We start from the raw sequence: 54,957 nt of genomic DNA on the forward strand, positions 1-54,957 counted from the left end.
ACCATCGCGCCGTCGACGGCGCGCTGGGTGCCGAACTGCTGGTCGCCTTCAAGCGCCTGATCGAGAACCCGATGGGCATGCTGGTCTAGGACGGAGAGGGCGGTGCGGATCTTCTTCACCTCCCTTATGGCGTTTTTCCTGTCAGGATTGGCAGGCGGCTTGGTTGCTCAACAGCTGGCGGTCGCAACCCATGCGCAGGAAGAATACATTCTGGTGTTCATGACGTCGGTGCTTGTCACCATTGTCGCGACGATCGTGTTTTTCATCGCGCAGCTTTTTTCGAACGCACCGTCGATCATCAACTGGCTGGGCCTCTGCGCAATTGTCCTGTTCGTGCTGATCGGGCTCGGCCTGATCGGTTGGACGTTCTCTCAGCCGGTCGATAAGCGCCAGTGGGGAGGTGACCTGCCGATCGTCGCCGGCCTGGTTTTGCCGAACCTGGCCACTGTGCTGGTTCACTGGCTGTTCGTGCGCTGGCGGTTGAGGCGCGGCTCGATTAACGCACAGGTGGGCGCATGAAGACGGTTCTTTGCTACGGTGACTCGCTGACTTGGGGCTACAATGCCGAAGGTGGCCGCCATGCGCTGGAAGACCGCTGGCCGAGCGTGCTGCAGGCAGCGTTAGGCGCCGGCGTGCAAGTGATTGCCGATGGTCTCAACGGCCGCACCACCGCCTTCGACGATCATCTGGCCGGTGCGGACCGCAACGGTGCAAAACTGCTACCAACCGTCCTGACGACCCATGCGCCGATCGACCTGATTGTCATCATGCTCGGCGCCAACGACATGAAGCCGTGGATCCACGGCAATCCCGTCGCGGCCAAGCAGGGCATCCAGCGGCTGATCGACATCGTGCGCGGTCACGACTATCCGTTCGACTGGCCGGCGCCACAGATCCTGATCGTTTCGCCGCCTGTGGTCAGCCGTACAGACAATGCCGAATTCAAGGAGATGTTTGCCGGCGGCGACGACGCCTCCACCCGGCTGGCGCCGCTCTACGCCGCCCTTGCCGATGAGGTTGGCTGCGGCTTCTTTGACGCCGGCAGCGTGGCGCAAACCACACCGCTTGATGGCGTCCACCTCGACGCCGAGAACACGCGAAACATCGGCAAGGCGCTGGCACCCGTCGTGCGCGTCATGCTGGAATTGTGAAGGAGAAAAACCGTGGCTGAGAACTACGACGTCATCATCATCGGCTCCGGCCCTGGCGGCTATGTCACCGCGGTGCGTTCCGCGCAACTCGGCTTCAAGACGGCGATCGTCGAGCGCGAGCATCTCGGCGGCATCTGCCTCAACTGGGGCTGCATCCCGACCAAGGCGCTGCTGCGCTCGGCCGAGATCATGCACTATTCGGATCACCTGAAGGATTACGGGCTGAAGCTCGACGGCAAGGTCAACGTCGATGCGTCAGCCGTCGTCGATCGCTCGCGCAAGGTGTCATTGCGGCTCAACGGCGGCGTTGCCTTCCTCATGAAGAAGAACAAGGTCGACGTCATCTGGGGCGAGGCCAAGCTTTCGAAGCCGGGTGAGATCATCGTGTCGAAGACGGCCAAGAAGCCGATGGAGCCGCAGCCGCCAGTGCCGAAAGGCGTCAAGGGCGAAGGCACCTACACCGCCAAGCACATCATCCTGGCGACCGGCGCCCGGCCACGCGCGCTGCCCGGCATCGAGCCGGACGGCACGCTGATCTGGACTTATTTTGAAGCCATGGTGCCGAAGGAGATGCCGAAGTCGCTGCTAGTCATGGGGTCGGGCGCCATCGGCATCGAATTCGCCTCCTTCTACCGCACCATGGGCGCCGAAGTGACGGTGGTCGAGCTGCTGCCTGCGGTGATGCCGGTCGAGGATGCCGAAGTCTCGAAATTCGCGCAGAAGCAGTTCGAGAAGCAAGGCATGAAGATCATCCTCGAAGCCAAGGTGACCAAGGTCGAGAAGGGTGCCAACTCGGTCACCGCGCATGTCGAGATGAAGGACGGCAAGGTCGAGAAGATCACCGCCGATCGGATGATCTCGGCCGTCGGCGTCCAGGGCAACATCGAGGGCCTCGGACTCGAGGCGCTTGGCGTGAAGACGGAGCGTGGCTGCGTCGTCATCGATGGTTACGGCAAGACCAACGTGCCGGGCATCTATGCCATCGGCGATGTCGCCGGCCCGCCGATGCTCGCCCACAAGGCCGAACATGAGGGGGTCGTGTGCATCGAGAAGATCGCAGATTTTCCTGGCGTGCATGCCACCGACAAGCTGAAGATTCCGGGCTGCACTTACTGCAATCCGCAGGTCGCCTCGGTTGGGCTGACGGAAGCCAAGGCCAAGGCCGAGGGCAAGGACATCCGTGTCGGGCGCTTCCAGTTCGCCGCCAATGGCAAGGCGATTGCGCTCGGTGAGGATCAGGGTTTCATCAAGACCATCTTCGACAAGAAGACCGGTCAATTGCTCGGCGCCCACATGGTCGGTGCCGAAGTGACCGAACTGATCCAGGGTTTTGTCGTGGCGATGAACCTGGAGACGACCGAGGAAGAGCTGATGCACACCATCTTCCCGCACCCGACGCTGTCGGAGATGATGAAGGAAAGCGTGCTCGACGCTTATGGCCGCGCGCTCAACGCCTGATAGATTGAAAGCGCTGCTACAGATGGAACCCGGCGGCAAGGTACTTCGTTTGCGGATGCGTTTTCACGTATCCCACAAGGAGAAGGCATATGCACCTGAATGGCGTCGGCTGGATAGCAGCCATCATCATCGGCGGCCTGGCAGGCTGGTTCGCCGAAATGTTCATGAAGAGCAACACCGGCATCTTCATGAACATCGTCATGGGCATCGTCGGCGCGGTCGTGCTGAACGCCATTCTGCAGGCTCTCAATTTTGGCCCGTTCGGCGTCGGCTGGATTGCCTATCTGATCACCGGCTTTATCGGTGCCTGCCTGCTGATCTGGGCCGGGCGTCTGGTGCGCCGTTAGCATCACTGAAGAGTTGCTATGCGAAAAAGGCTGTTGCGGCATGCGCCGTGGCGGCCTTTTTCTTTGCGTTGAAAAGTCTTAGATGACGTTATAACAGCGAACGCCTGACTGGCGTCGCGAATGAACCAGGTTTCCCGATGGTCACTGTCCTCGATACGATCGCCAACGCCCCGCGCTTGCGGCATCCGGAAAAGGCGCACAAGCCTGATCAGGACGTGCTGCGCAAGCCCGACTGGATCCGCGTCAAGGCGCCGGTGTCGAAGGGCTATGCCGAAACGCGCGAAATCGTCAAATCGCACAAGCTGGTGACGGTCTGCGAAGAGGCCGGCTGCCCTAACATCGGCGAATGCTGGGAAAAGAAGCACGCCACCTTCATGATCATGGGCGAGATCTGCACCCGCGCCTGCGCCTTCTGCAACGTCGCCACGGGCATTCCAACAGCGCTTGACCCGGATGAACCGGCCCGCGTCGCGCATGCGGTCAAGCAGATGGGCCTTACCCATGTGGTCATCACCTCGGTGGACCGTGACGATCTCTCCGATGGCGGTGCGCAGCATTTCGCTGAAGTCATTCGTGCCATCCGGGCCGCGACGCCTTCGACGACGATCGAAATCCTGACGCCCGACTTCCTGCGCAAGGACGGCGCGCTGGAGATCGTCGTGGCCGCCAAGCCCGACGTCTTCAACCACAATCTCGAAACCGTACCGTCGAACTATCTGACGGTTCGTCCGGGCGCCCGCTATTTCCATTCGATCCGGCTGTTGCAGCGGGTCAAGGAGCTTGATCCGTCAATCTTCACCAAGTCCGGCATCATGGTGGGGCTGGGCGAGGAACGGAATGAAATCCTGCAGCTGATGGACGATCTGCGGTCCGCCAATGTCGATTTCATGACCATCGGCCAGTACCTGCAGCCGTCGAAGAAGCACCACCCGGTGATCCGCTTCGTCACGCCGGAGGAGTTCAAATCCTTTGAGACGATCGGCCGGACCAAGGGTTTCCTGCTGGTGGCATCTAGCCCGCTGACGCGTTCATCGCATCACGCCGGCGACGATTTTGCCAAGCTGCGCGCGGCACGGGAAGCGATTCTCAAGAAATCAGCTTAACTCGCTGGTTCCATGCCAAAATTCGAAGCCACCCGACGCGTATCCCATACACCCGAGCAGATGTTCGCTTTGGTCGCCGATGTTGAATCCTATCCGCAATTCCTGCCGCTTTGCGAAGCGCTGACGGTTCGCTCGCGCAAGGAGCGTGACGGGCGCACTGTTCTGCTTGCCGACATGAGCATCGGCTACAAGGCCATCCGCGAAACCTTCACGACGCAGGTGCTGCTGAAGCCCGCCGAGAACGCCATCGACGTGAAATACATCGACGGGCCGTTCAAATATTTGAGCAATGTCTGGCGTTTCGAACCCGACGGCGCCGGTTGCGCCGTCCGCTTCTTCATCGACTACGAGTTCAAGAGCCGTATTCTGGGCGCGGTCATGGGAACCATGTTCGATCGCGCCTTCCGCATGTTCGCCGAAGCCTTTGAGAAGCGCGCCGACGTCATCTACGGTGCAAAACCGTCTTGAGGCCCTGCGCATGCTTTTCTGGATAGCGAGCACCGTTGGACTGGCAATCGCCTATCTCTTCGGTACCATGCCCACGGGTTATCTGGCGGGGAAGCTGCTCAAGGGCATCGATATCCGGGAGCATGGCTCCAAATCCACCGGGGCAACGAACGTCTTGCGGGTCTTGGGAAAATGGCCTGCGTTGGTGGTGTTGCTGCTGGATGTGCTGAAAGGCGCGGCGGCGATCGTTTTTGCCCGCTGGTTCTATCCCTGGTTCATCACGTTGCCGTTGGTTACGCCATCGACCCCGCTTGACCTGCAAACCTGGGTGCCTTGGGCTGTTTGCCTGGCCGGAATTGCCGTGTTGTTGGGACATGGCCGTTCGATCTGGCTGAATTTTACAGGTGGCAAATCCGCTGCGACGGGGCTTGGCGTGTTGCTGGCTCTGTCTTGGCCGGTAGGTGTGGGGGCTGCGGCGGCTTTTGGTGCTGTGCTGGCTACGTCTCGGATAGTTTCCCTGAGTTCGATGGTAGCGGCGTTGACCGCGATCGCCCTCATCTGTGGCCTGGAGCAACCGTTGGCCTATCGGTTGCTGGTGATTGCGGGCAGCATCTACGTGATTGCGCGCCATCGTGCCAACATTCAGCGGCTGCTGGCTGGGACGGAGCCACGCTTAGGGCAAAGCAGCCCGGAATCGAAAACGTAACCGCAATCCAGCTTTCGGGCCCGCCCGACCAACGTTTTTATAACCCTATCCGAGTGCTTGTAGGCCCAGTTCCAGCGCTTGCCGGACCGTTTCGCGACGAATGAAATCGCGGCCTATGTCTGCAAAGAGCTGGTGCTCGGCGACAATCGGTCGGCCGTCCAGCGCAACCCCGAACCAGACCAGGCCGACCGGTTTTCCCGCCGAACCGCCGCCAGGCCCGGCAATGCCGGTGACCGCCAGGGTCAGCCCGGCGCGCGAACGGACAAGCGCGCCTGTTGCCATCTCGATCGCCGTCTCGCGCGAAACCGCGCCGTGCGCCTCAAGCGTGGCGGCGGAGACACCGAGCATGTCCATCTTGGCCTCGTTGGAATAGGTGATGAAGCCGCGATCGACCACGGCCGAGGAACCGGCGATGTCGGTGAGCGCGGAGATGATCATGCCGCCGGTGCAGCTTTCCGCCGTTGCTAGCATGATGCCGCGCTTCTGGCAGGCTTGCAGCAGCGCATTTGCCAGCTCGTTGTTGCTCATTCCGGCACCTCGCCGGGAAACACCACGCTGGCGGTGGCAATCGCCGCTATGCCTTCCTCGCGCCCGACAAAGCCGAGCTTCTCATTGGTTGTGGCCTTGATCGAGATGCGATCCGGCGTAATCGCCAGCATCTGAGAAAGGGCTGCGGTCATGGCCTCGCGATGCGGCCCGACGCGCGGCGCTTCGCAGATCAGCGTGATGTCGGCATTGGCGATGCGGCCGCCGCGCGCGCGCACCAGCCTTGCCGCATGCTCGACGAATATGCGCGACGCAGCGCCTTTCCACTGCGGGTCGGACGGCGGGAAATGCGTGCCGATGTCGCCTGCGCCGCAAGTCGCCAGCAGCGCATCGGTCAAGGCGTGCAGACCGACATCGGCGTCGGAATGGCCGGACAGCTTCTTGTCGTGCGCTATGGCGACGCCACACAGCGTGACATGGTCTCCCGGTTCGAAGGCGTGGACGTCGTAGCCATTGCCGGTACGGATATCGGGAAAGCGCACGCGTTCGCCGGAAAGCCGCTGGTCCGCCATCGCAATATCCCGTGCCCAGGTGAGTTTGACATTGTCCGGCGAGCCCGGAACGATCTTGACCGGAATATGCGCCCATTCGGCGATCGCGGCATCGTCGGTAAAATCCACTTTTCCCAGATGATGGGCTTTCTCGTGCGCAGCAAGAATGGGCCAGAACGGAAAGCCTTGTGGCGTTTGCGCCGCGTGAAGCCCGCTGCGCGATACGGTTTCGCCAACCACGCCGGAGGCCGATTCGCGCTTCAGCGTGTCGGCGACGGGCAAAGCGGGCAACGCGCCCTCGCGCTCGCCGATGGCGGCGATGGTGCGATCTATCAGGTCCGCATCGACAAACGGGCGGACGGCATCGTGGATCAGAACCTGCGCCGGCGCGTGGCCTCTAAGGGCAAGCAGGCCGAGCCGGACGGATTCCTGCCTCGTCGCCCCGCCCATGATGGCGGTGACGCGCTCTACATTGGCGCCCGCCGCCTGCCGGAACAGCTCGTGGTCATCGGCATGAATGGCGACGACGATCTCGCTGGTCCGCGGGTGGGCCAGAAAAATGTCCAGCGTGTGTGCAATGACGGCAAAGCCGCCAATGTGTTGATATTGCTTCGGTCCGTTGGCCTGTCCGGCGCGCGCACCACGGCCGGCCGCAACGATCACCACCGCGACCTTGCCATCCGCATCCGAAACGTGATTTTCACTTGCGTCAGTCATGCCCGTTTGGTCCTAGCGCACGATCCCGAAAAGTGTAATCGGTTTTCGGAAAGATCGTGCGCTAAGTATGAAATTCCAAAGCGTCCTTTGCGCGTCCTGAGGGACGCGCGGCGCTTTGGTCGCGGCCAAAGCCGAAGGCCAGCATTTTCCCAATTGCGCCTAAATGTGGCGTCATTCCGCGTTGCACATTGCGCCGGTTCTGGCTAGAGAATGTGCAACGAATGAAGATGCTTGGTTTTTGTGCATGGTTAACTTGACCAAATTGCCTGATTTGACCAAATTGGCAGGGCCGCTTGATGTCGGCGGTGTGAGACTCCGCAATCGCGTGTTCCTCGCACCAATGTCGGGGATTACGGACGAGCCGTTCCGGCAGCGTGCCCACGCGCATGGAGCAGGCCTGGTCGTGTCCGAAATGGTTGCCAGCGGAGAGCTCGCCAAGGGCAGGGCCGGTTTCAACCTGCGCATACGCCACTCCGGCCTGCCCGTCCATATGGTTCAGCTTGCAGGCCGTGAGGCGATGCACATGGCCGAAGGTGCCAGAATCGCAGCCGGTGAGGGGGCCGACATCATCGACATCAACATGGGCTGCCCGGCCAAGAAGGTTACCGGCGGTTATGCGGGTTCGGCATTGATGCTGGATCTCGACCACGCACTGTCGCTGATCGACGCCGTTGTCGGCGCGGTCGAGGTGCCAGTGACGGTCAAGATGCGGCTTGGCTGGGACGAAGGCGCGCTCAACGCCCCAATGCTGGCGCGCCGCGCCGAGCAGGCCGGCGTCAGGATGGTGACCGTGCACGGCCGCACGCGCTGCCAGTTCTACCAGGGCAAGGCCGACTGGCGCGCCATCGCCCGCGTCAAGGAAGCCGTGTCCATCCCGGTCGTCGCCAATGGTGACGTCTCTTCGCCGGCGGAAGCGGCCGACATTCTCGATCAATCGGGTGCCGACGCCGTGATGATCGGCCGTGCCCATTATGGCGCGCCCTGGACCGCAGGCGGCATTGCGGCCGCGGCGACCGGCGAGGCGACGCCAAACATGCCACGGGACTCGACCGCGGTCGCCGACTACATCGCGGCCCACTATGAGGACATGCTGGCGCTCTACGGCGCTGAAAGCGGCCTGCGCCAGGCGCGCAAGCATCTTGGCTGGTATCTTGATCGGCATGCCGGCGGCGTCGCCGACGACAGCCGAAAGGCTATACTGACCGCATTCGAGCCCGCGCGCGTTATTGCCTTGCTGCGCGATGTGTTTTCGCGCGATCCGCAACCCTTGAACCTGCGGAGCGCCGCATGAACGCCGCCGCCGGCCAGGGCGGCGAAATGGCGGATGCCGCCCAAATCGTGCTCAACACCATCCGCCGCCCGGTGATCATGATCAGCGAGGAGGGGTTCATCACCTTCGCCAACGCCGATGCGGAAGACTTTTTTCGCTCGAGCGCGACCATGCTCGCCCGCAACACGCTGTCAAAACTCATTCCCTTCGGCAGCCCGCTGCTGACACTGGTCGACCAGGTGCGCGAGCGCCGGGCTCCGGTCAACGAGTACCGCGTCGACGTGTCGTCGCCGCGGCTCGGCATCGAGAAGGTCGTCGATCTCTATGTCGCGCCGGTACCGGAATTTCCGGGCTCGGTGGTGGTTATGTTCCAGGAACGGTCGATGGCCGACAAGATTGACCGGCAGATGACGCATCGGGGCGCGGCACGTTCGGTCACCGGTCTGGCGGCGATGCTTGCCCATGAGATCAAGAACCCGCTCTCAGGCATCCGCGGCGCTGCCCAGTTGCTCGAACTGTCGGCTTCCGACGAAGACCGCGCGCTGACGCGGCTGATCACCGACGAGACCGACCGCATCGTGTCGCTGGTCGATCGCATGGAGGTATTTTCCGACGAGCGGCCGATCGACCGCTACCCCGTCAACATCCATGTCGTTCTCGACCATGTGAAGGCGATTGCCAAGAACGGTTTTGCCCAGAGAATCAAGATATTGGAGGATTATGATCCTTCGTTGCCTCCGGTGTTTGCCAACCGCGACCAGTTGATCCAGGTGTTCCTCAACCTGGTCAAGAACGCCGCCGAGGCGATCGGCAGCGACCCGCAGGGCGAGATCGTGCTGTCGACCGCCTTCCGGCCAGGCATCCGTGTTTCCGTTCCGGGCACGCAGGACCGCGTGTCGCTGCCGCTGGAATTCTGCGTGCGCGACAACGGCTCCGGCGTTTCGGAAGACATCTTGCCGATCCTGTTCGACCCGTTCATCACCACCAAGCCGAACGGCTCCGGGTTGGGTCTTGCGCTGGTCGCCAAGATCGTCGGCGAGCATGGCGGCATCATCGAATGCGAATCGACGCCGCGCGGCACCACATTCCGCATCCTGATGCCGGCCTGGAAAGAAGCGCCAAACGGCGCCGATGATGACGGTGAAGGAGACCGCAAATGACCGTTCGCGGCAATATTCTCGTCGCCGACGACGACGCGGCGATCCGTACCGTCCTCAACCAGGCGCTTTCGCGCGCCGGCCACGAGGTGCGCGTCACCTCCAATGCTTCGACTTTGTGGCGCTGGGTGGCGGCGGGCGAGGGCGACCTTGTCATCACCGATGTGGTCATGCCGGACGAGAACGCCTTCGACATGCTGCCGCGCATCAAGAAGGCGAGGCCGGAGCTGCCGGTCATCGTCATGAGCGCTCAGAACACCTTCATGACGGCGATCCGCGCCTCCGAAACCGGCGCCTATGAATATCTGCCTAAGCCGTTCGACCTGACCGAACTGCTCAACATCGTCAACCGCGCGCTTTCCGAGCCGCGTCGGCCGAAGATCGACGCGCGGCCGGAAGAGCAGCCCGATGCAATGCCGCTGGTCGGCCGCTCGGCCGCCATGCAGGACATCTACCGCATGCTGGCGCGCATGATGCAGACCGACCTGACGGTGATGATCTCGGGCGAATCCGGCACCGGCAAGGAGCTGGTGGCGCGCGCGCTGCATGAATATGGCCGCCGCCGCGGCGGCCCCTTCGTCGCCATCAATATGGCGGCGATCCCGCGCGACCTGATCGAATCGGAACTGTTCGGTCACGAGAAGGGTGCCTTCACCGGCGCACAGAATCGCTCGACCGGGCGCTTCGAGCAGGCTGAAGGCGGCACGCTGTTCCTCGACGAAATCGGCGACATGCCGATGGAGGCGCAGACGCGGCTGCTGCGCGTGCTCCAACAGGGCGAATACACGACGGTTGGCGGACGCACGCCGATCAAGACCGACGTGCGCATCGTCGCCGCCACCAACAAGGATCTGCGCACGCTGATCAACCAGGGGCTTTTCCGCGAGGATCTTTTCTATCGCCTCAATGTCGTGCCGCTCCGGCTGCCAGCGCTGCGCGAGCGCTCCGAGGACGTGCCGGACCTCGTCCGCCACTTCTTCAAGCTCGGCGAAATGGAAGGCCTACAGACCAAGCGCATTTCTTCCGGCGGCATCGAGTTGATGAAGCGCTATCCGTGGCCAGGCAATGTTCGCGAACTGGAAAACCTCGTTCGGAGGCTCGCCGCGCTCTATTCGCAGGACGAGATTTCCGCCGAGATCATCGAGGCCGAGCTGAAGACCGGCGAGCGCCCCGTAGTGCCGGGAGGCGGTAACCTCATTCCCGACGATTTGTCGATTGGCCAGGCGGTCGAGCATTTCCTGCAGCGCTATTTCGCGTCGTTTGCCGGCGACTTGCCTCCTGCCGGGCTCTATCAGCGCATCCTGTCCGAGGTCGAGTTTCCGCTTGTCCTGGCCTCGATGACGGCAACGCGCGGCAACCAGATCAAGGCTGCGGAACTGCTGGGCTTGAACCGCAACACGCTGCGCAAGAAGATTCGCGAGCTCGGCGTCAACGTCTACAAATCATCGCGGCAGGGCTGAGCCTTGATCTGAGCCCGCGCTCTTTTTAGGGGATCGGCTCGCGAAAGATTTCCGTCTCGGTCACACTTGTTGCATAATCGCCACAATGCGTTGCATACATCCGACGCAATCATGGCTCTAGACGGCGACATGGCTCCGCAGGCACCGACAACAAACCAACCGCTTTTCAGCGAACCCGGCGCTCGTGACGGGCGCCGGCTGCTTGCGCTGCCAGGCGTGATCGCGGTCGTCGGCGCGCTGATGACGGCGGCGATCTCGTTCGCCATCCTCGTTGGCGCCACGCCGATCACACCGAACGAGTCGACTACGCTGGCGTTGATTGCCCTCAACACGGCTTTCGTCCTGTTTCTTATCGCGCTGGTCGGGCGTGAGGTGCACCGCATCCTGATGGCGCGCCGGCATGGCAAGGCCGCTTCGCGGCTGCATGTGCGCATTGTCGCCATGTTCGCCCTGGTTGCCGCCATTCCAGCCATCATGGTGGCCATCATCGCGTCGATCACGCTCGACATCGGCCTCGACCGCTGGTTCGAGATCCGCACCAAGACGATCGTCAATTCATCGCTGTCGATCGCCGACGCCTATGTCCAGGAAAATGCCCGCAACCTCCAGGGCACGACGCTGTCCATGGCCTATGATCTCGATGCGTCGCGCACGCTCTACGGCCTTGATCGTACCGGCTTTCTCGACCTGATGAACAAGGAAGCCGTGGGCCGTTCGCTGGCCCATGCGGCGCTGATCAAGCCGGACGGCTCTTTCGTCATGAGCGCCAAGACCGATACGGATTTCGCCATGCCCGAGCCGCCGGAAGGCGCGGTGGCCAGCGCTACCGACGGCAAGCCGGTGCTGATCGAACCGAAAACGCGCAACATCATGGGCGCCATCGTCAAGCTGCGGGAGATCGAAGGACTCTACCTCTACACCATTCGGCTCGTCGATCCCGAAGTGATCAAGGCAAGGCAGATCGTCAGGTCCAACACCGACGAATATCGGGGGCTGGAAGATAACCGCCGTACCTCTCAGGTGGCCTTCGCGCTGCCCTATCTGTCGTTGACGCTCATCATCATCCTGTCCGCGATCTGGACCGGCATTGCGGTCGCCGACCGTCTGGTGCGGCCCATTCGCCAGCTCATCGGCGCCGCCGACGAGGTCGCGACCGGCAATCTCGACGTCGCGGTTCCCGTCAGGCCTTCGGACGGCGATGTCGCGTCGCTCGGCGATACGTTCAACAAGATGCTTCTCGAACTGAAATCGCAGCGCAATGAGATCCTGTCCGCCAAGGACCTGATCGACGAACGGCGCCGCTTCTCGGAAGCCGTGCTTGCCGGCGTTACCGCTGGCGTCATCGGCGTCGATCCCTACGGCATCGTCACCATCGTCAACCGCTCGGCCGAGGCGATGCTGGCGATTTCGGCCAGCGCAGCCCTTGGGCAGAATCTTTCCGCCGTGCTGCCGCATGTCGGCCGCGTCTTCGAGATCGGCCGCAAGTCCGGCAAACCCGTCTATCGCGAGCAGGTGACCTTTTACCGCGCCGGTGCCGAGCGGACCTTCAACGTGCAGATCACCATCGAGGCCGGCGACGACGGCTCGGAGGAAAAATCCTATGTGGTGACGGTCGACGACATCACTGACCTGGTTCAGGCGCAGCGCTCGTCGGCCTGGGCGGACGTGGCGCGGCGTATCGCCCACGAGATCAAGAACCCGCTGACGCCGATCCAGCTCTCGGCCGAACGTATCAAGCGCCGTTACGGCAAGGTGATTACCGAGGACCGCGAGGTTTTCGACCAATGCACCGACACCATCATCCGTCAGGTTGAGGATATCGGCCGTATGGTCGACGAATTCTCGGCGTTCGCGCGCATGCCAAAGCCCGAGATGAAGGCGATAGATCTGCGCGAATCGCTGCGTGAGGCCTCGTTCCTGGTCGAGGTCAGCCGCGCCGACATCACTTTCGAGCGGATCTTTGGCACCGAGCCGCTCAAGGGCACGTTCGACAGCCGCCTGATGGCGCAGGCTTTCGGCAATGTGATCAAGAACGCCGCCGAGGCAATCGACGGATTGGAACAGAAGGATGGTTCGCACGGCATAATCCGGATTCAAGCCGGGCGCCAGAATGGTGCGATTCGAATCGACGTCATCGACAATGGCAAAGGCCTGCCGCGCGAGAATCGCCAACGGCTGCTCGAGCCCTACATGACCACACGCGAGAAGGGCACCGGACTTGGCCTCGCTATCGTCAAGAAGATCGTGGAGGACCATGGCGGCAGGCTGGAACTACACGATGCTCCAGCGGACTTCCACGATGGGCGCGGCGCGATGATCAGCATCATCCTGCCGCCTGCGGCCGCAACGGCTCCGCGCGGCGAAAGCAGGGCGGAAAACGAAAGAGAAACTGAAAAGGTCGGTAATGGCGTCTGATATTCTCATCGTCGATGACGAGGAAGACATCCGTGAGCTCGTCGCGGGCATACTGAGCGACGAAGGTCACGAAACCCGCACGGCATTCGATGCTGACAGCGCGCTCGCTGCTATAGCTGATCGCGCGCCGCGGCTGATTTTCCTCGATATCTGGCTGCAGGGCTCGCGCCTGGACGGGCTGGCGCTGCTCGACGAGATCAAGACCATGCATCCGACCTTGCCGGTGGTGATGATTTCCGGCCACGGCAACATCGAAACGGCGGTCTCCGCCATCCGTCGCGGCGCCTATGACTTCATCGAAAAGCCGTTCAAGGCCGACAGGCTGATCCTTATTGCCGAACGTGCGCTCGAGACCTCGAAATTGCGGCGCGAGGTTTCCGACCTCAAGCTGCGCAGCGGCGAAACCTTCGATCTGATCGGCATGTCGTCGGCGATGAGCCAGTTGCGCCAGACCATCGAACGCGTCGCGCCGACCAACAGCCGCGTGATGATCATCGGACCGTCTGGCTCGGGCAAGGAACTTGCCGCGCGCGCCATCCACACGCTGTCGGCGCGCAAGAGCGCACCTTTCGTGACGCTGAGCGCCGCCAACATCACGCCCGAGCGCATGGAGATCGAGCTGTTCGGCACCGAATCGAATGGCGTCGAGCGCAAGGTCGGGGCGCTGGAGGAGGCCCATCGCGGTATCCTCTACATCGACGAGGTGGCCGACATGCCGCGCGAGACGCAGAACAAGATCCTGCGCGTGCTGGTCGAGCAGCAGTTCGAGCGGGTAGGGGGAACCAAGCGGGTCAAGGTCGATGTCCGCATCATCTCCTCGACCTCGCAGAACCTCGAAGCGATGATTGCCGACGGGCGTTTTCGCGAGGATCTTTACCATCGCCTCGCGGTGGTTCCGGTCATCGTGCCGGGATTGGCCGAGCGGCGCGAGGATATTCCCTACCTCGTCGATAATTTCATGAAGCAGATCGCCCGCCAGGCCGGCATCAAGCCGCGCCGCATCGGCGACGACGCGCTGGCCGTGCTGCAGGCGCACAACTGGCCGGGCAACGTTCGCCAGCTGCGCAACAATGTCGAGCGCCTGATGATCCTTGCGCGCGGCGACGACGTCGATGCGCCGATCACCGCCGACCTGTTGCCGGCCGAGATCGGCGATGTCATGCCGCGCACGCCGAATCAATCCGACCAGCACATCATGGCGCTGCCGTTGCGCGAAGCGCGTGAGCAGTTCGAGAAGGATTACCTGATCGCCCAGATCAACCGGTTCGGCGGCAACATCTCGAAGACCGCCGAGTTCATCGGCATGGAGCGCTCCGCTCTGCATCGCAAGCTGAAGTCGCTGGGCGTCTGAGCGCGACATATCCAGCCGCCGCGTCCGGGCCGAGCATTTGCCGGTTACGGCGGCGGTGGAATCGCATAAGAAAGCCCCGAGAATATCTAGAGGTTGCCCATGCCGCGCATTGCCTATGTCAACGGGCGCTATGTCACGCACGCCGATGCCGCCGTCCATATCGAGGACCGTGGCTATCAGTTCGCCGACGGTGTCTATGAGGTCTGCGAGGTGGCGCGTGGTTTCATCGTCGATATGCCGCGCCACCTGGCCCGGCTGAACCGCTCGCTGACCGAATTGTCGATCGCCTGGCCGGTCACCTCCCGCGTGCTGCCACTCATTCTGCGCGAGGTGGTCAATCGCAACCACGTCGCCAATGGCCTGGTCTACGTGCAGGTGACGCGCGGCGTGGCCAGCCGCGACTTCGCCTTCCCTTCCGCCGACACGAAGCCGGCCCTGGTGGTCACCGCCAGGAAGGCCGACCCAGCGGCTGGAGCGAAGCGAGCCGAGACCGGCATCGCGGTCATCACCGTGCCGGAGAACCGCTGGGACCGCGTCGACATCAAGACCGTCGGGCTGCTGCCCAATGTATTGGCCAAGCAGAAGGCTAAAGAAGCTGGCGCCCAGGAAGCCTGGTTCGTCGACGGTGAAGGCAACGTAAAAGAAGGCGGCTCGTCCAATGCCTGGATCATCACCCGGGACGGCGTCCTGGTCACCAGGCCGGCCGAGCACGGCATCTTGCGCGGCATCACCCGCACGACCATGTTCGAAGTGGCGGCCAAGCTTGGCCTGAAGATCGAGGAGCGCGGCTTTTCCGTCGCCGAGGCCAAGGCGGCACGCGAGGCGTTCATCAGCTCCGCAACGACAATCGCCATGCCGGTGGTGGCCATCGACGGCGATACGGTCGCCAATGGGCACCCCGGCTCAATAACACTTTCCTTGCGGCAGGCCTTTTTTGACATTGCGGAAAAAAGTCCAGCCTGATAACCGCACAGGTGGAATGAACATCAATATATCTCGTTCTGCTTGTCGTTACTGACGACAAGACGGTGTTTGCGAGCTTGACATGCGCCCGTTAATTTGGCGCATTGGCTTGCAAACCGAAGGGGATCGGCGAAAGACAAGAACAATGGCGGAACGATCGCAAAACCTTCAGGACCTGTTCCTGAATTCAGTTCGCAAGAGCAAGAACCCGCTCACCATCTTCCTCATCAACGGCGTGAAGCTGACCGGCGTGGTCACTTCGTTCGACAATTTCTGTGTCCTGCTGCGCCGCGACGGTCACTCCCAGCTCGTCTACAAGCACGCCATTTCCACGATCATGCCGAGCCAGCCGGTTCAGATGTTCGATGGCGAGGAAAGCCAGGGCGCCTGATTGGCACGTGAGAAAGACGCGGACGCCACCGTTCGCGGAAAACCAACACATCATCCCGGGACGGAAGCCAAGGGCCCGACCCGGGCCGTTGTCATTGTGCCCGTCCTTACCCGCCACCAGCGCAACGACGACGAGACCAACCGTCCTCGGTTGATGCGTTCGGCTGATGCTCGCCACGAGGAGGCCGTCGGCCTTGCTCGCGCCATCAACCTGGATCTGATCCACACCGCGGTGGTGACCGTCAACGATCCGCGCCCGGCGACGTTGCTCGGCAGCGGCAAGGTTGCGGAGTTCGCGGAAATCGTCAAAGAGGGACATGCGGAAGTGGTCGTCGTCGACCATCCGCTGACCCCGGTGCAGCAGCGCAATCTCGAGAAAGAGCTGAACGCCAAGGTGCTGGACCGCACCGGGCTGATCCTCGAGATCTTCGGCGAGCGCGCGCGCACCAAGGAAGGCACGCTGCAGGTCGAGCTCGCCCATCTCAACTACCAGAAGGGCCGCCTCGTGCGCAGTTGGACCCATCTGGAGCGCCAGCGCGGTGGCGCCGGCTTTCTCGGGGGCCCCGGCGAAACGCAGATCGAATCCGACCGGCGGCAGTTGCAGGAAAAGATCATCAAGCTGAAGCAGGAGCTGGAAACGGTGCGGCGCACGCGCGACCTGCACCGCGCCAAGCGCAGGAAGGTGCCGTTCCCGGTGGTGGCGATCGTCGGCTATACCAACGCCGGCAAGTCGACGCTGTTCAACCGGCTGACCGGAGCAGACGTGCTGGCGCAGGACATGCTGTTCGCTACGCTCGATCCGACGCTGCGCCGCGTGCGCCTGCCACATGGCACGCCGATCATCCTCTCCGACACTGTCGGTTTCATCTCGGACCTGCCGACGCATCTGATCGCGGCTTTCCGCGCCACCCTGGAAGAGGTAGTCGAGGCCGATCTCGTGCTTCATCTGCGCGACATTTCGGATCCGGACACGGCCGCCCAGGCCGAAGATGTCGAGCGTATCCTGGCCGACCTCGGTGTTGACGCCGGCGACGCCAAGCGGGTGATCGAAGCGTGGAACAAGATCGACCGGCTCGACGAAGGCAACCGGACCCGGCTGCTTGCCGACGGCGCCGATGCCAACAAGGCGCCGCCGATCGCGGTGTCGGCGGTGACCGGCGAGGGCATCGATGCGCTGAAGGCGATCATCGAAACGCGGATGGCGGGCGAACTCGAAGACCTCACCGTGACGATCGAGCCGGCACAGTTCGGCCTTGTCGACTGGCTTTACCGCAATGGCGATGTCGTTTCGCGAAGCGACAATGATGACGGCAGCGCCACCATCTCGCTCAAGGCCACGCAAAGCGCCCGCGAAGAGATCGAAAGCAGATTGCGTCGTAAAAACAACGGCTAATGTAACTTACTTCGCAGTCTTTGCTTCCTGCCATAGTGCTTCCATCTCGGCCAGATCAGCCTTGTCCAGCGTGTTGCCGGCTTTCTCCAATGCCTGTTCGACATAGTGGAAGCGCGAGCGGAATTTTTCGTTGGTGCCGCTCAGCGCTGCTTCGGAATCGAGCTTGAGATGACGGCCGAGATTGACGACGGCAAACAGCATGTCGCCGAACTCGTCCTTGATCGAGGCGGTGTCGCCCTTGGCCAGTGCCTCGCGCAATTCGCCGATCTCTTCCTCGATCTTGTCGAGGATGGGCGCCGCCTCGCTCCAGTCGAAGCCGACGCGGGCGGCCTTCTCCTGTAGTTTCAGCGCCCGGGTCAGTGCGGGCAGGGCGACCGGCACGCTGTCCAGAAACCCCTTGCCATTGTCTTCGGGATCGAGACCACGCGCGAGGCGGGCGCTTCGTTTCTCCGCCTTCTCTTCTGCCTTGATCTTTTCCCACATGCCCTTGGCCATGCCGGCGCTACGGGCTTCTTCGTCGCCGAAGACATGCGGATGGCGTCGGATCATCTTGGTGGTGATGGCTTGCACCACGTCAGAGAAGGCGAATTCACCGGCTTCCTCGGCCATTTGCGCGTGGTAGACGACCTGCAGCAGAAGATCGCCGAGCTCGTCGCGCAGATCGTCGAGGTCGCCGCGCGCGATGGCGTCCGCCACCTCATAGGCTTCCTCGATCGTATAGGGCGCAATGGTCGAGAAATCCTGTTCGATGTCCCAGGGGCAGCCAGTCTTCGGCGCCCGCAGCGCCGCCATGATCTCGATCAGGCGCGAAATGTCTTTCGATGGCGTCATCTAGAGCTATTCTAGGAAAAGTGTGAAACGGTTTTCTGTCCGGAATTGCGTCAAAACAGTCTATCGGATGCTATCCCGCGACCGGCCGCGCGGCCAACGCTGTCAGTCGGCGCGGGAGCCTTGTCCACAGATGAGCCGCGTCAATCAAGAACCGAAACGATCGCCTTGGCGAGTTCGTCCATGCCGTCCTCGGGTAGGCCGGCGACGTTGATGCGGCTGTCGCCGACCATGTAGATGCCGTGCTCGGCGCGCAACCGCTCGACCTGCGCTTCGGTGAGGCCAAGGCGAGAAAACATGCCGCGATGGCTGGCGACGAAATCGAAACGGTCGGAATTGGACTGCCGGCGCAGCGCCTCGGCGAACTGGACCCGAAGCCTGAGCATGCGCAGGCGCATCTCTTCGAGCTCGGCTTCCCAGTCGGCGCGCAAGGCGGCGTCTTCGAGCACGATGCGCACGGCTGCCGCACCATGGTCCGGCGGCATCGAATACATGGCGCGCGCCGCCGACAGCATCTGGCTCATCGCCACATCCGCCTGTGCGCCGTCCCTGGCCAGGATCATCGCCGCGCCGACGCGGTCGCGGTAGACGGCGAAATTCTTCGAGCAGCTCGACGCGACGACCATCTCCGGAACTTTCGCGGCCAGCAGGCGCAAGCCGAGGGCGTCGGCCTCGAGGCCATCGCCAAAGCCCTGATAAGCGATGTCGACGAAGGGCAGCAGCTCGCGCTCGACGACCAGATCGGTAACGGCTGCCCACTGTGCCGCATCCAGATTGGCGCCGGTCGGGTTGTGGCAGCAGCCATGCAGCAACACGACGTCGCCGCTCTTTGCGGTCCGCAGGGCCACCAGCATGTCGTCGAAACGAACGGCGCCCGAGGCGGCATCGAAATAGGGGTACTCGCGGATCTGCAGGCCGGCGGCGCGCATCACCGGCATGTGGTTCGGCCAGGTCGGATCCGATAGCCAGATGGTTGCATCCGAGCGCGTCCGCTTCAGCAGTTCCGCCACCAGCCGCAGCGCGCCGGAACCGCCGGGCGCCTGTGCGGCGCGGATGCGCGTCATGTCGGCGCCTGGACCGAAGGCGAGCTTGGCCATCACTGTGTTGAAGCCGGTATCGCCGGCAAGGCCGAGATAGGTCTTGGTGTCCTGACCCTCCAATAGCCGCTTTTCGGCTTCGCGCACGGCGCGCATGACCGGCGTCTTGCCGTCGCGATCCTTGTAGACGCCGACACCGAGATCGACCTTGTCTGGACGCGGATCGGCACGATAAAGGCCGATCAGGGCCAGGATCTTGTCGGCAGGGGCGGGCTGCAGGGTCTCAAACATCGATAGGGCTCCAATGGCGGCGGAGTGATACGCAAATCGGTCACGTTTCGCCAGCGGTTTTAGCTGGGTGATCCAGCCCTAGACGGGGGTGCCGGGAAGCCTGCTCTGCACGCTCCTGTGATGTGGACGGGGTTTGATGCGGAACCCATTGATGCGCGTGGGAAAATGACCAGCCGGCATTAACAGCGCCACCACGCCATCGTCCGCGTCGGCATGAGCGCTTCTGTGCGCAAATTTCGGCTTTGCCACGGCCAGTGGTCAGCCCCCACCGTGCCTGTCTTTCACAGCCTGCCGCAACAGATAGGCGACCGCGCTCAGCACCATCAAGGCCAGCCCGAACCATGTCAGGGCATAGGCCAGATGGTTGTTGTGGAACGAAACCACCGTCAAGCCGCCGACCGGCCACCCTCCCGGATTGGGCGTGGCATCGGCATCGATGAAATAAGGAGCGACCTGCCCGAGGCCTTGCGTCGTGGCGATCGCCTGCACATCGCGCGAATACCAGCGGTTGGCGGCCGGATCGTTGGTACGCAGGAAGCCGCCTTTCGGTTCGCTGATGCGCAGCAGGCCGTGAATTCCGGTGTGATCGCCCGAGGGCTTGCCTGCGAGGCGGGTTGCCGGATCGCGCTTGTCCGTCGGCACGAAGCCCCTGTTCACCAGAATCGTGAAGCCATCATCCGCTCGGAACGGCGCCATTACCCAGAAGCCACCGCCGAGATCGGTGACCGCCTGGACCAGGGTCTCGCGATCACCGAGAAACCGGCCTGGAACGACGAGGCGGCGATACTCGTCATCCCTGGCGTTGATCGCTGGCCAGGCCGAAGGCGCCGGGGCGGCCACAGGTACTGCCTTGAGACGCTGGTCGACACGCTCGATCAGGTCGAGTTTCCAGACGCGGCGCTCCAGCTGCCAAACACCAAGCGCCGAAAGGCCGGTGATGCCGATGGCCCCGCAAAGGCAAAGCACCAACAGCGTCCATGGTGAACGCGTAACCCTTTGGCCGTCGCCTGTATTCGAATGCGGTGTCGTCCGTGCCTGTTCGTCCAAAGCCAGGTCCCTCTCTCAGGGTATCTGACTCATGTCATGGCCGGGCATCATGTTGACGTTCAGATGGTACATGACCCAGAGTGAGCCCGTCAGCGCGATCACCACCAGGATGAGGGTGAAGATCAGGGCCATCATGGTCCAGCCGTTCTCCGACCTGGTGTTCATATGCAGAAAGAACACCATGTGGACGATGATTTGCACGACGGCGAAGGCCATGATGGCAATCGCCGACGCCATCTGATTGCCGAGCGCGTTGGTCATGACCAGCCAGAAGGGAATGGCGGTCAGCACGACCGACAGGCCGAAGCCTGTCAGATAGCCGCGCAGCGAGCCGTGATCGACGCCGGGATGCGCGTGGCTCTGGTCGCTGGTGTCTGTGTGGTGGCCGGCGCTCATCGCAACATTCCCATCAGATAAACGAAAGTGAAGACGCCGATCCAGATGACGTCGAGGAAGTGCCAGAACATGCTCAGGCACATCAGGCGCCGCTGGTTCGCGGCGATCAGCCCGTGCCTGGAGACCTGCACCATCAGCACCACCAGCCAGATCAGGCCGAAGGTGACGTGCAGGCCGTGCGTTCCGACCAGCGTGAAGAACGACGACAGGAAGCCGCTGCGCTGCGGCGTCGCCCCCTCGTGGATGAAATGGGCGAATTCGTAGAGTTCGATGCTGAGAAAGGCGAGGCCGAACAGGCCAGTGATCACCAGCCACACCTGCATGGGTTTCACCCGTCCCTTCGCCATCTCCAGCATCGCGAAGCCGTAAGTGATGGAGGACAGGAGCAGCATGGTGGTGTTCAGCGCGACCAGCGGAAGATCGAACAGGTCCTTCGGCGCGGGTCCGGCCGCGTAATTGCCACCGAGCACGCCGTAGACCGCGAACAGCATCGCGAAGATGAGGCAGTCGCTCATCAGATAGATCCAGAAGCCGAGCATGGTGCTGCTGCCGCTCTCGGCATGGCCGTGGTCGTCTTCCAGGTGGAAGACCGTGTCGTCGATCACCGTGTCGGCGTGTGCCATGGTGCTTATCCCGCCTGGCTGGTGGCTGCGAGCAGGCGTGTCCGCTCGTCCTCGACGCGGGTGACGTCACTGGACGGAATGTGGAAGTCCCGGTCGTAGTTGAAAGTATGCGCGATGGCGTAGCCGATCAGGGCGACGAAGCTGACGATCGCCAGCCACCAAATGTACCAGATGAGCGCCATGGCAAGCACCACGCTCAACCCGGCCAGGACGACGCCGGCTCTGGTGTTGCGCGGCATGTGGATGTCGCGGAAGCCCGTCAACGGACGCTGGTAGCCGCGATTCTTCATGTCCGTCCAGGCGTCGAGATCGTGGACGACCGGCGTGAAGGCGAAATTGTAGGCCGGCGGCGGCGAGGACGTCGCCCATTCGAGCGTACGCCCGTCCCACGGATCGCCGGTATCGTCGCGAAGCTGCTCGCGCCGGCGCACGCTGACGAAGATCTGGATGAGGAAGGACAGGATGCCAAGCAGGATCAGGAAGGCGCCGAAGGCGGCGATGATGAACCAGATCTGCAGCGAGGGATCCTCAAAGGTGCGCAGCCGGCGCGTTACGCCCATCAAGCCGAGGATGTAGAGCGGCATGAAGGCGAACCAGAAGCCGACCACCCAGAACCAGAACGACATCTTTCCCCAGAACGGATCAAGCCGGAATCCGAATGCCTTGGGGAACCAGTAGCTGATGCCGGCAAACAGGCCGAACAGCACGCCGCCGATGATGACGTTGTGGAAATGCGCGACCAGGAACAGGCTGTTGTGGAGCACGAAGTCGGCTGGCGGAACCGCGAGCAGCACGCCGGTCATGCCGCCGACCACGAAGGTCAGCATGAAGGCGACCGTCCACATCATCGGCAGTTCGAAGCGGATGCGGCCGCGGTACATGGTGAACAGCCAGTTGAATATCTTGGCGCCTGTCGGGATCGAAATGATCATCGTTGTGATGCCGAAGAACGAGTTGACGCTCGCTCCCGATCCCATGGTGAAGAAGTGATGCAGCCAGACCAGGTAGGACAGGATGGTGATGACGATGGTTGCATAGACCATCGATGTGTAGCCGAAGAGCCGCTTGCCGCAGAAGGCCGAGGTCACTTCGGAAAATATGCCGAAGGCCGGCAGGATCAGGATGTAGACCTCGGGGTGGCCCCAGATCCAGATCAGGTTCACGTACATCATCGGATTGCCGCCGAAGTCGTTCGTGAAGAAGTTGGTGCCGACATAACGGTCGAGAGCCAGCAGGGCCAGCACCGCCGTCAGCACCGGGAAGGCGGCGACGATGAGCACATTGGTGCAGAGCGCGGTCCAGGTGAAGATCGGCATTCTCATCATGGTCATGGCTGGCGCGCGCATCTTGACGATGGTGCAGACCAGGTTCACGCCCGACAGCAGCGTGCCGACGCCCGCCACTTGCAGGGCCCAGATATAATAATCGACACCGACATCGGGACTGTAGCCGATACCCGACAGCGGCGGATAGGCAAGCCAGCCGGTGCGGGCAAATTCGCCGACGAACAGCGACATCATGACGATGACCGCGCCGCCGACCGTCATCCAGAAGCTGAAATTGTTGAGGAACGGAAACGACACGTCGCGCGCGCCGATCTGCAGCGGGACGACGAAATTCATCAGGCCCGTCACCAGCGGCATCGCCACGAAGAAGATCATGATCACGCCGTGCGCGGTGAAGATCTGGTCGTAGTGATGCGAATTGAGGTAGCCTTCCGAACCGCCGAAGGCCATCGCCTGCTGGAGCCGCATCATGATGGCGTCGCTGAAGCCGCGCAGCAGCATGACGATGCCGAGCACGATGTACATCACACCGATGCGCTTGTGGTCGACGCTGGTGAACCATTCGCGCCACAGATAGCCCCAGAGCTTGAAATAGGTCAGCGCGCCGACGAGGGCGATGCCGCCCAGCGCGACGACTACGAAGGTCGCGACCACGATAGGTTCGTGCAGCGGCAGCGACTCGAGCGTGAGCCGGCCGAAGATCGCCTTGAGAAGAGCAGGATTGTCGAACATGTCTTGCGTGGCGCCTCAGGAGTTGAAGGGCGACCGAAGCGTGCCGGTTGCGGAAGGTGACGGCAGTCGGATCGACAGGGGCGGTGGCCGTTGCAGACCAGCGCCGACTATCGGCGTCGAGGTCATCGGCGTGGCGGATTGATCAGCCTTCGAAGCGGCCAGTGCTTCTTCGGTCGTGCATATGCTGGCGACATAGGATGGGGCAGGGCCGAATATCGTGCCGCGCCGGGCGAACTTGTCATACAGCAGCGGCAGGGTGTTGCGGATGCCGGCCATTCCCAGACCGCCCTTGGCATCGATCTGCGACATCTCGCTCATGCACATCTTGCCGGGCTCGACGCACATGTTGAGGATCGCCTTGTAGAGATGGGCATCCACCGCCGCATAATGGCGCACGGGTTGGTTCTCGCTGGGCTGTTCGAGCTCCAGATAGCCGTTTCGGTCGAGTTTGCCGCCGCCGTCCTTTGCCTTCGCGATCCATGCCTGGAAACCGGCATCGTCTAGGCCGTGGAACGCGAAGCGCATTCCCGAGAAGCCGGCGCCGCTGTAGTTGGCGGAGAACCCTTCATAGTCGCCGGACTTGTTTATGACGGCGTGCAGCCTGGTTTCCATACCCGGCATCGCATAGATCTGGCCGGCCAGTGCTGGAATGTAGAAGGAGTTCATCACCGATGCGGAGGTGATGCGAAAGCTGATCGGCCGGTCGACCGGCGCAGCCAGTTCGTTGACCATGGCGACGCCGTACTCCGGATAGATGAACAGCCATTTCCAGTCGAGCGCGACGACTTCGACCTCAAGCGGGCGCACGTCCGGCGGCAGCGGCTTGCCGGCCGATACACGTCCGATCGGCCGATAGGGGTCGAGCAGATGCGTCCCCATCCACGTCACCGCGCCCAGGCAGATGATGATCAGAAGCGGCACAGCCCAAATGACGAGCTCGAGATGGGTCGAGTGGTCCCAATCCGGCTCGTAGCGCGCCTCGCGGTTGGACTGGCGGTATCGCCAGGCAAAGAATATGGTGAGAGCCATCACCGGTATGATGACGATCAGCATCAGTGCCGTGGACACCATCAGCAGGTCGCGCTGCTGCGCGGCGACGTCGCCGGCAGGGTTCATGACGACCATGCTGCAGGAGCCGAGCGATGCCAGCAGGGGCAGCAGGAAAAGGGTACGGAGACGGCTCAATGTATGACCTGTCGGTTGTTCCCCCCAGTGCTAGCCGCACCGCGGCAATGAAGGCATTGGACAATTTGTCCAATGCCGCAATGACGCGGCAGGCGTCATCAAAGCATCTGGCCCGCGCACATGGCAAGCGATCGTATGACACCGCGGCGGGGCGACGGAGAATGCTGTGAGCCCAACTTCGAAGATGGAAGCCGACGCAAGACGGATCAACGCGCGGCATCATGAGGTGAAGCCCGGCGAAATCGCCGTTGGCGTCATCATCGGCAGGACGTCGGAATTCTTCGACTTCTTCGTCTACGCGATCGCTTCCGTCATCGTTTTTCCGAAGCTCGTATTTCCTTATGCCGACCCGTTGACCGGCACGCTCTACTCCTTCGCCATCTTCGCGCTTGCCTTCATCGCGCGGCCGATCGGGACGGCGATCTTCACCGCGCTCGACCGCGCCTACGGACGCAGCGCCAAACTCACCATCGCGCTGTTCCTGCTGGGGACCTCGACCGTGTCGATCGCCTTCGTGCCCGGCTACGACCAGATCGGCCCGGCTTCGGCCTGGCTGCTGGCCATGTTCCGGATCGGTCAGGGACTGGCGCTGGGCGGGACATGGGATGGACTTGCCTCGCTGCTGGCGTTGAATGCGCCCGAAAAGCGCCGCGGCTGGTATGCGATGATCCCGCAGCTGGGCGCACCACTCGGGCTCATCGTTGCCAGCGCCCTGTTTGCATATTTCGTCGGCAACCTGTCGGCCGAAGACTTCTTCAGCTGGGGTTGGCGCTACCCGTTCTTCGTCGCCTTCGCTATCAATGTCGTCGCCCTGTTCGCACGGCTGCGCATCGTGGTGACGCCGGAATACACCAAACTGTTCGAAGGCCAGGAACTGGAGCCGACTTCCGTCCGCGAGACGTTGCGCGCCGAAGGGCGCACTGTCGTGCTCGGCGCCTTCGCGCCGCTGGCGAGCTTCGCCCTATTCCACATGGTGACGGTGTTTCCTCTGTCCTGGATTTTCCTGTTCACGCGCGAGGGACCGGCCCGGTTCCTGGTCATCGAGACGATCGGAGCCTTCTTCGGCCTGGCGGCAATCGCGATCTCGGGCTTCGTCGCCGACCGGGTTGGGCGCTGGCCCTTGCTAGGAGGCTCGGCGGTGGCCATCGCCGTTTTCAGCGGTTTCGCGCCACAGCTGCTCGATGGCGGCTTCGTCGGAGAGTCCGTCTTCATGGTATTGGGCTTCGTCCTGCTCGGCCTGTCGTTCGGCCAGTCTTCAGGAGCACTCGCCTCGAACTTTTCAAAGACCTACCGCTATACAGGTGCTGCGCTGACCTCGGACCTCGCCTGGCTGTTCGGCGCCGGCTTCGCCCCCATAGTCGCCCTGTTCCTGTCCGCCCATTTCGGGCTGATCTCGTCAGGCGCCTATCTGTTGTCGGGAGCGCTGTGCACGTTGCTGGCGCTGAGGCTCAACCAGCGCCTGGATCGGACGCCCGCTTGAGTGACCTGCTTGGCCAGGGCTGGGGACCTCCCGGCCCAATGACTCTGCACGACAAGACCAACAAACAGAATTTCCTGCTTCTGATCCAACTGCGCTGGATCGCGGTCGGTGGTCAGATCGTGACGATCCTGTTCGTCCGCTACGCGCTTGGCATCGGCCTGCCGCTGGTGCCGATGGCGGTGGTGATCCTGCTGCTGATCGCTCTCAATGTCGCCAGCCTGCGCCGGCACAGCAGCCAGGACGCGATCACCAACACCGAGCTGTTTCTTGGGCTGCTGCTCGACGTCACCGCGTTGACGGTCCAGCTTTACCTGAGCGGCGGCGCGTCCAATCCCTTCATTTCGCTTTACCTGCTCCAGGTCATCCTGGGCGCGGTGCTGCTGGAGACATGGTCGGTCTGGGCCCTTGTTCTCATTGCAAGCACGTGCTTCATCGCGCTGACCACTTTCTACCGTGAGATCAGCCTGCCCGCCGCACACGGTGCCGGGCTGTTCAGCTTGCACATCCAGGGCATGTTCATCTGTTTCGTCCTGGCGGCAACGCTTCTGGTGCTGTTCATCACCAGGGTCCAGAACAACATTCGCACCCGCGACGCCCATCTTGCGGATTTGCGCCAGCAGTCGGCGGAGGAGGCTCACATCGTCAGGATGGGCCTGCTCGCCTCTGGCGCCGCGCATGAGCTCGGCACGCCGCTGGCCACGCTTTCGGTCATCCTCAACGACTGGCAGCGCATGCCGGCTCTCGAGGCCGATCCGGATCTGGCGCAGGAAATCCGGGAGATGCAGGGCCAGTTGGACCGTTGCAAGAAGATCGTATCGGGAATCCTGATGTCGTCGGGCGAATTGCGCGGCGAAGGCACGGTTCGCACCTCCGTCGACACCTTCCTGGCGGAGCTGGTGGCCGAATGGAAATCGACACGGCTGCCGCAAGGTTTCGAATACACCAGGCGTTTCGGCGCCAACCAGGAGATCGTCTCCGATCCTGCGCTCAAACAGGTGATGTTCAATGTACTGGACAACGCACTTGAAGCGTCGCCTCTATGGGTCGGGTTGATCGTCAGCCGCCACGCTGACGATCTTATCGTCGAAGTTGTCGACGCGGGACCGGGATTTGAAGAAGCCATGCTTGCTGAATTCGGCAAGCCCTATACGTCGACCAAAAACCGGCCAGGTAGCGGGCTCGGCCTGTTTCTGGTCGTCAATGTCATCCGCAAGCTGGGGGGTAGCGTCACCGTAAGAAATAGAACCGAGGGGGGAGCTTCGGTTACGTTGCATCTGCCGCTGGCTGCTCTGTCTCCGCGAGGGCACAATGCCGACTAAACGCACGCTGTTGATCGTCGAGGACGACATCGCCTTTGCCAACGCACTGCGCCGGTCTTTCGAACGGCGTGACTACGAAACGCATAGCTGCCGGAGCGTCGACGGCGTGCATGCGCTGATCGGCACCGTTGCCTTCCAATATGCCGTCGTCGATCTCAAGCTTGCCAGCGGCTCGGGCCTGGAATGCGTCAGGGCGCTGCACGAGCACGATCCTGAAATGCGGATCGTCGTGTTGACCGGCTTTGCAAGCATCGCCACCGCTGTCGAGGCGATCAAGCTGGGCGCCTGCCAGTATCTTGCCAAGCCCGCCAACACCGACGACATTGAAGCCGCTTTCGGCCAGGTCGAGGGCAATGCTTCGGTGCCGCTCGCCGAGCGACCAACCTCGATAAAGAACCTCGAATGGGAGCGCATCCACGAAATGCTGGTGGAGGCCGACTTCAACATTTCCGAGACAGCACGACGGTTGGGCATGCACCGCCGGACGCTGGCGAGGAAGCTGGAGAAGAGGCGTGTGAAGTAGGCACGATCTACTGCATTCCAGTCGCCACATTGGGCCCACTGCCGCCATGCCTGGCGTCGATTCACCGATGGAAATCACCCGCACAACGATTCCGGGAGCTTGTATTTCTCGGCTTCATCATGCGGTTCCAGGGATAGCCGCTCGATGCTGCGAGGCGAGGGTAGAGGCGAACGATGTCCTCAAAGGGAAAAAATTGGCAAGGCAGGGATTAAAATCCCCACATGCTCCGTAAACAGGACATGAAACCGTCGATGCCACGCTTTGACATCCTAGGACAGCTCGGTTCGCTGCGTCGCTATGCGCGCTCGCTGACGCGCGACAGCACCGACGCCGAGGATCTTGTCCATGACGCGCTGGTGCGCGCCTATGAGCGGCGCAGCACGTTCCGCTCCGGCGGAAACCTGCGCGCGTGGCTGCTGTCGATCGTCCACAACACCTTCATCGACAAGATGCGGTCCCGCAAGTCCGAAGCGTCGCGCGTCGAACAGGCTGGATACCTGGCCGACGGCAGCACGCCGGCACCACAGGAACATTCGGTGCGCCTAGCGCAGGTGCGCGAGGCTTTTTTCAGCCTGCCGGAAGAACAGCGTTCAGCGCTGCACCTCGTCGCCATCGAAGGCCTCTCCTATCAACAGGCCGCCGATGCCAGCGGCGTGCCGCTCGGCACGCTGATGTCACGCATCGGCAGGGCGCGCGCCGCACTGCGCGAGATGGAGGAGCCGGCGAAGGCAAAAAACCATCTCAGGATCGTTGGAGGCCCGTCATGACCGCAACTGTCGATCCCGTGACCGATATCGACCTCGACGCCTATGTCGACGATCAGGTCGACGTCACCCGCCGCATCGAGGTCGAAGCATTCTTGTCCGCTCGCCCGGAGGCGGCGGCGCGCGTGATGTCGGATCTCAGGACCCGCGATGAACTGCGCGTGGCGCTTGCCGGTTCCGCAGGTTTGGCCGGCTCCAAGGGCATGGCGCGGTCCGCGACCGCCGATGCCGCGCGGCGGCTGGAGAGGGGGCTTGCCCGCGGCCGGCTCTTCGGCGTGTTGCAGCGCGCGGCGGCGGTCGCCGGCTTCGTCGCCGCCGGCTGGCTGGCAAACGGCATCATCGGGCCGATGTCGGTGACCAAGGTCGTCGCCTCGCCGCAGCCGCCCGCCTATGTCGACGAGGCGGTGCAGGCCCACAGGACGACGCTGGTGCGCGAGAGCATGCCCTCGCAGCCGGAAGCGCCCAATTACAACGCCGGCGAAATCCGCGCCGCCACTGCCATCGTCATGCCGTCGCTGCCGACGGATTGGAGGGTGCGCGACGTGCAGATCTATCCGTCGCGCTTTGGGCCGAGCGTCGAGATGGCGGTCGAGACGAAAGACATGGGGCTGGTGTCGCTGTTTGCGATCCGGCCCGGAACCTTCGACGTCGTCAAGCCGACGATAGCGCCCTCGGGCGACATTTCGTCGGCCTATTTCCAGATCGGCGATGTCGCCTATGCGGTGGTCGGACGAAGCGAGGTCCACGACCTCGGCCGCGCCGCCGAGACGCTTGCCAAGACGCTTTACTGATCGATCCACAAAGGAGAACGCAAATGAACACCCCCAATCTGGGATATCGCGTCGGCGCCGGCGCCCAAACCGGAGCCATCTTCGACGAGGGCCTGCGCCAGCATATGCTGCGCGTCTACAACTACATGGGCGTCGGCCTTGTGGTCACCGGCCTCGTCGCCTTCATGATCTCATCGACGCCGGCGCTCTACGTGCCGATCTTCTCCAGCCCGCTGAAATGGGTGGTGATGCTGGCACCGCTCGCCTTCGTCATGTTGTTCTCGTTCAAAATGCAGACCATGTCGGCGGCGAGTGCCCAGGCGATGTTCTGGGCCTTCTGCGCGGTCATGGGCCTGTCGCTCGCCTCCGTGTTCCTGGTCTTCACCGGAACCAGCATCGCGCGCACCTTCTTCATCGCCGCCACCATGTTCGGCGCCACCAGTCTCTACGGCTACACGACAAAGCGCGACCTGACCCAGTTCTCGTCGTTCCTGATCATGGGCCTGATCGGCGTGGTGATCGCCAGCATCGTCAACATCTTCCTCGGCTCGACCGCGCTGCAGTTCGCCATCTCGGTGATCGGCATCGCCGTGTTCATCGGCCTGACCGCCTGGGATACGCAGACGATCAAAGAACAGTATGCCGAGAATTTCGACGCGGAATCGCGCCAGAAACTTGCCGTCTTCGGCGCCTTCTCGCTCTATCTGAACTTCATCAACATCTTCCAGCTGCTGCTGAATTTTACCGGCGAACGCGAATAACGACTATTCAATGTGGGCAAGAGCGAGGGTTATTGCTCTTGATGCGGAGAGGTGGCCGGAGGGAGATCCTCCGGCCACAATTCGTTCCTGCAGAACCAGGCTACACCTTGAGTCCCCAAGAGCTTTTGCTAGTCTGCCGACCGCGCCGGCCTTCAACAACGACCCGCGAGGAAATGTGGCACAGGACAGCCAAACGCTTCATGGCGACGGCATCTCGGCGACCATCGTCGCGCAGGGTGCCGAACTGATTTCGCTGCAAGACGCGCACGGATTTGAATTCCTGTGGCAGGCGGGGCCAGAATGGCGGCGGCACTCGCCGGTGCTGTTCCCGATCGTGGGGCGGCTGGCGGGCGATCATCTGCGCCATCGCGGCCGGACCTATCCAATGACGCAGCACGGGTTTGGGCGCGACAAGCCGTTTGCCTGGACGCAGAAGGGGGCGAGATCCTGCACGCTGGTGCTCACTGACGACGCCGACACCTGGGCGCGCTATCCGTTCGCCTTTCGGCTTGAAGTGACCTATACGCTGGTCCGCCAGCAGCTTGATGTGACTTTCGACGTCACCAACACCGGTGATGAGCTCCTGCCGGCATCGATCGGGGCGCACCCGGCATTCAATTGGCCCTTGCAGCCGGATTTGGCCAAGACGGATTACCGGCTGATCTTTGCCGATGATGAGCCGGCGCCGATCCGCCGCCTTAAGGACGGACTGCTGCTGAAAACGCCACAGCCGACGCCTGTCGAAGGCAACATACTCCCGCTCTCTGAGCGGTTGTTCGACGAGGACGCGGTGATCATGGACCAGCCCGCCAGCTCCAGCGTGCGTTATGCCGCCGAGCGTGGCCCGGCTCTGGAGATGTCCTGGCAAGGGGTTCGGGAGTTGGGCGTCTGGTCAAAGCCGGGCGGCGCGCCATTCCTTTGCATCGAACCCTGGCACGGCCTTGCAAGCCCGGTGGATTTCGATGGTGATTTTGTCGACAAACCAGGCCTGATGCTGATCGCGCCGGGTGCAAGGCGCGTGATGAGCTATCAGATACGGCTGCTGCCGCGGTATGCGCCAACAGCCGATTGGAGTGAGCCCCGTGACTTCTGAAACAATCGAGATCTACCATCCACGTGGTGTTTCGAATTTGGGCGAATGGGACATTGAGGGTCTCAAGCTCAAAGTCTATGGCCTCGTCGCAGACAACAAGAAGGTCGACGGCCCCCTGGCGACTCTGGCGCAGTCAATCGTGCGACAGGAGGTTCTGCCGCGTGTGGTGGACGAGGGTGGCGACAATGGCATGGGCTTTGTGATCATTCATCCGGGTGAGCTCGGCGTGTCCATCTTAGTTCACTGGTGGATACAAGGTTCGGTGCTTTGTCAGCACATCTATCGGAAGCTGTATTCCGCTACCGTACCGATGGATACGGTAAAGCGACCTGTTATTGCCTGTGTTTGGGAATTGGCTCTGATAAATGCCGAACAGGAAGCTTGGCGAAAAACGATGATGAAAGGCGAGCCCAGTCCGTCAGGATACATGGGCGCACGGCCTGACTTCGAAGCTGCATAAGCCCATGATCGACCATTGCGTGGTGGTCGCTCAGACCGTCGGTGCCCTATGAAGCTGTATTTCAGCCGCAATCCCAATCCTCGATTGGCGGTCGCGGCGGCACTCCATCTCGACGCGAAAGTCGAATTTGAATTCGCCTCGCCCTTCGCTCCGGGGCAGGCGGAGAAATATCGGCCGTTAAATCCCAATCTCTCACTGCCCATCCTTGTGGATGATGAGGGAAAGAGCCTCTGGGAGGCAGACGCCATAGCCTGCAGGCTCTCGCGCGACGCGCATTCGGATTTCTGGCGCACCGGCGATGACGAACCCGAGATGATCCGTTGGCTCAGCTGGGGCAAGGAGCACTTCGCACTCGCTTGCGACACGGTGCATTTCGAACGTGGGACCAAACAGCGGTACGGCATCGGCCCGATCGATCAGAAGCGGGTGGAGGAGGGCCTAAACCAATTCCATACGGCCGCGGCAATACTCGACGCCGTGCTTGCCGAGCGGCAGTGGCTGGTCGGGAATTCGGTTTCCTATGCCGATTTTCGAATGGCGACCTTTCTGCCGTTCAACGATGCCGCCAGATTGCCGCTCGACGATTATTCCTCTGTCAGCCGCTGGTACCGTCGGCTTGAAGACATCGACGCCTGGCGTGACCCTTTCAAGGGGATGGATGCACCCGAATTGCCGCCGGTGCCGCAAACGGCTGTCGCGGACCAGCGGTGAGAACGCGCGCGAAGAGCCGCGCAGCAGGCCGAGTCTACCAAGGCAATGATGTGCGGGGGATCGGATGAATATCTATGTCCTGAGTGTGGTCGAAGGGCAGGAATGGGTCCTTCCTCGACAGGCGGACGACTACCAGCTGTTTTCGACGCTCTGCGGCCGGAAGCAGACACAATGGCATCCGCCCGGGATGGAGATCCTGCGCGAACACGACGACGGTACGTTCCGGCAATATTCAGATTTTCCATGGCTTGGCGAGCATGTGCTCATCCTGCGGGCGAGGGCGTTGAAGTTGCTTCGGCCAACCCTCGAACCGTACGGTGAATTCCTGCCGCTTCGTGCTGACGAGCCAATATCGCTCTGCAATGTCACCACCGTGATCGATGCGCTGGACGAGGAACGTTCAAAGATCGTTCGCTTTGACGATGGCGGCATAATGGTGATCGAAAGCCTCGTCCTTCGAGCGGACGCAATCGGCGGTACCGAGATATTCAAGCTGCCCGAGCGTGCGGACGGGGTGCGAATATCCGATATCTATCTGCAGGAGACGATCGTACGCCGGATCGGGGAGCTTGGGCTCAAGGGCATTGCTTTCAACTTGGTCTGGAGCGACGAGCCGGTCGGACAAGGCAGGATCGAATACCCAGGTGTGGAAAAGGGCATTTCAACCGCAAGCTCGCTCACGCGCTTTTGGGCAGGTCTGCGGCGGAGAGCAGGATTTTGACGTCAAACCTGCCGGACGACGGTGCCGACCACATTGACGAGAAGGCGCGCGGCGGTCAGCGCTGACAGGTCGTCAATGTCAGCCGGAGGATAGAACTCGACAAGGTCGAACCCTGCGATCCGGGCCCGTCTGCCGAGGCCGGCGATCAGGTCGATCACCTCCATGTAGGTGAGGCCGCCGGGTGTACGCGCCGCCACGCCCGGCATGATGCTTGGATCAAGGCTGTCGCAGTCGAGGGTGACGACAACCCGCGCGCCTTCCGGAATATGCCGGAGCGCGGCTTCGACGCCCTGAGCGTGAACCTCGCGGGCGGTCACGAAGCGGCTGCCATAGCGCCGTGCCGCTTCGATCTCGGTGATGCGTGCGCTGCCGACGCTGCGCAGGCCGACTTGCACCATGCCTCCGACATGCGGCATCTCGCTCGCCCTGCGCATCGGGCTCGAATAGCCGTAGCGTTCGCCATGCACCTCGTCGCGCCAGTCGATATGGGCGTCAATCTGCAGGACCCAGACCGGCCCGTGCTCCGCAAAGCCGGAGAGGAAGGGAATGGTCATGGAACAGTCGCCGCCGATCAGGATCGGCACGGCCGGCAATACCAGGATTTCGCGCGTCTTTGCCTCGATCCTGACCCTGTTGCCGGCATTGTCATGCATGGTGGTCAAGATATCGCCGACGTCGATGCAAGAGGCCGGCTTGCCGTCGAACAGCGGGCCACCGAGATCGAAATCCCAGTGCTCGACGAGCGCGGCATCGTCCTGGCTCGCAGTTCGGATGGCATCCGCCGCCAAGGCATGGCCGCGGCTGTCCTTGCCGGGATAAGTGCTGCCGTGACCGGCTCCGAAGATCACTGCGCGGGGCATGTGACCATCTGTCAGGCGATCGGGAAAGCCGAGAAAGGGAGGCGAGGGTGTCATGGCTTGATGGATCCTGATGATGGCTTAGCGCACGCCAATCGGTTGCGTCTAAGTCAAGCGCCTCGGCTTCAGCTTTGTGGGCCGATTGGGTAAGCCCAATAAACTCTAAAACAATCGAGATCGATCACCCACCTGGTGTTTCAAATTTGGGCCAATGGGACATTGGCGGTGGCATGGGCCGATCTCGAGGCGACATTGCGCTGCCGACGAGGACGTTGGCGGTTTGGATCGGCAGGCGCGATCCCGAAATTTCCAGTGCGTGACGAGAATGAACCTTGGCTGGTCGCCTGGTAGCGGAACCAGGCGAGGTTCACGTTGTTACCACAGCGGGCGACTACCGGTTGCCGGATTCGGAGTCATCGTTTCATGACCAATGGTCCATTGCCTGAAAACGTTCTGGTCTCGCTTCCCAAGATCGATGCAAAAGCGGCGCCGACGCTCAAAAATGCCGAGGCGGAGGTATTTTACACGGAAGCAATCCGCGAGCTTACCGCCACCGACATACCCTTTCTGGTCGCCGGGACTTACGCGGTAAGCGCTTATACGGGTGTCACCCGCCAGACCAAGGACCTCGATATTTTCTGCAAGGCAGGCGATTACGCGCGGATCCTCGCCCATTTCAAGCAGCTTGGATATGCCGTCGAAATCGAGGATGACCGGTGGCTCGGCAAGGTGTTCAAGGGCACGCATTTCTTCGACGTCATATTCGGCTCGGCCAACGGCACGGTGCCTGTTGGCGACCTGTGGCTGGAACACGCCCGCCAAACAGAGCTGTTGGGCAGCAGGGTGCGGATCATCGGCCCGACCGAACTCATCTGGTCCAAATGCTTTATCCAGGACAGAGGGCGACACGATGGCGCCGATATCGCTCATACGATTCTCAAGGCGGGCGATCAGATCGATTGGCACCGGCTGCTTTCTTATCTGGAGGTTCATTGGGAGGTTCTGTTGATGCAGCTTATCAATTTCAGATGGATCTATCCGAGCGAGCGCGATCATATCCCGGCGTGGCTGCTCGATGAATTGCTCGACCGCCTCGCCAAGCAACGGCAGTTGCCGTCTCCAAGGATGAAGATCTGCCGTGGGCGGCTGCTTTCGCAAACCGATTACGAAATCGACGTCAAGGAATGGGGCTTCGCCGGCGTCGGTGGTGTGGGAGAATTCCGTGATGGCTGATCCCGTCAAGAGCAGCGGGCCCAAGGACGGCGCACGCGCGCTCAAAGTTGCCGCGGTCGGGGATCTCCATGTGCGGGAAGATGCGCAAACCTCGTATCGAAACCTCTTCGGCGAAATTTCGAGCGAAGCGGACATTCTCGTTCTCACGGGAGATCTGACCAATCTCGGCAAGCCTCGTGAAGCGGAGATGCTGGCCGAGGATCTGCGCAACTGCTCGATCCCGGTCGTGGCGGTGCTCGGCAATCATGACTACGAGTCTGGTGCGGTGGAAGACGTCACGAATATCCTGCGCCAGGCGCATGTTCATCTCCTCGACGGGCAGGCAGTCGAAATCGAAGAGGTGGGTTTTGTCGGCGTGAAGGGATTCATAGGCGGCTTCGGGTCACGCATGCTCGGCTCATTCGGTGAACCGGCCATCAAGACGATGGTCGCCGAAAGCGTGAACGAGGCAATGCGACTTGAAAACGCGATGCGCCAGGTGCGGGCGAAGCGCACGCTGGTGATCCTCCACTATGCGCCGATTGCCGACACAGTCGCGGGAGAACCGCCGGAGATATTTCCATTTTTGGGCTCTTCACGCCTGGCGGAGACGATCGATCGATTCCAGGTTAGTGCTGTCGTGCACGGTCATGCACATCGCGGTTCTTACGAAGGTCAAACGCCTGGCGGAGCCAAGGTCTACAACGTCGCCATGCATGTGACCAAGCCAAGCGGCCGCCCCTACGCCTTGCTCGAAATCTGACGCCAGCGGCATGCGCCGTGGTGCCCATTGGCCTGAACTCAATTGGTGGCGTTGATCGACTTCGCCAACTCTTCCAGCTTCCGGGGATCGTTGCCGTGACGGCGCACCAGTTCGCGAGCCTGCCTGGACGGCAAATCGGTCGTGGCCGCCAGTTGTCGCACCTGCTGATCGTCGATGGCGACCTGCGGCAATGTATGGTCGATATTTCCTTGCTTGTCCTTCATCGCGCTTCTCCTTGATCCCTGTCGATGACAACGGCTCGAAAATCCGACCGGTTCCGAACGATCTGCAAACTTTTGGGCCGGCACCTGGGCGGACCAACATGCGCGTGCCCTGAGGGCGTAACGATCTCGATGGCTGGATTCTGCCAGGAACCATGCCACGGCGCACGAGTTGTTCCGACTGAACGGAGATAGTTAGATGCCACAGCCAAGACAGCCAGACCCAAATCGCGATGTGCCCGTGCCGCCTCCAACATGGAAGCCCCAGCCGATCGAGGAACCCGAACCGGAAAGGCTCCCGGACGAGACCCCGCTGCCCAATCCCGACGAGAATGAAGAGCCTCCCGTCCACGCATAGACGAAGGGGAGCTTCTTTATCGCGGGGCAAGTGCGCAACCTCGAGACAGAAAGCCCATCGCCTGCAGATCGGCAAAGTTGAATGGTTGCTTCGGCGCCTCAAGTCGTCGTCTGGATGATCAGGGTCAGCGTGCCATCGCCATCTATGTTTGCAGCGACAACCTGCGAGGAATTGAGCCCATTCGCCCTCAAAGCCGATGTCGCCTGAGGCGAAGCATCGACTGAGTTTTGCAGGCGAAGCAAATCTTCGGCGCTGGTTTGATTGATCACGGCATCCGCCTGCGCCTTGATTTCGTCAGGCAAATCCTCGACGGCGATAATGGCAACGCCGGTGAAATTCAAATCAGCAGAGCCTGGATCTGGCAGCGCCAGCTCCGGTTGCACTTCGCCCTGCGGTGGCGTCACCTGGGGAGGCTGCGGGCCAACAGTTTGGGCGTAGACGGGCTGAATGATGACCGCCCCGGAAAGTGCGAGAGCTATCGTCAACATGCGCATGGTCGCTCCTTGCATCCTCGAGGAGATTTTGAAGAAACCCCCATGCTGAGCGATGGTTCCCGCGGGGCTGGTCCCGCCGGGCGATTTCGTCCCAACTCACCCCAGAGAGACGCCGAAAACCTTGGCCAGGGCGTCCGTCACACGGCTGTCTCCCAACCGGTTGGGCGGTTTCGTACGGAATCGTACCATCGATTGATCTGCACCTTGGACAGGATCAAAATCAAGCAGAGGTGACCATGGGAGGGAGCCGCATGAGCATCGCCAGATGGGCAATAAGACCTGTCGGTACCGCCAAGGCGTTTCTGGCAGAGGAGCTTCGAAGTGCGCGATACGGCGACATTGTTTCGGTCAAAGCGGCGATAGAGGCCGCTCGTAGGGACGCGCCTTATTTGCAGGACACAGACGATGAGTTGATGGAGACGATCGTCGAGCTGGCACGGGAACTGGGGCTGGCCGTCCTTTTTGACTCTCGCGATTGACCGATGAGCCATGGCTGGAGGACTCACCGGCGGTTGAAGCGATTTGGTACGAAATCGACAATTGGCTCATGGCCGAAAATGCGCAATCATTGGGAAATGGGACGACGGTTGGACGACAAACTCGATTGCAAGGCTTGTGGGACTATCCAAATGGACATTCCCGACAACGCGGAGGAATCGACGCCAATTCATTGCAGCAATTGCGGCGCCTTTCTCGGCGAGTGGGGCGAATTGCAGGACGATTTCTACCGTCAGGCTCGCGGTACCGAAGCATTCGACTTGCGCAACGGAACCATTATCAAGAAGTAGCGCGCAACAACGCGGCCTCCGAATAACATCGGTAAATCCACAGGGGTTGGCAGATCTAGCCGACGTCGATGACGACCATCAACCCGCCGCCGCCCTTCTCCTCGACATTGTTGTTCGTCGTGTGATGCGGGATGTGGCAGTGAATGAGCCACTTGCCGGGACGCAGCGCCTTCCACACGACGTCATAGCGCTGTCCCGGTCCGACATTGATGGTATCGGCCAGGAAGCGTGCCGAGGGAGAAAGCGTCTCACCGTCACGGGCGACGACCTCGAAGGGTCCGCCATGGATATGCATTGGATGGACGAAGCCGTTGTTGGTGCCGATGAAACGCACCTTCAGCGTCTCGCCCACCTTCATAGGAATGGTGTCGGTTGCGGGATAGGCCTTACCGTTGATGGTGAAGAAGTTCGGCATGCCGCCTTCCATTGGCATTGAGGGGTAGGTCAGCCCATCACGCACCAGCCATTCCTGAAGTTCGATGACATAGTCGTGGTCAGCCGGAACCTCGTCGGCAGGATTGGCGGGATCGATGATCAGCGCCCCATAAAGCCCCAGCGCCTGGGTGCGGTCCGGCTTGGCATGCGGATGATAGAAATAGGTCCCGTGCTGGGTCGCGGTGAATGCATAGGAATAGGATTGTCCAGGTTCGATCGGCGGCTGGGTGATCTCGGCAGGCCCATCCATCTGGTTCGGCAGAATCATGCCGTGCCAATGCACCGTGGTTTCTTCGGGCAGGTCGTTGGTGACGTCGATGCGAACCTTATCGCCCTGGCGAATGTGGATGCGCGGACCGGGAATCTGGCCATTGTAGGCATAGGCGTCGACCGCGACGTTGGGCAGGATCTGCCAGCGGACCACCGATGGTCTGAGCTCGAACACCTTGACGCCGTTCTCCAGGCGGAATGGCAGTTCCTGGTCGCCCTTGGCGGCAAGAGCATAGGACGAGGTAACGCGACGCGGATCGGTTGCAGCCATTTCACGCATGGCCTCCGCCGGCGTGTCGCGACCCATGATCATGCCTTGCGGCATGATCGCGCCGCCGACGTCACGCGCCGAAAGCGTCAGGTTCAGCCAGTTGGCCGGCGCGGCCATGCCGATCGCCAGCGCCAACACCGACACAATACCGAGGGCCGCAATCTGCGGCGTGGTAGCGTCCGTCTCCATCTGGTGGCCGCTGCGTTTGGACTTATGGGAGGTGTTGCGGCTTCGTCGGCCGTCGCCGGCGTTGGGGTGATGCATAGCATGCTGTTGGTGGGCGGTCGGCTCTCCACTGCTCGTTTCGTTCGCCTGCGGGCGCTGCGTCATCAATCCGTGCTTCAGCCCGCGCGCGACCAGCCAGACATTGGCCGGATAGGCGAGCGTGAAGCCAGCGATGACGCCGATCGACATCACGCCCCAGAACAAAAGCTCGTTCGGCTCCATGGCGCGCATGTCGCGCCCCATCATCAGAAAGCTCATGACGGGTGCCATGCCGGCCATCATGAAATTCATCGAGATGAACTCGGGCAGGAAGCTCTTGCGCACGTTCTCCCGGTAGGTGCCGCCCATCATCGATTTCATGAACAGCGATTGGAAGATGAACAGGCCGAAGGCAAAGCCCGCCAGATATTCGACGATGAGGTCGAGCCACATCGGCAAGCCAAGCGTTGCCGTGATGACTGCGGCGAGAATGATGCCGGTCGCATCGCCGGCAACGCAGTGGATGGTCGAACCGACCCCCTGTTTCCACAGCGGCCTGGTAAAGTCTTCATGCTCGCCCGGCCGTGGCTCCTTGTCTGCAAGCACATAAAGCAGCAGCCCCAATGGACCCATATAGAGGGTCACCAGGATGAAACCCCATTTCATCACCACCGGTTCGGGATTGTTGCGGTATTGATCGAAGCCGACATAAAGCGTCGAGGCGGCGGCAAGAGCGAACCAGACGGCAAGGAAATAGTCGATTGGCTGGATGAACATGGATGCATCCCGTCGCGGATCAGTGGCTTGTCACAAGCAGCCCCGTCGATGAACGCAGCCGGCGTGTTTATGATCCCGCCGGCCCAATCCGGTTGTGTCGAATTCTCCAGCCTGGCGCTCTTGTCGAAGCATTAACGCGCGGTAATTCCCTTGAAGGCGTGGGCGCTTCGCTGCCTCAACAGGAGCTGGCCATGAAACATCAAACACTCGACCAACTGCATGCCGTCGCCAAGATTGAATCGTCGGCTGCCTATTCCGCAATGACACGAAATCAGCGCGTAGAGCGCTGGGCTGAACTGCTGGAGCGTAATCCCGAGCGATGCCTTGGGGCCTTTGCAGGCACTGAACATTTGCACCCTGAAGCACGTGCGATGATGCGGGGCGAGGGTACGGCAATTTCGGTTGCCTTCGAAGATCCAGTGCTGCGCGCATCGGGTTTGAAAGACGACACATATGGTGAGGCAAAGCGCTTTTTCGAGTTGAACGACTGGCAGTTGCACGACATCGTCTGCGATTGCCACGTCGGCTCAACCATGAAAGCGCGCTGGGCTGCGACGCGGGTCCGCTCAGCCATCAGCGGCAGGTTCTTTGCGTGGTTGCGGCAAAGGATAATGCGCTGACCGTAGTTGGGGATCGTCGTCGCTTCGGTGCGGCATACGATCCCCTGTCTTGCCGATTGGATGTCTTGCCGATTGGATGTCTTGCCAATCGGAGGTCTCGCCGATGCGGATCAACGCTTGTCCTGGTATAGCCGCTCGGTCGCTCGGTCGCTCTCCCTTCGTTCGGCGGGTCCACGCCGACGGCGTGCGATAACGGCATAGGCCATCAGCACGATCAGCAGCAATGGGCCGCCGGCAACGACGACCAACCACATGATATCTCCAAACATGGCGCCATCTCCTTTCCCAGACAACCGGCGAGGAGGAGAACCGTTCCGCGCAGCAGGCCACCTCGGTCGCCCCTGGTCATTAACTTACGAATTGCGCTCGTAGGTTCCGATGAGTTCAGCCTGCTCAAGCGAATGTTTCTGCGCCTCCCGCCAGATGCGCTCGATGCCCACGCTGGCTGGAATGGCAAGGCTCGGGATGTCGAGCGCGGCCAGCCGGAAATGGTAATGGTGAACGCCATGTCCGACCGGCGGCTCAGGGCCGTCGTAATAGGCGTTGCCAAAATCATTCGTTGCTTGCCTGAGGGCGCCCGGACCCGGCTTGCCGCTTTCGGCCTCGGGAAGTTCCCTTGTGTCCGGGGAGATGTTGAACACCGCCCAATGACCAAACGTTCCGCTCGGCGCGTCAGGATCCTGAACGACGAGAACAAGGCTCTTTGCTTCATCTGGCACTCCAGACCATTTCAGCGGCGGCGATACGTTTTTGCCGTCTCGTGTGTATCTTTCGGGAATTTGTCCGCCTTCGGCAAAGGCGGCACTGCTAAGGGCAAGTGGCATGGTTCACTCCTCGGGCGAAGTTGATCCCAGCGACGCGCAGGGCAGCTATTTGTTGGTCCGCATCTTTTGTCTTGGATCGATTCCGCCAGCGGCGGTCGTGTCGTTTTCGACGTCACCTTCGACCCTGTTCTCGCCTTCAAGCTCGAACTCTTCGCCTTCCTTGATCGTTCCCTTGGAAGTCCCGATACCAGGATTGTTCGCCAAGTCGGCATCGCTCGGTTTTTTCCATTTCGGATGTTTGGTTCCGGTCATGAGAAAACTCCTTCGACGGGGATTGCAGTTTTGAAATCGCAGAGCGGATAATTCGTTCCGGTTCCACGCCTCGGCTTCTTCATTGGTTCGCAGCGCGCCGGCTAAAGCCCGAATGGATAGGTGTCGGGAACGCCGGTTCTTGCATGCTCCGGGCCAAGCGGCGTCACTGCCGCGGTTTTGTCGAACCATAGGAACGCGTCGAACTGCCGGGGCAGGGAAGCGTCCGCATAGTGGCTGCCCAGCTCGGTTTCCGGCCGGTAGATCACGCCGATAAATCGCTCCAGCCTGCGTTCCAGCAACCGCTCACGCAGCGTTGTGTCGCGCCCGAGGTCGAGCAGGAACCGCGACACAAGGGAATCGTGGCAAAGCCGTTCGTAACTGTCGGCGTGCGACGCGCGAATTTGCTTCACCTCCATTTTGCCATCCCAGTTGCTGGCGGCCGCTACAGTGCCGGAATGCGTGCCCATACCGATCAGCGCTGCCTCATCCCCGAAACGCTGCCGGCAGAGTTGGCCGATGTTCAGTTCGTCCCTGACGACGCCCATCTCGGTAAAGCGGGCATCGCCGATATGGGAATTGTGCGCCCACACCACGGCCTTGGCTTTGGGGCCGTCGGCATGCAGCAAATGTTCCAACGTTTCGAACATGTGCGTGTCGCGCAGGTTCCAGGACTCCGCGCCGCCATAGTACATGATCCGGTAATAGTGTTCGGCGGACGCGATCAGCCGGGCATTCTGACTGGCATCGAGAAAGTCGGTGCCGTCCCTTTTTGCATATTCGAGCTGTTTGGCGAGCAAGTCCCGGCATTGTTCCAGCACCGCTTTTTCGCATTTTTGATAGCCGGCGGTGAGCACCGCGCGGCCGTAGGTGGACGGTTCGTGTTGCCAGGGCGTCAGACAGCCATAGCGTTCGCGCGCGATCTTGGCTGCCTGGGGATCGACCCGGTCGAGATAGTCGAGGACCGCGCCGATGGAACCGCTCATATTGTAGATGTCGAGGCCGTAGAACCCTGCTTGCTCCAAAGGCTCTAGCTTCTCGTTGTGACGGCGCATCCAGTCGGTGAAGGCCGCGACATCGGTGTTGCGCCACATCCACGTCGGAAATCGCTGGAATGGCGCACCAGTGCCGGTTCGGGGCCGACGATGGCGAACGTAGCGGTCGATCGCCGCCGCGTCGGGCCAGTCCGCCTCGACCGCGACGATGGTGAAGCCGTGGCGTTCGATGAGCCTGCGGGTGATTGCCGCGCGCGCCCTGTAGAATTCGGACGTGCCATGGCTTGCCTCGCCAAGCAGAACAATGCGCCGGTCGGCGAACCGATCGAACAATGCGCCGAAGGCCGGATCGTCGAAATCGGGCAGGGGTTCGGCCGCGGCCGCGATCATATCAGGCAGGCTGATCGGATGGGGATGTCGAAGCGGACGACCGACGTCGGTGACCGTGCCGTTTTCCGACCAACCCTGCTCGCCGATCAGAGGGACGAAGCGCACACCGCCGAAATCCTCCTCGCTATAGGTTGCGGCGCCTGTCCGGGTGACTTTGAGCAGACGTTGCAAATCCGGGTCGTCGCCGACCGGAATGACGAGCCTGCCGCCGACATCGAGTTGCTCCTGAAGGGCGAGCGGTGCGCCGGGACCGCTGGCTGTCACCACGATGGCATCGAACGGCGCCGCCTGCGGCCAGCCCTTGGTGCCATCGCCTGTCCGAACCTCGATGTTTTGGTAGCCGAGTTTTTCAAACCGCCGCTTCGCGGTTTCGGCCAAACCGGGATGACGCTCTATCGTGTAGACCTGTTCGACGATCCGGCTCATCACCGCGGCCGCGTACCCCGAGCCGGTGCCAATTTCGAGCACATGGTCACCCGGTTTGACATCCGCCATCTCGATCATGAACGCGACGATGTAGGGTTGCGATATGGTCTGGCCGTCGGCGATCGGCAGCGGCGTGTCTTCATAAGCAAATTCCTCGAAGCCGGGTTCGACGAAGGCCTCGCGTGGAACTTCGCGCATAGCCTGCAGAATCTCACGGTCATGGATGCCGCGCCGGCCGACATGGATTTTGACCATTCGATCACGGGCACGAGGAAGATCGAGCATCTTTTAGCTCCCCTTTGGTGCAACGCTTCGAGGCGATCCTTCGCGGTACCTGCCTTGAGCCTGCCTTCGCGATTCCAGTTTCTAACCGCCAGAAGACTTCAAGGTTCCCGACTATCTGCGGACAGAGCCGTGTGCCCGCCGGGATAGCGTCCGGTCTCTTGGCTGCGCGGGTCGCGACGCCGCCCCGGACGGCGGCAGTCGGGGGTTGCTCAAGCGCAAAAATGCCCCAGTTATCACCAGCGAACCGAAGCTGGAGATGTCGATGAACGACAAGGCAGCCGCGACGCCGCAGGCTATCGGCCACGAACGGATCGACCTCTTGGACCGTTACTGGCGCGCCGCGAATTATATCTCGGTCGGCCAGATCTACCTGCTCGACAATCCGCTGTTGCGCGAACCGTTGAAGGCCGAACATGTCAAGCCGCGGCTGCTTGGACATTGGGGCACGACGCCGGGGCTGAATTTTCTCTACCTGCATATGAACCGCGTTATCCGCGAAAGCGACCTTGATGTTCTGTTTATCTGCGGCCCGGGCCATGGCGGTCCCGCAATGGTTGCCAACACCTGGCTCGAGGGCACCTATAGCGAGATCTATCCCGATATCGGGCAGGGCGAAGACGGCCTCAGGAAACTGTTCCGGCAGTTTTCCTTCCCCGGCGGCGTGCCAAGCCATGCCGCGCCCGAGACGCCCGGCTCAATCCATGAGGGCGGTGAACTGGGATATGCCTTGGTCCATGCCTTCGGTGCGGCCTTCGACAATCCGGACCTGGTGGTTGCCTGCGTCGTTGGTGACGGCGAAGCCGAGACCGGTCCGCTCGCGGCGGCATGGCATTCCAACAAGTTCCTGAACCCGATGTCGGACGGCGCCGTCCTGCCGATCCTGCATCTCAACGGCTACAAGATCGCCAGCCCAACGATCCTCGGCCGCATGGACGACCAGGAATTGCGAAAGCTTTTCGCCGGCTATGGCTACGAACCGTTCTTCGTCGAAGGCCACGAGCCGCTTTCCATGCACCAGTCGATGGCCGCGACGCTCGACACGGTGCTCGATCGCATCCGGTCCATTCAGGAGCAGGCACGGGCTCCGGGATGGCATGGTCAACGCCCGCAATGGCCGATGATCGTGCTGCGCAGCCCCAAGGGGTGGACAGGTCCCAAGGAGGTCGATGGCGAGAAGGTTGAGGGTTTCTGGCGCTCGCATCAAGTGCCGGTGTCGAACGCACGCGGAAATGAGGACCACCGCACGATCCTCGAAAACTGGATGCGAAGCTACAAACCGGAAGAGCTGTTCGATGAAAGCGGACACCTGTTGCCAGAGCTAGCGGCACTTGCCCCAACAGGGACAAAGCGCATGGGTGCAAGCCCGTACGCGAATGGCGGACTGCTGAAGCGCGATCTTGTGCTTCCAGACTGGAAAAGCCTGGGGCTGGAAGTGCCGCGTCCAGGTGGCGTCATCGCTGAAGCGACGCGGATTTGCGGAAGCTATCTTCGCGAGGTGTTCCGCCTCAATGCCGAGGCGCGGAATTTTCGCCTGATGGGGCCGGACGAGACGTCATCCAACCGCCTCGATGAGGTGTTCGAAGTTACCGATCGGATCTGGATGCAGCGCATCGAACCCTACGACGTCCATCTTTCCCGTGACGGACGTGTCATGGAAGTGCTCAGTGAGCATCTTTGCCAAGGGTGGCTCGAAGGCTATCTGCTCACCGGCCGGCACGGCCTGTTCTCCTGCTATGAAGCCTTCATCCACATTGTCGATTCGATGGTCAACCAGCATGCCAAATGGCTGAAGACCTCCGGCGAGCTTGCCTGGCGCAAGCCGATCGCCTCGCTCAATTACCTTTTGACCTCCCATGTCTGGCGGCAGGACCACAATGGTTTCAGCCATCAGGATCCGGGCTTTGCCGATCTGGTCGCCAACAAGAAGGCCGATACGGTAAGGCTCTATTTTCCGCCGGATGCCAACACTCTGCTGTGGATCACCGATCATTGCCTGAGAACCTATAATCGCATCAATGTCATTACCGCCGGCAAGCAGCCGGCACCGCAATGGCTGTCCATTGAAGAAGCCGAAGCGCATTGCAAGGCGGGGGCGGGCATCTGGGAATGGGCCGGTACGGTTGCTCAGGGCGAAGAGCCCGACGTGGTCATGGCCTGCGCCGGCGACGTGCCGACCCTGGAAACGTTGGCCGCGACCGACATTCTGCGCTCTGCGATCCCCGACCTGAAAATACGTGTCGTCAATGTTGTCGACCTGATGACGCTGCAGTCGAACACCGAGCACCCGCACGGCCTCGCCGATGGAGACTTCGACGCGTTGTTCACGAAGACACGGCCTGTCATCTTCGCCTATCACGGCTATCCCTATCTCATTCATCGCCTGACCTACCGTCGCGCCAACCATGACAACATGCATGTGCATGGCTTCCGCGAGGAGGGCACCACGACGACGCCGTTCGACATGGTGGTGCTCAATGAACTCGATCGCTACCACCTCGCGCTCGCCGCCATCGAACGCGTGCCGGGACTGGCCGAAAGGGCCGAAGGGCTTGCGGGCGAACTCCACGACCGGCTGGTGAAGCACAGGGCCTATGTCCGCGAGCACGGCGAAGACATGCCCGAAATCCAGGAATGGAGCTGGCCCGGCAAAAGCGCGGCAAAGGCGCGCCGATGATCCGCCGGTCGATCCTGGCGCTGAATGCCGGTTCGTCCAGCATAAAGTTCGCGCTTTACGATGTTGCCTCGTCGCAGGATCTGCAGCTCGTTTCACGCGGCACGTTGGACTTGGGCGACACACCCACACTCCGGGCAAAAGCGGCCGACGGAACGGTGCAGTGCGAGCGGCAGCTCGCCGCCGACAAGCCGCGTGATGCGGCCATAGGCGAGATGCTGAATTGGGTGCAGAGCGAAATTGGCGAAAGAAACCTGCTCTGCGCCGGCCATCGCGTCGTGCATGGCGGAAGCGAATTCATCGAACCTGTCCGTCTGACCCCAGACATCATCGACGCCATCGACAGGTTGACGCCGCTTGCTCCGCTGCATCAGCCTCGCAGTCTCGCGCCGGTCCGCGCGATAGCTGCCTTGCAACCGGACTTGCCACAGGTTGGCTGTTTCGACACCGCTTTCCACCAGACGATCGATCCGCTCGTGCGGCGCTTCGCCCTTCCGCGCCAGTATGAAGGGCAAGGCTTGCGCCGCTACGGGTTTCACGGTCTCTCCTATGAATACATCGCCGGGCGACTCAGCGGGATATCGCCAACTCTTGCGACGAAACGCACCATCGTCGCCCATCTCGGCAATGGTGCCAGCCTTTGCGCTTTGCAGCAGGGCAAGAGCATCGATACGACGATGGGGTTTTCGGCGCTGGATGGCCTCGTCATGGGCACGCGGTGCGGCGCCATCGATCCCGGCGTGCTGTTGTACTTCCTGCTGGAAAGAGGCATCGCGGCTGAGGAACTGCAGACAATCCTCTACGAGAAGTCGGGACTGCTCGGCGTATCCGGTATTTCGGGCGACATGAGGACGCTGGAAGCGAGCAATGATCCTCGCGCTCATGAGGCGATGGCGCTTTTCGCCTTTCGCGCCGCGAGAGAGGCCGCGGCGCTTGCAAACACGATGGGTGGTCTTGAATGCCTCGTGTTCACCGCCGGCATCGGCGAACGGTCCGCGTCTATCCGCAACGCCATATGCGAAAAATTGACCTGGCTTGGCGTGGTGCTTGAAGAACACGCCAACGACACCCACGCCGAAATCATCAGTCGGTCGGAGAGCAAGGTGGAGGTGCGCGTGATTGCGACCGATGAGGAAAGTGTCGTTGCACGTCACAGCCGCAAGGTGATGCAAGCCTGAAGGCTCGCCATCGGCATCTGAAGTCGGCTGTCGGTTCGGCCCGACGAAAGCGCGGGCAAGGGTATTCCCTGTACGAAAATTACCAAGCGAGCGGTCGGGGGAACCAACTGCCCATGGAAATATTGTGCGAGCAATCCCGGCTAACCCCGAGACCGTCGGCACGATGATCAGGCCGACAGCCTTACTTCAGGCTTTGGCTGAGGAATCCATGTTTACGGACGACGTTGCGGTGAGGCGCCTGAAAATCCTGGTCGAGCAATATGTCGAGACACGCAAGAAGCGCCACGATGTGATCTCTACAGCCAACGCCGGAACCGCAATCCGAGAGGTGATGCCAAGTTGCCCGCTTTCGGGAAAGGCCTTCGATGATCTGATTGCGGCCTGCGCCATAGAGCATGGCCTCGCCGTGCTCTTCGACAATCCGGGTATATCAGGCACTGAAATCTGAGGCTGGCGCTTCCGAGGCCACCATCGCGATGAGCAGGAGTTCAGTCGGCATGTCCAGATACTTTTTCGACCTTCGAGATGAGAGCGGAAGCTTGCAGGAGGATCCGGAGGGCCAGGAATTTCCTGATCTCGCGAGCGCCGAGGAAAACGCGATGGCGTCGGCGAAGGAAATCCTCGCCGAAGAGCTGCTGCATGGCAAGCCGCTGCGTACCGGATTGGCCTTCGAGATTTTTGACGAGAACCGCAACCTGGTGCTGCGCTTCCCCTTTGCGCTCGCGGCCGAAAAGGCCGGGGCACCCCCTTAATACCGAATTGCCTGGCGGCCGATCGCTTGCAGGGTCATACAGGTCGGGCGTCAATGCGGATCCTATCCTTCCGCCTTGAAGTTTCTGGCTTCTTTCTCGACCTTGGGGCTGTCCTTGCCATGCTTTCGCATGAGCTCCTTGGCCTGCTTGGGTGAGACGTCGGTGGTCTCTGCCAAGCGCAGCGCCTTCTTGTCCTTGCTTTCGGTCTTCTGCTTCTTGGCCGTCATGGCTCTTGAACTCCCTTGAAGCCCTGTTCCGATCGATCTTTGCCGGTGCCAACGCCCGACCATATCCAGATGAACTGTCGTTGCCTGGTTTGCTTCGACGAGACGTCAACGAGACGATGCCGGTCAGGTTCCGTGCATCGCCTGCTCATGTCCGAACTTGTTACGCCACGCGGCGGTACCGATGGCGATCTCGGATGAATTCATTGAAGAAGCGGCCTTTTGAGGAGGCTTTGGTGAAAGCGGCATAAGTTGCCGGCGCAACACCCTCATAATCGTAACGTCTGCCGCTCGGCACAAACCAGACCGAGAGGATCTTGGTGGCGGGATCGTATTGTGTGTTTTGGATCACGGTCGATGGCATAGTGGCACCCGACGGGTCTGCCCGAATAACCCGCTAGCAATAGTCAGGTTCCGCCGATGTCCTCGCGGCTCGCACCGCGACTACCGGTCGCGCGGGTTGCCGAACGTCGGGTCGCGCTTCCTCGAATATCGGTCGATGCGTGGCAGGCTGTCATCAAACTCGATGCCCGGTAGCCTCAGGTCCCAATAGGCATGGGCTTGCGGCCGAAAACCTTCAGGTTTGTCGAGGAAGCCGATCGTCACATAGAACTCGTCCCGCAGGCCTTCGTCGCTATAGCCTATCGAGCTTCCACAGTCTGGGCAGAACGTGCGAGTGACGCCTGGCGTTTTGGAAAAGGCCTTCGGAGTTCCCCTAAGAAGCTGAAATTGCTTCGGCCGGTAACCGACCCAGATCGTCAGCGGACTTCCGATCGCCCGGCGGCAATCGTCGTCGTGATCGTAGCATATCCAGAAAGGCTCTCCATCCATGGCTGCCGCGATCCGTCCGCAGAAGCAGGCTCCGGTCTCGCGCCGCATCGTCTGTCCTCCTGTCGCGCCCAAGGGACGTTCAGAGAGCGGCCGAACGGCCGCTCTCATTCAAGGTGAAGTCGTGGAAATCATGCATCGTGATGCTCGGGCATGCTCTTGAGCTGATCCTTGGTCCAGTTCGTCACCGCGTGAACGTCGCCGTCTTCATCGCGCATGAATTCCAACTGGCTCGCGGGAACGGCCACTGGCTTGGCGCCTATGCCGAGGAAGCCGCCGACATCGATGACGACCTGACTGGCGGCTCCAGAGCCGTGGACATGCGAAACGCTGCCGACCTTGTTGTCGTCCGCGTCGTAAATCGTGGCGTCTTCGAGAAGGTCGGGCGTCAGTTCGGTGCTTGTGAGGCGTACGTGGTTGGTGTGATCCATCGTTCGAGACTCCTGTTGGGTGGAATATCTGAACCTCTCAGCCGAGCAATCGTTCCGAACAATTTCGGGGGCGACGGACGGACGACACAAGGATGCAAGAACCCTCAAAATCAGCCTCGGCCCGAATTGACTCGCAAAGCTCCGTACGGAAGCGTACAAAGGAAAATCGTCAGCAGCACAGTTGGGCGCTGACGCTTGGGAGTGACCATCGCTCTTGCCCATCACGAGGCATGGCCTTGCATGGCGAGGAGCCCGAGCACCCCGGTCTGCCACTGGACGCGATAACCGCGCTGGCGCGGGATACAGGCGCCATTGAACAGCAGATACGTGAAATCATATCGCTCCTCGGGTTCGATCGCGCCTCTATCCTGCGGGAGGCTCGTTTGCTGGCGAAAGATGGTCAGCCAACAAGGCCTTCGAGTCTTCAGCAGTAACTGTTGGTTTCATACCAACACGCCGGCCCGTCTAGTGCTGCGCGAGACGAAGTCTATGGTTCATTACCGTCCGCTCGTTCGACGGGCGCAACCGGCTAAGAGATCCCAGTGCTCTTGCCCAAGGGAAAAGAGTCTCGTGGATTACCAGATCCTGCAAGCCAAGAGCGAATTGCTTCGCCGCATGAGTGCGGACGATTTCGCGCGGCTGAGGCCACATCTCGCGAGCGTTTTCCTGGAGTTGCGCGCGCCGATGGAGACTGCGGGGCAGAAGATCGAGGCCGTCTATTTTCTGGAAAGCGGACTGGCCTCGGTGGTGGCCAGGACTTCGGGGGCGACCGAAGCTGAAGTCGGAATCATCGGGTTCGAAGGAATGACCGGATCGGCCCTGGTCATGGGGGACGACCAGGCAAACTTTGATTGTTACGTCCAGTCGACATGCGAGGCCCTCCGGATGGAGGCTGCCCCATTCGTCGAAGCCCTGGAGAACAGCCCTACGTTGCGGTCGTTCCTGTTGCGCTATGTCCAATATTTCCACGTTCAGACAAGCTACACGGCATCGATCAACGCACGGCAGAGCCTGGAAGTCCGGCTGGCGAGATGGCTTTTGATGTGCAGCGACCGCACTGTCGGCGACAGACTTATGATAACCCATGAATTTCTGTCCATCATGCTTGGTGTCAGGCGTCCGGGGGTTACCGTGGGTCTGCAGATGATCGAGAGTTATGGTTATATCCGAGCGCGCCGCGGAGAGATCACGATCCGCGATCGAGACGGTCTCGTGAAGTTGGCGCGAGGCTCTTACGGTCCACCTGAAACCCAGTACCGCCGACTGATCGGAGATTTGGGCTCGAAGCATGCCGCGAGGCAGGAGCGGCCTCTCGCTTGAGCGCCGGGGCCAACAGAGGCTTCTCCACCACTGAACCGCCAGGAAGACATTTTCGAGTGGCCGACGCGATGATGCCGGTGAGACACCGTTGCCTAAGCCCGCGCCGGCCACCGCGGCATTTTTTGGGGATGCCGCGGTGCCAATCTAGTTGCTGACAAGCAACTGGCAACGAAGGCTCACGGTTTGGTAAGAACCGTACGTACATGCACGCAACCTCCCTCGGTTGCATTCAAGGCATGCTCGCGAATCCTGAGTTGAATACAGCACCCGATAAACTCCGGATTGGCAGGCGTTGTCAGATGCGGTGATGTCGCTGGGTGGGGTGCAGATTTGCTGGCCAGGTTCCGATATTGCCAGGCGGGCTGGCCTTCACCATCTAGCTGGGATGGCGACACCCACATCGAAAACACTCGGCTCCGGCTCATCCGGGCTCCAGCACGATCTCTTTGGTGCCGCCGACGACCTGCCGGAAGGTTTCCTTTACCAGCCCGAACTGATCACGGCGCAAGAAGAAACCGAACTCGCCCGGCATCTCGAAGGCCTGCCTTTCGAGGCGTTCGATTTCCATGGCCATCTGGCAAACCGGCGCGTCGTCGGTTTTGGCCTGCGCTACGACTACGACAGGCGCCAAGTCGTCGAGGCGCCGCCGATCCCTGACTTCCTGTTGGCCCTACGCGACAAGATCGCGGCGTTGGCAGGCAGGCCCGCCGAGGCCTTCGCGCAAGTGTTGATCAATGAATACCGGCCCGGCGCCGGCATTGGCTGGCATCGAGACAAGCCTCATTTCGAAGACGTTGCGGGTGTTTCGTTGCTGGCGCCTTGCAGCTTCCGGCTCCGGCGGAAGAATGGCAGCAAGTGGGATCGCCGCACCATCGTCGTCGAACCAAGGTCGGCGTATCTCATGACCGGACCATCGCGCACGGAATGGGAGCATAGCATTCCGCCAGTTGACCTGCATCGATACTCGATCACCTTGCGGACATTGCGCGCCAACTCCGCATGAGCATCGCGCGCCGAGCCGTTCTGAGGCATCGCCAGCGCCATCACGAGTTCTTGAACGCAAACGGTTCCGGGAACCTCCCAACCACAAGTTGGTTTGGAGGACAGGTACAGCTTCAAAGGTGGAGAATGCCCATGGCCCGTGCCCGATCCGTGTTGGTGGCCGCCAGGCGTCCGTTCCATAAAACGCCGATGGCAGTCGCAAATGCATGTTTCGTCGGCACATTGCTGACCGACGTTGCCTATTGGCGAAGCACTGAAATGATGTGGGCCGATTTTTCCGCCTGGCTGCTGCTTGCCGGCCTGGTTGTGGGCGTGCTCGCGGTTCTTGCAGCACTGGTCGATTTGTTTACCGGCCGGCTTTCCGGTGAAGCCGGGCGTGTATGGCCATATCTCCTCGGCAGCCTCGTCGTGCTCGTCGTATCGCTCTTCAACGCACTGGTGCACAGCCGGGATGCCTGGACCTCGGTCGTGCCGACGGGGCTCATCCTGTCCGCCGTCGCCGTGATCGTTGTTCTCTTGGTGGGCCTGCTGGGATGGAGTTCCGGCCGCACTCAGGTGGAGGTGGTCGAATGAATGTCTCGGCCAGGCATATCAGGCGTATCGCGAGCCTCGGTCTGCTGTGTGGATCGATTTTGGCGCTGCCCGCATGCAGCGATAGCGAACCGGATCCCACCGATCAGGTCGGAGCGAACCCGACGCTGCCTGAACCGATCCAGTATCTGGTGCCGCCGATGCATGTCGCGTCCGTCATCGGTTGGAAACAGGAGGAAAGGCCGACGGTCGCCAAGGGTTTGCAAATCCAGGCCTTCGCCAAGGGCTTAAAGCATCCGCGCTCGCTTTACAAATTGCCGAATGGTGACGTTCTGGTGGTCGAGTCCGTGGCGCCGCCCGGTGCGGCGATCAAGCGGCCGAAAGACCTGGTCATGGGCTGGATCGAGTCCATGGCGACGTCAGGCGGCGGCACCGAAGGAAGCAACCGTATCACCCTGCTGCGCGATACCAACGGCGATGGTGTGCCCGATGTCCAGGAGGTCTTCCTCGATCATCTCAATTCGCCCTTTGGCGTGGCCCTGGTCGGCAACGATCTCTACGTCGCCAACACCGACGCCATCGTGCGTTACCCCTACATGTCGGGCGACACCAAGATCACCGCCCCGGGCACAGTGCTGACGCCGTTGCCCGGCGGGCCCATCGATCATCACTGGACAAAGTCTCTCGTGGTCAGCCCCGACGGGTCTCTGCTTTATGTCGGCATCGGATCCAACAGCAACATCACCGAGAACGGCATCCAGGCAGAAAAGGACCGGGCCGCGATATGGGAAGTCGACAGGGCCACTGGCCGATATCGTATTTTCGCGAGCGGCCTGCGCAATCCCAACGGGCTGAGCTGGGAACCGCAGAGCGGCGCGCTGTGGGCTGTGATCAACGAGCGCGACGAGCTCGGGCCTAACCTGGTTCCCGACTATATGACCTCGGTCAAGGACGGCGCGTTCTATGGTTGGCCGTACAGCTACTATGGTCAGCATGTCGACCCGCGCGTGATGCCGCAGCGGCCGGACCTTGTCGCCAAGGCGATCCCTCCCGACTATGCCTTGAGTTCCCACGTCGCACCGCTGGGCTTAGCGTTCTACACTGGAACCAACCTGCCGGACCCGTATCGCAATGGCGCCTTTGTTGGCGAGCATGGCAGCTGGAACCGCAAGACCTTCAACGGTTACAAGGTCGTGTTCGTGCCGTTCAAGGACGGTCATCCAGATGGCAAGCCGCAGGATGTCGTCACCGGTTTCCTCGATAAGGACAACAAGGCACACGGGCGGCCCGTCGGCGTTGCCGTCGACAAATCGGGCGCGTTGCTGATCGCCGACGATGTCGGAAACACGGTCTGGCGCGTAACTTCCGCGAGTCAGTAGGCACCTGCATAAACGCGGATCGCTTCACCTATCTCGGTGCAAATTCCACCAGCGCCTTGACGAATTCTGCCGGTGCCTCGATCGGCAGGAATTCGCCGCAGTTGACGATCACGCGACCTTGCAGGTCCTTTGCTCCAGACAGCCTCAAACCTTCGAGGTAGTCGTCGATCGATCCGAAATCCGCGCCGCCGCGGATATAGAGGATCGGAACTTCGATGCGCGCCGGTACTGCATTGACCTTGGCGTCCTCCTTGAACGCGCGATACCAATCAAAGCCGGCCTTAAGTGCCTCCGGCCTCGAATAGGCCTCCGCAAAAGTCTCCCGCATTTCACTGGTCAATGCATAGGGACGGCCGGCGAGCAGATCGAAGAAGAAATCGAAGTAGGCGCGCTGGTGGCCTGTCACCAGCAACTCCGGCAGTTCGGGCACCGCATGGAACGCAAAATGCCAGATGTCCGGGTTTGCCACTATCTTCGTCCAGGGATGAAGGCCGGGGATAACCGTATTCATCGGCACCGCACCAACGATGCGATCGCCATGATGGCGAGCAGCGGCGAAGGCAATCATGCCGCCCACATCAAAGCCTGCAACGACGATGGATTTGGCCCCAAGCGTCTCGGCGGCTGAAATCACGATATCGGCAAGAACCTTCTTTTCCGCCGACGGCGGCGTGCCACGCGATTCACCGATCTCCGGAAGATCGAAAGCCAGCGTAAAGTATCGTGCGCCGAGTTCATCGATCACACCCTCATAGATTTTCCGGGAATGGGGCCAGCCGTGCAGAAGGATCAAGGCCGGTCGGCCCGGAT

60 protein-coding genes (1 of these 60 only partly in view) are annotated in these 54,957 nt (G+C 61.4%); 38 read left to right on the forward strand and 22 right to left on the reverse strand.

All coding sequences use genetic code 11. The features are described from left to right. The first annotated feature begins 102 nt into the window (after window positions 1-102). The 7 genes from NKJ37_RS22855 (at window position 103) to plsY (ending at window position 5,212) form a co-directional block, all read left to right on the forward strand. A complete protein-coding gene (locus NKJ37_RS22855) occupies window positions 103-519 on the forward strand; it encodes a hypothetical protein (RefSeq protein ID WP_352775109.1) in 417 nt (138 codons plus the stop codon). Beyond that, the gene (locus NKJ37_RS22860) at window positions 516-1,151 is read left to right on the forward strand and encodes an SGNH/GDSL hydrolase family protein (RefSeq protein WP_127294433.1); all 636 of its coding nucleotides are present in this window, start codon (window positions 516-518) and stop codon (window positions 1,149-1,151) included. The genes NKJ37_RS22855 and NKJ37_RS22860 overlap by 4 nt, the downstream gene beginning before the upstream one ends. Window positions 1,152-1,163: 12 nt before the next feature. Beyond that, window positions 1,164-2,609 (forward strand): dihydrolipoyl dehydrogenase, encoded by a 1,446-nt coding sequence (gene lpdA / locus NKJ37_RS22865; RefSeq protein WP_352775112.1) that lies wholly within the window; start codon window positions 1,164-1,166, stop codon window positions 2,607-2,609. 89 nt (window positions 2,610-2,698) lie between these two features. Next, the gene (locus tag NKJ37_RS22870; RefSeq protein ID WP_023812036.1) at window positions 2,699-2,956 is read left to right on the forward strand and encodes a GlsB/YeaQ/YmgE family stress response membrane protein; all 258 of its coding nucleotides are present in this window, start codon (window positions 2,699-2,701) and stop codon (window positions 2,954-2,956) included. Window positions 2,957-3,093: 137 nt separating this feature from the next. Beyond that, window positions 3,094-4,059 carry a lipoyl synthase gene (gene lipA, locus NKJ37_RS22875; protein WP_023812035.1) on the forward strand — a complete coding sequence of 322 codons (966 nt, stop codon included), beginning with the start codon at window positions 3,094-3,096 and terminating at the stop codon, window positions 4,057-4,059. Window positions 4,060-4,071: 12 nt separating this feature from the next. Beyond that, window positions 4,072-4,527: a type II toxin-antitoxin system RatA family toxin gene (locus NKJ37_RS22880; RefSeq protein WP_127294439.1), complete on the forward strand. Its 456-nt coding sequence runs from the start codon at window positions 4,072-4,074 to the stop codon at window positions 4,525-4,527. 10 nt (window positions 4,528-4,537) lie between these two features. Then, window positions 4,538-5,212, forward strand: coding sequence for a glycerol-3-phosphate 1-O-acyltransferase PlsY (gene plsY, locus NKJ37_RS22885; protein WP_352552030.1), 675 nt, complete (start codon window positions 4,538-4,540; stop codon window positions 5,210-5,212). Between the two features lie 45 nt (window positions 5,213-5,257). On the opposite strand, the gene NKJ37_RS22890 is transcribed toward plsY, so the two are convergent. Continuing rightward, a complete protein-coding gene (locus tag NKJ37_RS22890) occupies window positions 5,258-5,740 on the reverse strand; it encodes a CinA family protein (RefSeq protein WP_352775115.1) in 483 nt (160 codons plus the stop codon). Continuing rightward, a complete protein-coding gene (locus tag NKJ37_RS22895; RefSeq protein WP_023812031.1) occupies window positions 5,737-6,966 on the reverse strand; it encodes a bifunctional 2-C-methyl-D-erythritol 4-phosphate cytidylyltransferase/2-C-methyl-D-erythritol 2,4-cyclodiphosphate synthase in 1,230 nt (409 codons plus the stop codon). Before NKJ37_RS22895 ends, NKJ37_RS22890 begins: the two co-directional genes overlap by 4 nt. A 262-nt stretch (window positions 6,967-7,228) precedes the next feature. Between NKJ37_RS22895 and dusB the strand changes: the two genes are divergently transcribed. The 8 genes from dusB (at window position 7,229) to hflX (ending at window position 17,365) form a co-directional block, all read left to right on the forward strand. Then, a complete protein-coding gene (gene dusB / locus NKJ37_RS22900) occupies window positions 7,229-8,257 on the forward strand; it encodes a tRNA dihydrouridine synthase DusB (protein WP_352775191.1) in 1,029 nt (342 codons plus the stop codon). Beyond that, window positions 8,254-9,396: a two-component system sensor histidine kinase NtrB gene (locus NKJ37_RS22905; RefSeq protein ID WP_352775118.1), complete on the forward strand. Its 1,143-nt coding sequence runs from the start codon at window positions 8,254-8,256 to the stop codon at window positions 9,394-9,396. The genes dusB and NKJ37_RS22905 overlap by 4 nt, the downstream gene beginning before the upstream one ends. Then, window positions 9,393-10,853, forward strand: a complete 1,461-nt coding sequence (ntrC, locus tag NKJ37_RS22910) for a nitrogen regulation protein NR(I) (protein WP_023812028.1) — start codon at window positions 9,393-9,395, stop codon at window positions 10,851-10,853. The genes NKJ37_RS22905 and ntrC overlap by 4 nt, the downstream gene beginning before the upstream one ends. Before the next feature lie 129 nt (window positions 10,854-10,982). Next, the gene (locus tag NKJ37_RS22915; RefSeq protein WP_023812027.1) at window positions 10,983-13,268 is read left to right on the forward strand and encodes a sensor histidine kinase NtrY-like; all 2,286 of its coding nucleotides are present in this window, start codon (window positions 10,983-10,985) and stop codon (window positions 13,266-13,268) included. Next, a complete protein-coding gene (ntrX, locus tag NKJ37_RS22920; protein WP_023812026.1) occupies window positions 13,258-14,619 on the forward strand; it encodes a nitrogen assimilation response regulator NtrX in 1,362 nt (453 codons plus the stop codon). Before NKJ37_RS22915 ends, ntrX begins: the two co-directional genes overlap by 11 nt. Before the next feature lie 99 nt (window positions 14,620-14,718). After that, entirely contained in the window at window positions 14,719-15,582 is an 864-nt protein-coding gene (locus NKJ37_RS22925; RefSeq protein ID WP_352775121.1) for a D-amino-acid transaminase, read from the forward strand. A gap of 145 nt (window positions 15,583-15,727) precedes the next feature. Then, window positions 15,728-15,973, forward strand: coding sequence for an RNA chaperone Hfq (hfq, locus tag NKJ37_RS22930; protein WP_006202172.1), 246 nt, complete (start codon window positions 15,728-15,730; stop codon window positions 15,971-15,973). Then, the gene (gene hflX, locus NKJ37_RS22935; protein WP_352775123.1) at window positions 15,974-17,365 is read left to right on the forward strand and encodes a GTPase HflX; all 1,392 of its coding nucleotides are present in this window, start codon (window positions 15,974-15,976) and stop codon (window positions 17,363-17,365) included. A 6-nt stretch (window positions 17,366-17,371) separates the two neighbouring features. Here hflX and mazG read toward each other — a convergent pair whose 3' ends face one another. From mazG to cyoA, 7 genes are all read right to left on the reverse strand, one after another. Next, a complete protein-coding gene (mazG, locus tag NKJ37_RS22940) occupies window positions 17,372-18,196 on the reverse strand; it encodes a nucleoside triphosphate pyrophosphohydrolase (protein ID WP_352751056.1) in 825 nt (274 codons plus the stop codon). A gap of 140 nt (window positions 18,197-18,336) precedes the next feature. Further along, a complete protein-coding gene (locus NKJ37_RS22945) occupies window positions 18,337-19,521 on the reverse strand; it encodes an amino acid aminotransferase (RefSeq protein ID WP_352775125.1) in 1,185 nt (394 codons plus the stop codon). A gap of 258 nt (window positions 19,522-19,779) precedes the next feature. Continuing rightward, window positions 19,780-20,487 (reverse strand): SURF1 family protein, encoded by a 708-nt coding sequence (locus NKJ37_RS22950; RefSeq protein WP_031213493.1) that lies wholly within the window; start codon window positions 20,485-20,487, stop codon window positions 19,780-19,782. 96 nt (window positions 20,488-20,583) lie between these two features. Further along, window positions 20,584-20,964 (reverse strand): cytochrome o ubiquinol oxidase subunit IV, encoded by a 381-nt coding sequence (cyoD, locus tag NKJ37_RS22955; protein ID WP_023812020.1) that lies wholly within the window; start codon window positions 20,962-20,964, stop codon window positions 20,584-20,586. Then, a complete protein-coding gene (gene cyoC / locus NKJ37_RS22960; protein WP_023812019.1) occupies window positions 20,961-21,587 on the reverse strand; it encodes a cytochrome o ubiquinol oxidase subunit III in 627 nt (208 codons plus the stop codon). The genes cyoD and cyoC overlap by 4 nt, the downstream gene beginning before the upstream one ends. A 5-nt stretch (window positions 21,588-21,592) precedes the next feature. Next, window positions 21,593-23,605, reverse strand: coding sequence for a cytochrome o ubiquinol oxidase subunit I (cyoB, locus tag NKJ37_RS22965; RefSeq protein ID WP_352775129.1), 2,013 nt, complete (start codon window positions 23,603-23,605; stop codon window positions 21,593-21,595). 15 nt (window positions 23,606-23,620) lie between these two features. Continuing rightward, entirely contained in the window at window positions 23,621-24,790 is a 1,170-nt protein-coding gene (cyoA, locus tag NKJ37_RS22970; protein ID WP_128304460.1) for a ubiquinol oxidase subunit II, read from the reverse strand. A 184-nt stretch (window positions 24,791-24,974) separates the two neighbouring features. Here cyoA and NKJ37_RS22975 point away from each other — a divergent pair, with 184 nt between their 5' ends. From NKJ37_RS22975 to NKJ37_RS23020, 10 genes are all read left to right on the forward strand, one after another. Continuing rightward, window positions 24,975-26,270, forward strand: a complete 1,296-nt coding sequence (locus NKJ37_RS22975) for an MFS transporter (RefSeq protein ID WP_164780145.1) — start codon at window positions 24,975-24,977, stop codon at window positions 26,268-26,270. A gap of 38 nt (window positions 26,271-26,308) precedes the next feature. Beyond that, window positions 26,309-27,589: an ATP-binding protein gene (locus NKJ37_RS22980; protein WP_031213491.1), complete on the forward strand. Its 1,281-nt coding sequence runs from the start codon at window positions 26,309-26,311 to the stop codon at window positions 27,587-27,589. Next, window positions 27,579-28,112: a response regulator transcription factor gene (locus NKJ37_RS22985; protein ID WP_023812014.1), complete on the forward strand. Its 534-nt coding sequence runs from the start codon at window positions 27,579-27,581 to the stop codon at window positions 28,110-28,112. The genes NKJ37_RS22980 and NKJ37_RS22985 overlap by 11 nt, the downstream gene beginning before the upstream one ends. Before the next feature lie 251 nt (window positions 28,113-28,363). Then, a complete protein-coding gene (locus NKJ37_RS22990) occupies window positions 28,364-28,879 on the forward strand; it encodes a sigma-70 family RNA polymerase sigma factor (protein WP_245273246.1) in 516 nt (171 codons plus the stop codon). Next, window positions 28,876-29,667: an anti-sigma factor family protein gene (locus NKJ37_RS22995; protein ID WP_352775133.1), complete on the forward strand. Its 792-nt coding sequence runs from the start codon at window positions 28,876-28,878 to the stop codon at window positions 29,665-29,667. Before NKJ37_RS22990 ends, NKJ37_RS22995 begins: the two co-directional genes overlap by 4 nt. A gap of 23 nt (window positions 29,668-29,690) precedes the next feature. Next, window positions 29,691-30,407: a Bax inhibitor-1/YccA family protein gene (locus tag NKJ37_RS23000; protein ID WP_023812012.1), complete on the forward strand. Its 717-nt coding sequence runs from the start codon at window positions 29,691-29,693 to the stop codon at window positions 30,405-30,407. 175 nt (window positions 30,408-30,582) lie between these two features. After that, complete coding sequence (locus NKJ37_RS23005) at window positions 30,583-31,500, forward strand: aldose 1-epimerase family protein (protein ID WP_352775136.1); 918 nt, start codon at window positions 30,583-30,585, stop codon at window positions 31,498-31,500. Then, window positions 31,490-31,960, forward strand: coding sequence for a hypothetical protein (locus tag NKJ37_RS23010; RefSeq protein WP_352775139.1), 471 nt, complete (start codon window positions 31,490-31,492; stop codon window positions 31,958-31,960). Before NKJ37_RS23005 ends, NKJ37_RS23010 begins: the two co-directional genes overlap by 11 nt. A gap of 48 nt (window positions 31,961-32,008) precedes the next feature. Further along, on the forward strand, window positions 32,009-32,671 hold the full coding sequence (locus NKJ37_RS23015) for a glutathione S-transferase family protein (protein ID WP_352721405.1): 663 nt from the start codon (window positions 32,009-32,011) through the stop codon (window positions 32,669-32,671). A 64-nt stretch (window positions 32,672-32,735) separates the two neighbouring features. Next, window positions 32,736-33,392, forward strand: a complete 657-nt coding sequence (locus tag NKJ37_RS23020; protein ID WP_352552062.1) for an imm11 family protein — start codon at window positions 32,736-32,738, stop codon at window positions 33,390-33,392. Between the two features lie 2 nt (window positions 33,393-33,394). Here NKJ37_RS23020 and NKJ37_RS23025 read toward each other — a convergent pair whose 3' ends face one another. Further along, window positions 33,395-34,306 carry an agmatinase gene (locus NKJ37_RS23025; RefSeq protein ID WP_352721409.1) on the reverse strand — a complete coding sequence of 304 codons (912 nt, stop codon included), beginning with the start codon at window positions 34,304-34,306 and terminating at the stop codon, window positions 33,395-33,397. Window positions 34,307-34,672: 366 nt separating this feature from the next. Between NKJ37_RS23025 and NKJ37_RS23030 the strand changes: the two genes are divergently transcribed. Continuing rightward, entirely contained in the window at window positions 34,673-35,482 is an 810-nt protein-coding gene (locus tag NKJ37_RS23030; RefSeq protein WP_023812007.1) for a nucleotidyltransferase family protein, read from the forward strand. After that, window positions 35,475-36,224, forward strand: coding sequence for a metallophosphoesterase family protein (locus NKJ37_RS23035; RefSeq protein ID WP_023812006.1), 750 nt, complete (start codon window positions 35,475-35,477; stop codon window positions 36,222-36,224). The genes NKJ37_RS23030 and NKJ37_RS23035 overlap by 8 nt, the downstream gene beginning before the upstream one ends. Before the next feature lie 38 nt (window positions 36,225-36,262). Here NKJ37_RS23035 and NKJ37_RS23040 read toward each other — a convergent pair whose 3' ends face one another. Both NKJ37_RS23040 and NKJ37_RS23045 read right to left on the reverse strand, forming a co-directional pair. Further along, the gene (locus NKJ37_RS23040) at window positions 36,263-36,448 is read right to left on the reverse strand and encodes a hypothetical protein (protein WP_023812005.1); all 186 of its coding nucleotides are present in this window, start codon (window positions 36,446-36,448) and stop codon (window positions 36,263-36,265) included. 453 nt (window positions 36,449-36,901) lie between these two features. Further along, complete coding sequence (locus NKJ37_RS23045) at window positions 36,902-37,297, reverse strand: hypothetical protein (protein WP_023812004.1); 396 nt, start codon at window positions 37,295-37,297, stop codon at window positions 36,902-36,904. A gap of 251 nt (window positions 37,298-37,548) precedes the next feature. On the opposite strand from NKJ37_RS23045, the gene NKJ37_RS23050 reads away from it, so the two are divergent. After that, window positions 37,549-37,776 carry a hypothetical protein gene (locus NKJ37_RS23050; RefSeq protein ID WP_023812003.1) on the forward strand — a complete coding sequence of 76 codons (228 nt, stop codon included), beginning with the start codon at window positions 37,549-37,551 and terminating at the stop codon, window positions 37,774-37,776. Window positions 37,777-37,926: 150 nt separating this feature from the next. Beyond that, on the forward strand, window positions 37,927-38,085 hold the full coding sequence (locus tag NKJ37_RS23055) for a hypothetical protein (protein ID WP_023812002.1): 159 nt from the start codon (window positions 37,927-37,929) through the stop codon (window positions 38,083-38,085). A gap of 55 nt (window positions 38,086-38,140) precedes the next feature. Here NKJ37_RS23055 and NKJ37_RS23060 read toward each other — a convergent pair whose 3' ends face one another. Further along, window positions 38,141-40,042: a multicopper oxidase domain-containing protein gene (locus NKJ37_RS23060; RefSeq protein WP_352775142.1), complete on the reverse strand. Its 1,902-nt coding sequence runs from the start codon at window positions 40,040-40,042 to the stop codon at window positions 38,141-38,143. 191 nt (window positions 40,043-40,233) lie between these two features. On the opposite strand from NKJ37_RS23060, the gene NKJ37_RS23065 reads away from it, so the two are divergent. After that, a complete protein-coding gene (locus NKJ37_RS23065) occupies window positions 40,234-40,662 on the forward strand; it encodes a hypothetical protein (RefSeq protein WP_023812000.1) in 429 nt (142 codons plus the stop codon). Between the two features lie 110 nt (window positions 40,663-40,772). Here the strand turns inward: NKJ37_RS23065 and NKJ37_RS23070 are convergent, their stop codons facing one another. The 4 genes from NKJ37_RS23070 to NKJ37_RS23085 form a co-directional block, all read right to left on the reverse strand. Further along, entirely contained in the window at window positions 40,773-40,931 is a 159-nt protein-coding gene (locus NKJ37_RS23070) for a hypothetical protein (RefSeq protein ID WP_352721411.1), read from the reverse strand. 84 nt (window positions 40,932-41,015) lie between these two features. Next, window positions 41,016-41,486, reverse strand: coding sequence for a YbhB/YbcL family Raf kinase inhibitor-like protein (locus tag NKJ37_RS23075; RefSeq protein ID WP_128304464.1), 471 nt, complete (start codon window positions 41,484-41,486; stop codon window positions 41,016-41,018). Window positions 41,487-41,531: 45 nt separating this feature from the next. Further along, window positions 41,532-41,738 carry a hypothetical protein gene (locus NKJ37_RS23080; protein ID WP_352775145.1) on the reverse strand — a complete coding sequence of 69 codons (207 nt, stop codon included), beginning with the start codon at window positions 41,736-41,738 and terminating at the stop codon, window positions 41,532-41,534. A 101-nt stretch (window positions 41,739-41,839) separates the two neighbouring features. After that, a complete protein-coding gene (locus tag NKJ37_RS23085; RefSeq protein ID WP_352775147.1) occupies window positions 41,840-43,831 on the reverse strand; it encodes a protein-L-isoaspartate(D-aspartate) O-methyltransferase in 1,992 nt (663 codons plus the stop codon). 262 nt (window positions 43,832-44,093) lie between these two features. Here NKJ37_RS23085 and NKJ37_RS23090 point away from each other — a divergent pair, with 262 nt between their 5' ends. From NKJ37_RS23090 to NKJ37_RS23105, 4 genes are all read left to right on the forward strand, one after another. Beyond that, complete coding sequence (locus NKJ37_RS23090) at window positions 44,094-46,505, forward strand: phosphoketolase family protein (RefSeq protein WP_352751034.1); 2,412 nt, start codon at window positions 44,094-44,096, stop codon at window positions 46,503-46,505. After that, window positions 46,502-47,680 carry an acetate/propionate family kinase gene (locus NKJ37_RS23095; RefSeq protein WP_352775195.1) on the forward strand — a complete coding sequence of 393 codons (1,179 nt, stop codon included), beginning with the start codon at window positions 46,502-46,504 and terminating at the stop codon, window positions 47,678-47,680. Before NKJ37_RS23090 ends, NKJ37_RS23095 begins: the two co-directional genes overlap by 4 nt. A 208-nt stretch (window positions 47,681-47,888) precedes the next feature. Continuing rightward, entirely contained in the window at window positions 47,889-48,128 is a 240-nt protein-coding gene (locus tag NKJ37_RS23100) for a hypothetical protein (protein ID WP_031213489.1), read from the forward strand. 49 nt (window positions 48,129-48,177) lie between these two features. Continuing rightward, on the forward strand, window positions 48,178-48,432 hold the full coding sequence (locus NKJ37_RS23105) for a DUF6894 family protein (RefSeq protein ID WP_023811993.1): 255 nt from the start codon (window positions 48,178-48,180) through the stop codon (window positions 48,430-48,432). A gap of 62 nt (window positions 48,433-48,494) precedes the next feature. Here the strand turns inward: NKJ37_RS23105 and NKJ37_RS23110 are convergent, their stop codons facing one another. From NKJ37_RS23110 to NKJ37_RS23125, 4 genes are all read right to left on the reverse strand, one after another. Beyond that, a complete protein-coding gene (locus NKJ37_RS23110; protein WP_023811992.1) occupies window positions 48,495-48,659 on the reverse strand; it encodes a hypothetical protein in 165 nt (54 codons plus the stop codon). A gap of 160 nt (window positions 48,660-48,819) precedes the next feature. After that, the gene (locus tag NKJ37_RS23115; RefSeq protein WP_023811991.1) at window positions 48,820-49,020 is read right to left on the reverse strand and encodes a KTSC domain-containing protein; all 201 of its coding nucleotides are present in this window, start codon (window positions 49,018-49,020) and stop codon (window positions 48,820-48,822) included. 80 nt (window positions 49,021-49,100) lie between these two features. After that, a complete protein-coding gene (locus tag NKJ37_RS23120) occupies window positions 49,101-49,535 on the reverse strand; it encodes a GFA family protein (protein ID WP_352775150.1) in 435 nt (144 codons plus the stop codon). 80 nt (window positions 49,536-49,615) lie between these two features. Continuing rightward, window positions 49,616-49,915: a PRC-barrel domain-containing protein gene (locus tag NKJ37_RS23125; RefSeq protein ID WP_128304469.1), complete on the reverse strand. Its 300-nt coding sequence runs from the start codon at window positions 49,913-49,915 to the stop codon at window positions 49,616-49,618. 570 nt (window positions 49,916-50,485) lie between these two features. Here NKJ37_RS23125 and NKJ37_RS23130 point away from each other — a divergent pair. From NKJ37_RS23130 to NKJ37_RS23145, 4 genes are all read left to right on the forward strand, one after another. Then, complete coding sequence (locus NKJ37_RS23130; RefSeq protein ID WP_352775153.1) at window positions 50,486-51,235, forward strand: Crp/Fnr family transcriptional regulator; 750 nt, start codon at window positions 50,486-50,488, stop codon at window positions 51,233-51,235. A 385-nt stretch (window positions 51,236-51,620) separates the two neighbouring features. Then, window positions 51,621-52,238 carry an alpha-ketoglutarate-dependent dioxygenase AlkB gene (locus tag NKJ37_RS23135; RefSeq protein ID WP_352775155.1) on the forward strand — a complete coding sequence of 206 codons (618 nt, stop codon included), beginning with the start codon at window positions 51,621-51,623 and terminating at the stop codon, window positions 52,236-52,238. A 131-nt stretch (window positions 52,239-52,369) separates the two neighbouring features. Continuing rightward, window positions 52,370-52,810 carry a DUF2231 domain-containing protein gene (locus NKJ37_RS23140; protein WP_352775158.1) on the forward strand — a complete coding sequence of 147 codons (441 nt, stop codon included), beginning with the start codon at window positions 52,370-52,372 and terminating at the stop codon, window positions 52,808-52,810. Further along, complete coding sequence (locus NKJ37_RS23145; protein ID WP_352775160.1) at window positions 52,807-54,147, forward strand: PQQ-dependent sugar dehydrogenase; 1,341 nt, start codon at window positions 52,807-52,809, stop codon at window positions 54,145-54,147. The genes NKJ37_RS23140 and NKJ37_RS23145 overlap by 4 nt, the downstream gene beginning before the upstream one ends. 28 nt (window positions 54,148-54,175) lie before the next feature. Here the strand turns inward: NKJ37_RS23145 and NKJ37_RS23150 are convergent, their stop codons facing one another. After that, a protein-coding gene (locus NKJ37_RS23150) for an alpha/beta fold hydrolase (RefSeq protein WP_352775163.1) crosses the window boundary here: on the reverse strand, window positions 54,176-54,957 show its 3' portion. 58 nt of this gene lie beyond the right edge of the window; only the last 782 of its 840 coding nucleotides appear in the window; its start codon lies beyond the right edge, outside the window — the gene reads right to left on this strand; the stop codon is at window positions 54,176-54,178.

Origin of the sequence: Mesorhizobium sp. M0140 (assembly GCF_040322475.1) — a bacterium.
Taxonomy (GTDB): domain Bacteria; phylum Pseudomonadota; class Alphaproteobacteria; order Rhizobiales; family Rhizobiaceae; genus Mesorhizobium.

Bases quoted from the DNA above. Each gene is read 5' to 3' on its own strand.
- NKJ37_RS22895 (WP_023812031.1), bottom strand. From the start codon at position 6,966: ATGACTGACGCAAGTGAAAATCACGTTTCGGATGCGGATGGCAAGGTC.
- ntrX (WP_023812026.1), top strand. From the start codon at position 13,258: ATGGCGTCTGATATTCTCATCGTCGATGACGAGGAAGACATCCGTGAG.
- NKJ37_RS23015 (WP_352721405.1), top strand. From the start codon at position 32,009: ATGAAGCTGTATTTCAGCCGCAATCCCAATCCTCGATTGGCGGTCGCG.
- NKJ37_RS23110 (WP_023811992.1), bottom strand. From the start codon at position 48,659: ATGACGGCCAAGAAGCAGAAGACCGAAAGCAAGGACAAGAAGGCGCTG.
- NKJ37_RS23050 (WP_023812003.1), top strand. From the start codon at position 37,549: ATGAGCATCGCCAGATGGGCAATAAGACCTGTCGGTACCGCCAAGGCG.
- NKJ37_RS22925 (WP_352775121.1), top strand. From the start codon at position 14,719: ATGCCGCGCATTGCCTATGTCAACGGGCGCTATGTCACGCACGCCGAT.
- NKJ37_RS23040 (WP_023812005.1), bottom strand. From the start codon at position 36,448: ATGAAGGACAAGCAAGGAAATATCGACCATACATTGCCGCAGGTCGCC.
- NKJ37_RS23070 (WP_352721411.1), bottom strand. From the start codon at position 40,931: ATGTTTGGAGATATCATGTGGTTGGTCGTCGTTGCCGGCGGCCCATTG.
- NKJ37_RS22990 (WP_245273246.1), top strand. From the start codon at position 28,364: ATGCCACGCTTTGACATCCTAGGACAGCTCGGTTCGCTGCGTCGCTAT.
- cyoD (WP_023812020.1), bottom strand. From the start codon at position 20,964: ATGAGCGCCGGCCACCACACAGACACCAGCGACCAGAGCCACGCGCAT.
- NKJ37_RS23090 (WP_352751034.1), top strand. From the start codon at position 44,094: ATGAACGACAAGGCAGCCGCGACGCCGCAGGCTATCGGCCACGAACGG.
- cyoB (WP_352775129.1), bottom strand. From the start codon at position 23,605: ATGTTCGACAATCCTGCTCTTCTCAAGGCGATCTTCGGCCGGCTCACG.
- NKJ37_RS23140 (WP_352775158.1), top strand. From the start codon at position 52,370: ATGGCCCGTGCCCGATCCGTGTTGGTGGCCGCCAGGCGTCCGTTCCAT.
- NKJ37_RS23080 (WP_352775145.1), bottom strand. From the start codon at position 41,738: ATGACCGGAACCAAACATCCGAAATGGAAAAAACCGAGCGATGCCGAC.
- lipA (WP_023812035.1), top strand. From the start codon at position 3,094: ATGGTCACTGTCCTCGATACGATCGCCAACGCCCCGCGCTTGCGGCAT.
- NKJ37_RS23060 (WP_352775142.1), bottom strand. From the start codon at position 40,042: ATGTTCATCCAGCCAATCGACTATTTCCTTGCCGTCTGGTTCGCTCTT.
- NKJ37_RS22890 (WP_352775115.1), bottom strand. From the start codon at position 5,740: ATGAGCAACAACGAGCTGGCAAATGCGCTGCTGCAAGCCTGCCAGAAG.
- plsY (WP_352552030.1), top strand. From the start codon at position 4,538: ATGCTTTTCTGGATAGCGAGCACCGTTGGACTGGCAATCGCCTATCTC.
- NKJ37_RS22915 (WP_023812027.1), top strand. From the start codon at position 10,983: ATGGCTCCGCAGGCACCGACAACAAACCAACCGCTTTTCAGCGAACCC.
- NKJ37_RS22985 (WP_023812014.1), top strand. From the start codon at position 27,579: ATGCCGACTAAACGCACGCTGTTGATCGTCGAGGACGACATCGCCTTT.
- NKJ37_RS22860 (WP_127294433.1), top strand. From the start codon at position 516: ATGAAGACGGTTCTTTGCTACGGTGACTCGCTGACTTGGGGCTACAAT.
- NKJ37_RS23085 (WP_352775147.1), bottom strand. From the start codon at position 43,831: ATGCTCGATCTTCCTCGTGCCCGTGATCGAATGGTCAAAATCCATGTC.
- NKJ37_RS23125 (WP_128304469.1), bottom strand. From the start codon at position 49,915: ATGGATCACACCAACCACGTACGCCTCACAAGCACCGAACTGACGCCC.
- NKJ37_RS23035 (WP_023812006.1), top strand. From the start codon at position 35,475: ATGGCTGATCCCGTCAAGAGCAGCGGGCCCAAGGACGGCGCACGCGCG.
- NKJ37_RS23055 (WP_023812002.1), top strand. From the start codon at position 37,927: ATGGACATTCCCGACAACGCGGAGGAATCGACGCCAATTCATTGCAGC.
- NKJ37_RS23000 (WP_023812012.1), top strand. From the start codon at position 29,691: ATGAACACCCCCAATCTGGGATATCGCGTCGGCGCCGGCGCCCAAACC.
- NKJ37_RS23045 (WP_023812004.1), bottom strand. From the start codon at position 37,297: ATGCGCATGTTGACGATAGCTCTCGCACTTTCCGGGGCGGTCATCATT.
- NKJ37_RS23030 (WP_023812007.1), top strand. From the start codon at position 34,673: ATGACCAATGGTCCATTGCCTGAAAACGTTCTGGTCTCGCTTCCCAAG.
- NKJ37_RS22975 (WP_164780145.1), top strand. From the start codon at position 24,975: ATGGAAGCCGACGCAAGACGGATCAACGCGCGGCATCATGAGGTGAAG.
- NKJ37_RS22880 (WP_127294439.1), top strand. From the start codon at position 4,072: ATGCCAAAATTCGAAGCCACCCGACGCGTATCCCATACACCCGAGCAG.
- NKJ37_RS23145 (WP_352775160.1), top strand. From the start codon at position 52,807: ATGAATGTCTCGGCCAGGCATATCAGGCGTATCGCGAGCCTCGGTCTG.
- NKJ37_RS23025 (WP_352721409.1), bottom strand. From the start codon at position 34,306: ATGACACCCTCGCCTCCCTTTCTCGGCTTTCCCGATCGCCTGACAGAT.
- NKJ37_RS23115 (WP_023811991.1), bottom strand. From the start codon at position 49,020: ATGCCATCGACCGTGATCCAAAACACACAATACGATCCCGCCACCAAG.
- NKJ37_RS22905 (WP_352775118.1), top strand. From the start codon at position 8,254: ATGAACGCCGCCGCCGGCCAGGGCGGCGAAATGGCGGATGCCGCCCAA.
- mazG (WP_352751056.1), bottom strand. From the start codon at position 18,196: ATGACGCCATCGAAAGACATTTCGCGCCTGATCGAGATCATGGCGGCG.
- NKJ37_RS23120 (WP_352775150.1), bottom strand. From the start codon at position 49,535: ATGCGGCGCGAGACCGGAGCCTGCTTCTGCGGACGGATCGCGGCAGCC.
- NKJ37_RS23100 (WP_031213489.1), top strand. From the start codon at position 47,889: ATGTTTACGGACGACGTTGCGGTGAGGCGCCTGAAAATCCTGGTCGAG.
- NKJ37_RS22870 (WP_023812036.1), top strand. From the start codon at position 2,699: ATGCACCTGAATGGCGTCGGCTGGATAGCAGCCATCATCATCGGCGGC.
- NKJ37_RS23105 (WP_023811993.1), top strand. From the start codon at position 48,178: ATGTCCAGATACTTTTTCGACCTTCGAGATGAGAGCGGAAGCTTGCAG.
- NKJ37_RS23020 (WP_352552062.1), top strand. From the start codon at position 32,736: ATGAATATCTATGTCCTGAGTGTGGTCGAAGGGCAGGAATGGGTCCTT.
- NKJ37_RS22995 (WP_352775133.1), top strand. From the start codon at position 28,876: ATGACCGCAACTGTCGATCCCGTGACCGATATCGACCTCGACGCCTAT.
- ntrC (WP_023812028.1), top strand. From the start codon at position 9,393: ATGACCGTTCGCGGCAATATTCTCGTCGCCGACGACGACGCGGCGATC.
- hfq (WP_006202172.1), top strand. From the start codon at position 15,728: ATGGCGGAACGATCGCAAAACCTTCAGGACCTGTTCCTGAATTCAGTT.
- cyoC (WP_023812019.1), bottom strand. From the start codon at position 21,587: ATGGCACACGCCGACACGGTGATCGACGACACGGTCTTCCACCTGGAA.
- NKJ37_RS23075 (WP_128304464.1), bottom strand. From the start codon at position 41,486: ATGCCACTTGCCCTTAGCAGTGCCGCCTTTGCCGAAGGCGGACAAATT.
- NKJ37_RS22945 (WP_352775125.1), bottom strand. From the start codon at position 19,521: ATGTTTGAGACCCTGCAGCCCGCCCCTGCCGACAAGATCCTGGCCCTG.
- NKJ37_RS23135 (WP_352775155.1), top strand. From the start codon at position 51,621: ATGGCGACACCCACATCGAAAACACTCGGCTCCGGCTCATCCGGGCTC.
- NKJ37_RS23095 (WP_352775195.1), top strand. From the start codon at position 46,502: ATGATCCGCCGGTCGATCCTGGCGCTGAATGCCGGTTCGTCCAGCATA.
- NKJ37_RS22980 (WP_031213491.1), top strand. From the start codon at position 26,309: ATGACTCTGCACGACAAGACCAACAAACAGAATTTCCTGCTTCTGATC.
- NKJ37_RS23065 (WP_023812000.1), top strand. From the start codon at position 40,234: ATGAAACATCAAACACTCGACCAACTGCATGCCGTCGCCAAGATTGAA.